The sequence below is a fragment of the Stenotrophomonas sp. P5_A9 genome (assembly GCF_056400525.1).
This window is the reverse complement of record NZ_JBFULC010000010.1, coordinates 1-55,937: the sequence shown is the minus strand read 5'-3', so window position 1 is coordinate 55,937 and position 55,937 is coordinate 1. Positions and strand designations below refer to the sequence as shown.

At 67.6% G+C, this 55,937-nt stretch carries 54 protein-coding genes and 1 tRNA gene (1 of these 55 running past the window's edge); 30 read left to right on the top strand and 25 right to left on the bottom strand.

Annotation, left to right across the window (positions count from 1 at the left end; all coding sequences use genetic code 11):
• Window positions 1-220, top strand: partial view of a Crp/Fnr family transcriptional regulator gene (locus AC1DR7_RS05095; RefSeq protein ID WP_478051258.1) — the 3' portion only. Its footprint begins 536 nt before the window's first position; 220 of the gene's 756 nt are visible here — the last part of the coding sequence; the start codon falls outside the window, past its left edge; its stop codon occupies window positions 218-220.
• A 115-nt stretch (window positions 221-335) separates the two neighbouring features.
• Here the strand turns inward: AC1DR7_RS05095 and thrC are convergent, their stop codons facing one another.
• The 5 genes from thrC to AC1DR7_RS05070 all read right to left on the bottom strand — a co-directional run bounded on the left by thrC (window position 336) and on the right by AC1DR7_RS05070 (window position 7,213).
• Complete coding sequence (gene thrC, locus AC1DR7_RS05090) at window positions 336-1,631, bottom strand: threonine synthase (protein WP_478051257.1); 1,296 nt, start codon at window positions 1,629-1,631, stop codon at window positions 336-338.
• A gap of 34 nt (window positions 1,632-1,665) precedes the next feature.
• Window positions 1,666-2,592 carry a homoserine kinase gene (locus AC1DR7_RS05085; RefSeq protein ID WP_256773903.1) on the bottom strand — a complete coding sequence of 309 codons (927 nt, stop codon included), beginning with the start codon at window positions 2,590-2,592 and terminating at the stop codon, window positions 1,666-1,668.
• Complete coding sequence (gene thrA, locus AC1DR7_RS05080; protein WP_457319073.1) at window positions 2,589-5,105, bottom strand: bifunctional aspartate kinase/homoserine dehydrogenase I; 2,517 nt, start codon at window positions 5,103-5,105, stop codon at window positions 2,589-2,591. Before thrA ends, AC1DR7_RS05085 begins: the two co-directional genes overlap by 4 nt.
• A 366-nt stretch (window positions 5,106-5,471) precedes the next feature.
• Window positions 5,472-6,419, bottom strand: a complete 948-nt coding sequence (locus AC1DR7_RS05075; protein WP_478051613.1) for a DMT family transporter — start codon at window positions 6,417-6,419, stop codon at window positions 5,472-5,474.
• Window positions 6,420-6,490: 71 nt separating this feature from the next.
• Window positions 6,491-7,213, bottom strand: a complete 723-nt coding sequence (locus AC1DR7_RS05070) for a helix-turn-helix transcriptional regulator (protein ID WP_478051614.1) — start codon at window positions 7,211-7,213, stop codon at window positions 6,491-6,493.
• Window positions 7,214-7,363: 150 nt separating this feature from the next.
• Between AC1DR7_RS05070 and AC1DR7_RS05065 the strand changes: the two genes are divergently transcribed.
• Window positions 7,364-8,137: a DUF6491 family protein gene (locus AC1DR7_RS05065; RefSeq protein ID WP_457319070.1), complete on the top strand. Its 774-nt coding sequence runs from the start codon at window positions 7,364-7,366 to the stop codon at window positions 8,135-8,137.
• Window positions 8,138-8,169: 32 nt separating this feature from the next.
• A complete protein-coding gene (locus AC1DR7_RS05060) occupies window positions 8,170-8,649 on the top strand; it encodes a GNAT family N-acetyltransferase (RefSeq protein ID WP_478051615.1) in 480 nt (159 codons plus the stop codon).
• Here AC1DR7_RS05060 and AC1DR7_RS05055 read toward each other — a convergent pair whose 3' ends face one another.
• From AC1DR7_RS05055 to AC1DR7_RS05020, 8 genes are all read right to left on the bottom strand, one after another.
• The gene (locus AC1DR7_RS05055; protein WP_306175362.1) at window positions 8,650-8,931 is read right to left on the bottom strand and encodes a hypothetical protein; all 282 of its coding nucleotides are present in this window, start codon (window positions 8,929-8,931) and stop codon (window positions 8,650-8,652) included.
• Between the two features lie 186 nt (window positions 8,932-9,117).
• Entirely contained in the window at window positions 9,118-9,567 is a 450-nt protein-coding gene (locus AC1DR7_RS05050; RefSeq protein WP_256773910.1) for a PA2169 family four-helix-bundle protein, read from the bottom strand.
• Between the two features lie 158 nt (window positions 9,568-9,725).
• A complete protein-coding gene (locus tag AC1DR7_RS05045) occupies window positions 9,726-9,995 on the bottom strand; it encodes a PQ-loop domain-containing transporter (protein ID WP_256773911.1) in 270 nt (89 codons plus the stop codon).
• The gene (locus tag AC1DR7_RS05040; RefSeq protein ID WP_478051616.1) at window positions 9,995-10,717 is read right to left on the bottom strand and encodes a glycosyltransferase family 2 protein; all 723 of its coding nucleotides are present in this window, start codon (window positions 10,715-10,717) and stop codon (window positions 9,995-9,997) included. The genes AC1DR7_RS05045 and AC1DR7_RS05040 overlap by 1 nt, the downstream gene beginning before the upstream one ends.
• Window positions 10,714-11,301, bottom strand: coding sequence for a methyltransferase (locus AC1DR7_RS05035; RefSeq protein WP_457319646.1), 588 nt, complete (start codon window positions 11,299-11,301; stop codon window positions 10,714-10,716). Before AC1DR7_RS05035 ends, AC1DR7_RS05040 begins: the two co-directional genes overlap by 4 nt.
• The gene (locus tag AC1DR7_RS05030) at window positions 11,298-12,056 is read right to left on the bottom strand and encodes a PIG-L deacetylase family protein (RefSeq protein WP_478076411.1); all 759 of its coding nucleotides are present in this window, start codon (window positions 12,054-12,056) and stop codon (window positions 11,298-11,300) included. The genes AC1DR7_RS05035 and AC1DR7_RS05030 overlap by 4 nt, the downstream gene beginning before the upstream one ends.
• Window positions 12,044-13,021, bottom strand: a complete 978-nt coding sequence (locus AC1DR7_RS05025) for an acyl-CoA dehydrogenase (protein ID WP_457319647.1) — start codon at window positions 13,019-13,021, stop codon at window positions 12,044-12,046. The genes AC1DR7_RS05030 and AC1DR7_RS05025 overlap by 13 nt, the downstream gene beginning before the upstream one ends.
• Before the next feature lies 1 nt (window position 13,022).
• Window positions 13,023-14,186 carry a zinc-dependent alcohol dehydrogenase gene (locus tag AC1DR7_RS05020; RefSeq protein ID WP_256773916.1) on the bottom strand — a complete coding sequence of 388 codons (1,164 nt, stop codon included), beginning with the start codon at window positions 14,184-14,186 and terminating at the stop codon, window positions 13,023-13,025.
• A 150-nt stretch (window positions 14,187-14,336) separates the two neighbouring features.
• Here AC1DR7_RS05020 and AC1DR7_RS05015 point away from each other — a divergent pair, with 150 nt between their 5' ends.
• A complete protein-coding gene (locus AC1DR7_RS05015) occupies window positions 14,337-14,513 on the top strand; it encodes a hypothetical protein (RefSeq protein ID WP_457319648.1) in 177 nt (58 codons plus the stop codon).
• 5 nt (window positions 14,514-14,518) lie between these two features.
• Here AC1DR7_RS05015 and AC1DR7_RS05010 read toward each other — a convergent pair whose 3' ends face one another.
• Window positions 14,519-14,746, bottom strand: coding sequence for a hypothetical protein (locus AC1DR7_RS05010; RefSeq protein ID WP_457319649.1), 228 nt, complete (start codon window positions 14,744-14,746; stop codon window positions 14,519-14,521).
• 113 nt (window positions 14,747-14,859) lie between these two features.
• Window positions 14,860-15,291 (bottom strand): BLUF domain-containing protein, encoded by a 432-nt coding sequence (locus tag AC1DR7_RS05005; protein ID WP_256773919.1) that lies wholly within the window; start codon window positions 15,289-15,291, stop codon window positions 14,860-14,862.
• 160 nt (window positions 15,292-15,451) lie between these two features.
• Here AC1DR7_RS05005 and AC1DR7_RS05000 point away from each other — a divergent pair, with 160 nt between their 5' ends.
• The 6 genes from AC1DR7_RS05000 to AC1DR7_RS04975 all read left to right on the top strand — a co-directional run bounded on the left by AC1DR7_RS05000 (window position 15,452) and on the right by AC1DR7_RS04975 (window position 19,535).
• Window positions 15,452-16,504: an alpha/beta hydrolase fold domain-containing protein gene (locus AC1DR7_RS05000; protein ID WP_478052753.1), complete on the top strand. Its 1,053-nt coding sequence runs from the start codon at window positions 15,452-15,454 to the stop codon at window positions 16,502-16,504.
• Window positions 16,505-17,281: 777 nt separating this feature from the next.
• Window positions 17,282-17,527 carry a hypothetical protein gene (locus AC1DR7_RS04995; RefSeq protein ID WP_457321923.1) on the top strand — a complete coding sequence of 82 codons (246 nt, stop codon included), beginning with the start codon at window positions 17,282-17,284 and terminating at the stop codon, window positions 17,525-17,527.
• Window positions 17,528-17,680: 153 nt separating this feature from the next.
• On the top strand, window positions 17,681-17,983 hold the full coding sequence (locus tag AC1DR7_RS04990; protein ID WP_478052289.1) for a hypothetical protein: 303 nt from the start codon (window positions 17,681-17,683) through the stop codon (window positions 17,981-17,983).
• Window positions 17,984-18,087: 104 nt separating this feature from the next.
• The gene (locus tag AC1DR7_RS04985; protein ID WP_306175361.1) at window positions 18,088-18,432 is read left to right on the top strand and encodes a DMT family transporter; all 345 of its coding nucleotides are present in this window, start codon (window positions 18,088-18,090) and stop codon (window positions 18,430-18,432) included.
• Window positions 18,432-19,004: a TetR family transcriptional regulator gene (locus AC1DR7_RS04980; RefSeq protein WP_478052752.1), complete on the top strand. Its 573-nt coding sequence runs from the start codon at window positions 18,432-18,434 to the stop codon at window positions 19,002-19,004. Before AC1DR7_RS04985 ends, AC1DR7_RS04980 begins: the two co-directional genes overlap by 1 nt.
• Window positions 19,005-19,067: 63 nt before the next feature.
• Window positions 19,068-19,535 carry an SMI1/KNR4 family protein gene (locus tag AC1DR7_RS04975; protein ID WP_457321355.1) on the top strand — a complete coding sequence of 156 codons (468 nt, stop codon included), beginning with the start codon at window positions 19,068-19,070 and terminating at the stop codon, window positions 19,533-19,535.
• 320 nt (window positions 19,536-19,855) lie between these two features.
• Here the strand turns inward: AC1DR7_RS04975 and AC1DR7_RS04970 are convergent, their stop codons facing one another.
• From AC1DR7_RS04970 to kdsA, 3 genes are all read right to left on the bottom strand, one after another.
• Window positions 19,856-20,560: a hypothetical protein gene (locus AC1DR7_RS04970; RefSeq protein ID WP_457321357.1), complete on the bottom strand. Its 705-nt coding sequence runs from the start codon at window positions 20,558-20,560 to the stop codon at window positions 19,856-19,858.
• Window positions 20,561-20,664: 104 nt separating this feature from the next.
• Window positions 20,665-20,741, bottom strand: a tRNA-Arg gene (locus AC1DR7_RS04965).
• A gap of 94 nt (window positions 20,742-20,835) precedes the next feature.
• Window positions 20,836-21,681 (bottom strand): 3-deoxy-8-phosphooctulonate synthase, encoded by an 846-nt coding sequence (gene kdsA, locus AC1DR7_RS04960; protein WP_256773926.1) that lies wholly within the window; start codon window positions 21,679-21,681, stop codon window positions 20,836-20,838.
• A gap of 214 nt (window positions 21,682-21,895) precedes the next feature.
• Between kdsA and amaB the strand changes: the two genes are divergently transcribed.
• The 7 genes from amaB to AC1DR7_RS04925 all read left to right on the top strand — a co-directional run bounded on the left by amaB (window position 21,896) and on the right by AC1DR7_RS04925 (window position 28,487).
• A complete protein-coding gene (gene amaB / locus AC1DR7_RS04955) occupies window positions 21,896-23,428 on the top strand; it encodes an L-piperidine-6-carboxylate dehydrogenase (protein WP_256773927.1) in 1,533 nt (510 codons plus the stop codon).
• Entirely contained in the window at window positions 23,428-24,213 is a 786-nt protein-coding gene (locus AC1DR7_RS04950) for an SDR family NAD(P)-dependent oxidoreductase (RefSeq protein ID WP_457321143.1), read from the top strand. Before amaB ends, AC1DR7_RS04950 begins: the two co-directional genes overlap by 1 nt.
• A gap of 180 nt (window positions 24,214-24,393) precedes the next feature.
• A complete protein-coding gene (locus tag AC1DR7_RS04945; protein WP_457321145.1) occupies window positions 24,394-24,678 on the top strand; it encodes a DUF4190 domain-containing protein in 285 nt (94 codons plus the stop codon).
• 7 nt (window positions 24,679-24,685) lie between these two features.
• Window positions 24,686-25,456, top strand: coding sequence for a class I SAM-dependent methyltransferase (locus AC1DR7_RS04940; RefSeq protein WP_478051743.1), 771 nt, complete (start codon window positions 24,686-24,688; stop codon window positions 25,454-25,456).
• A 9-nt stretch (window positions 25,457-25,465) separates the two neighbouring features.
• Window positions 25,466-26,521, top strand: coding sequence for a quinone-dependent dihydroorotate dehydrogenase (locus AC1DR7_RS04935; RefSeq protein WP_457320837.1), 1,056 nt, complete (start codon window positions 25,466-25,468; stop codon window positions 26,519-26,521).
• A complete protein-coding gene (gene murB / locus AC1DR7_RS04930) occupies window positions 26,518-27,567 on the top strand; it encodes a UDP-N-acetylmuramate dehydrogenase (protein ID WP_457320839.1) in 1,050 nt (349 codons plus the stop codon). The genes AC1DR7_RS04935 and murB overlap by 4 nt, the downstream gene beginning before the upstream one ends.
• Before the next feature lie 32 nt (window positions 27,568-27,599).
• Window positions 27,600-28,487, top strand: coding sequence for a DMT family transporter (locus tag AC1DR7_RS04925; RefSeq protein ID WP_457320842.1), 888 nt, complete (start codon window positions 27,600-27,602; stop codon window positions 28,485-28,487).
• A 1-nt stretch (window position 28,488) separates the two neighbouring features.
• Here the strand turns inward: AC1DR7_RS04925 and AC1DR7_RS04920 are convergent, their stop codons facing one another.
• From AC1DR7_RS04920 to AC1DR7_RS04900, 5 genes are all read right to left on the bottom strand, one after another.
• Window positions 28,489-29,541: a phosphotransferase enzyme family protein gene (locus AC1DR7_RS04920; protein ID WP_478051709.1), complete on the bottom strand. Its 1,053-nt coding sequence runs from the start codon at window positions 29,539-29,541 to the stop codon at window positions 28,489-28,491.
• Between the two features lie 94 nt (window positions 29,542-29,635).
• Entirely contained in the window at window positions 29,636-31,834 is a 2,199-nt protein-coding gene (locus AC1DR7_RS04915) for a hypothetical protein (RefSeq protein WP_478051708.1), read from the bottom strand.
• Window positions 31,831-33,114: a hypothetical protein gene (locus AC1DR7_RS04910; protein ID WP_478052751.1), complete on the bottom strand. Its 1,284-nt coding sequence runs from the start codon at window positions 33,112-33,114 to the stop codon at window positions 31,831-31,833. The genes AC1DR7_RS04915 and AC1DR7_RS04910 overlap by 4 nt, the downstream gene beginning before the upstream one ends.
• A 29-nt stretch (window positions 33,115-33,143) precedes the next feature.
• Entirely contained in the window at window positions 33,144-33,671 is a 528-nt protein-coding gene (locus tag AC1DR7_RS04905; protein WP_457321052.1) for a DUF3592 domain-containing protein, read from the bottom strand.
• Window positions 33,672-33,815: 144 nt separating this feature from the next.
• Entirely contained in the window at window positions 33,816-34,631 is an 816-nt protein-coding gene (locus tag AC1DR7_RS04900; protein WP_457321054.1) for an APH(3')-II family aminoglycoside O-phosphotransferase, read from the bottom strand.
• Window positions 34,632-34,736: 105 nt separating this feature from the next.
• On the opposite strand from AC1DR7_RS04900, the gene AC1DR7_RS04895 reads away from it, so the two are divergent.
• Both AC1DR7_RS04895 and AC1DR7_RS04890 read left to right on the top strand, forming a co-directional pair.
• Window positions 34,737-35,192, top strand: coding sequence for a GNAT family N-acetyltransferase (locus AC1DR7_RS04895; RefSeq protein ID WP_457321056.1), 456 nt, complete (start codon window positions 34,737-34,739; stop codon window positions 35,190-35,192).
• Window positions 35,193-35,478: 286 nt separating this feature from the next.
• Window positions 35,479-38,598 carry a galactose-binding domain-containing protein gene (locus AC1DR7_RS04890; RefSeq protein ID WP_478052750.1) on the top strand — a complete coding sequence of 1,040 codons (3,120 nt, stop codon included), beginning with the start codon at window positions 35,479-35,481 and terminating at the stop codon, window positions 38,596-38,598.
• A gap of 249 nt (window positions 38,599-38,847) precedes the next feature.
• On the opposite strand, the gene AC1DR7_RS04885 is transcribed toward AC1DR7_RS04890, so the two are convergent.
• The gene (locus AC1DR7_RS04885) at window positions 38,848-39,483 is read right to left on the bottom strand and encodes a helix-turn-helix domain-containing protein (protein ID WP_457320775.1); all 636 of its coding nucleotides are present in this window, start codon (window positions 39,481-39,483) and stop codon (window positions 38,848-38,850) included.
• Window positions 39,484-39,807: 324 nt separating this feature from the next.
• On the opposite strand from AC1DR7_RS04885, the gene AC1DR7_RS04880 reads away from it, so the two are divergent.
• The 8 genes from AC1DR7_RS04880 (at window position 39,808) to AC1DR7_RS04845 (ending at window position 52,155) form a co-directional block, all read left to right on the top strand.
• On the top strand, window positions 39,808-41,793 hold the full coding sequence (locus AC1DR7_RS04880) for a serine hydrolase domain-containing protein (protein ID WP_478076410.1): 1,986 nt from the start codon (window positions 39,808-39,810) through the stop codon (window positions 41,791-41,793).
• 33 nt (window positions 41,794-41,826) lie between these two features.
• Window positions 41,827-42,825: a dipeptide epimerase gene (locus AC1DR7_RS04875; protein ID WP_478051139.1), complete on the top strand. Its 999-nt coding sequence runs from the start codon at window positions 41,827-41,829 to the stop codon at window positions 42,823-42,825.
• Window positions 42,822-44,846, top strand: coding sequence for a serine hydrolase domain-containing protein (locus AC1DR7_RS04870; RefSeq protein ID WP_457320028.1), 2,025 nt, complete (start codon window positions 42,822-42,824; stop codon window positions 44,844-44,846). Before AC1DR7_RS04875 ends, AC1DR7_RS04870 begins: the two co-directional genes overlap by 4 nt.
• Window positions 44,847-44,865: 19 nt before the next feature.
• Window positions 44,866-46,197 carry a peptide MFS transporter gene (locus AC1DR7_RS04865; protein ID WP_478051141.1) on the top strand — a complete coding sequence of 444 codons (1,332 nt, stop codon included), beginning with the start codon at window positions 44,866-44,868 and terminating at the stop codon, window positions 46,195-46,197.
• A gap of 451 nt (window positions 46,198-46,648) precedes the next feature.
• The gene (locus tag AC1DR7_RS04860; protein ID WP_478051142.1) at window positions 46,649-48,844 is read left to right on the top strand and encodes a TonB-dependent receptor; all 2,196 of its coding nucleotides are present in this window, start codon (window positions 46,649-46,651) and stop codon (window positions 48,842-48,844) included.
• A 73-nt stretch (window positions 48,845-48,917) separates the two neighbouring features.
• Window positions 48,918-49,961, top strand: a complete 1,044-nt coding sequence (locus AC1DR7_RS04855) for an N-acetyltransferase DgcN family protein (protein ID WP_457318732.1) — start codon at window positions 48,918-48,920, stop codon at window positions 49,959-49,961.
• Window positions 49,958-50,962, top strand: a complete 1,005-nt coding sequence (gene bla, locus AC1DR7_RS04850; protein ID WP_457318731.1) for a class A beta-lactamase — start codon at window positions 49,958-49,960, stop codon at window positions 50,960-50,962. The genes AC1DR7_RS04855 and bla overlap by 4 nt, the downstream gene beginning before the upstream one ends.
• Complete coding sequence (locus AC1DR7_RS04845) at window positions 50,959-52,155, top strand: YkvI family membrane protein (protein ID WP_478051143.1); 1,197 nt, start codon at window positions 50,959-50,961, stop codon at window positions 52,153-52,155. Before bla ends, AC1DR7_RS04845 begins: the two co-directional genes overlap by 4 nt.
• Here the strand turns inward: AC1DR7_RS04845 and AC1DR7_RS04840 are convergent.
• Entirely contained in the window at window positions 52,125-53,036 is a 912-nt protein-coding gene (locus tag AC1DR7_RS04840; RefSeq protein WP_256773946.1) for a LysR family transcriptional regulator, read from the bottom strand. The two genes, AC1DR7_RS04845 and AC1DR7_RS04840, sit on opposite strands and share 31 nt — an antisense overlap.
• A gap of 260 nt (window positions 53,037-53,296) precedes the next feature.
• Between AC1DR7_RS04840 and AC1DR7_RS04835 the strand changes: the two genes are divergently transcribed.
• From AC1DR7_RS04835 to AC1DR7_RS04825, 3 genes are all read left to right on the top strand, one after another.
• Window positions 53,297-54,547 (top strand): 3-methyl-2-oxobutanoate dehydrogenase (2-methylpropanoyl-transferring) subunit alpha, encoded by a 1,251-nt coding sequence (locus AC1DR7_RS04835; RefSeq protein ID WP_457318725.1) that lies wholly within the window; start codon window positions 53,297-53,299, stop codon window positions 54,545-54,547.
• Between the two features lie 4 nt (window positions 54,548-54,551).
• Window positions 54,552-55,595 (top strand): alpha-ketoacid dehydrogenase subunit beta, encoded by a 1,044-nt coding sequence (locus tag AC1DR7_RS04830; RefSeq protein ID WP_070427218.1) that lies wholly within the window; start codon window positions 54,552-54,554, stop codon window positions 55,593-55,595.
• Between the two features lie 3 nt (window positions 55,596-55,598).
• A partial coding sequence (locus AC1DR7_RS04825) for a biotin/lipoyl-containing protein (protein ID WP_478076409.1) occupies window positions 55,599-55,937 on the top strand: 339 nt, incomplete at its 3' end.

Here is a 55,937-nt window from a genome sequence, read left to right as displayed (position 1 = left end):
GCGGCTGGCCGCGCGCGAAGCCATGCTGGGCGCGGACGGTCTGCGGGTGACGCTGCCGATGGGGCGCGGCGACATCGCCGACCACCTCGGCCTGACCATGGAAACGGTGAGCCGTACGTTCACCAAGCTGCGCCAGCAGGGCCTGATCGCCCTGCCGCATCTGAACACCGTGGAGATTCTTGACGAAGCGGGACTGCAGAGGCTTTCCGGCGCGGAGTGAGGCGGTGGCCGCGTTGTGGCGCGGGTGGAGGGGTTCGGGCGAGAGCCTGCCGAGCATGGCTCGGCACTACCGTTGATCCAGGGGCGGCTGCCCGCCTGCCGAGCGTGGCTCGGCACTACCGTAGATTGAGGAGGACCTCGCGCAGCGCTGGGTAATCCGGTGCACAGGGTTCGGCGTGTGCCGGGCGCTGGAGCAGGTCGGCCAGCGCCGGGGGCACGTCCAGCGCCTGGCCGATCAGCGGTTCCACCACCGATTCGAACTTGGCCGGGTGCGCGGTGGCGGCCACCGCCCAATCGCCCTGCACGCCTTCGCTGCGCAGCTGCTCCAGCAGCACCATGGCGGTGGCGGTATGCGGGCAGAACAGTTCGCCGGCCTGCGCCCAGCGCCGCGCGATGAGGTCGCGGATCGCCGCATCGTCGACGGCCTCGACACGGAAATCGGCACGCAGCGCGGCATCGTCGTCGGCGTACAACCAGCGCAGCCGTTCGAAGTTGCTCGGTGCACCCACGTCCATCGCGTTGGCCACGGTCGCCACGCTGGTGGCCGGCTGGTAGGGGCCGCCATGGAAGAACCGTGGCAGCACGTCGTTGGCATTGGTCGCCAGCGCGATCCGCCCCAGCGGCAGCCCCATCGACCGCGCCAGCACCGCCGCCATCGCATTGCCCAGGTTGCCGGTCGGCACCACCAGATTGAGCACCTGCCCGGTGGCCACGTGATGCTGCAGCGCTGCATGCGCGTAGTAGCTCATCTGCGGCAGCCAACGGCCCAGGCTGATGCTGTTGGCCGAACTCAGCGGCACCTGCGCCTGCAAGGTGCGATCGCCCAAGGCCTGCTTGACCATCGCCTGGCAGTCATCGAAGGCGCCGGCCACGCGCAGGGTGTGGATGTTGTCGCCGAAACAGCCCAACTGGTGAGCCTGCCGGGGTGACACGCGCCCGTCGGGATACAGCACCACCACGCGGATGCCCGGCTGACGGTGGAAGGCAGCCGCCACCGCCGCACCGGTATCGCCGGAGGTGGCGACCACGATCGTCAGCGGCTGCGCGCGCTCCTGCTGTAGCTGGGCCAGGCTGGCGGCAAGGAAGCGCGCACCGAAATCCTTGAACGCGGCGGTGGGGCCATGGAACAGCTCCAGCACATGATCGCCCGGCGTACTCAGCGGGCGCAGCGGCGCGGGAAAATCGAATGCCTGCGCGCACAGCCGGTCCAGCTGCGGGGCCAACCGGTCGCCCTCGAAATAGGCGGCGAGCACCGCTGCGGCATCCTGCGCCAGCGTGCCATGCGCGCGCCATGCCTGCGCCTGTGGTCGCTGCGCTGGCACGTAAAGTCCGCCATCCGGGGCAAGCCCGGCGGCGATGGCTTGGCTCAGGGTCGCGACAGGCGCGTTGTGGCGGGTGGAGACAAAGTTCATCGGCGGTCCTGGAGAAAAAGGGGAAACACGCGGCTCACAGCAACTGCGCGCCGGGGGCGTTCAACGGCGACACCCAGCCCTGGCTGTCGAAACCGGCCTCGGCGAAGGCCTGCTGCACCGCCGCCTGTGCGGCCAGCGCCGCGTCGCGATGCTCGAACCAGGCAAATACGCTGGGGCCGGCACCGGAAATGCTGGCACCCATCGCACCGGCAGCCAGCGCGGCATCACGTGCTGCAGGGAAGCCGGCAATCAGCCCGGCACGGCGCGGCTCGACCAGCACATCGCGCAGCCCGGCGCGGACCAGCGATGCATCGGCGTTGAAGCATCCGCTCAGTACCAGCGCCAGGTTGGCGCTCTGCTGCACGAACTCGCCCAGCGCATAACTGCCCTGCAGCGCGGCGCGTGCACGGCGGGTTTCCAGCACCGCATCGGGATGTACCAGCAGGCTGTGCCAGGCGTCCGGCACGGGAATCGGTACCAGCCGCTCGGCCGTGCTCAGCACAAGCCCCCCGAGCAGCATCGGCCCGACGTTGTCGCCATGCCGGCCGCCACTGGCCACCGCCTCGCCGGTCAGCGCGAACGGATACAGCGCCTGCCGCGACAACGGGGCGTCCAGCAGCGCGTTGGCCGCCACCAGCGCGGCCACGCACGATGCCGCCGAGCCGCCCATGCCCGAGCCGAGCGCGATGCCCTTGTCGATCTCCACCTCGAAGCCGAACGGCAGCGCCAGCGCCTCGCGCAGCGCGATCAGTGCCGCACCGGCCGTGTTGTCGGCGGCGTTGAGCGGCAGCGCGAACGGGGTGCCACGGATCGCCACGATGCGCACCTCGGGCGTGGCGATGCGACGCACGCTGACCGTATCGCCGACTCCGGCGATGGCATGCCCAAGGATGTCGAAGCCCACCGCCGCATTGCCTACCGACGCCGGCGAAAACGCACGGGCACTGTCACCTGCACTCACAGGCGTGCCCCTTCGCCGACCGCTACCCGCAGCACATCGGCGAACACGCCGGCGGCGGTCACCTCCGGCCCGGCACCGGGGCCCTGCACCACCAGCGGGTTGTCGCAGTAGCGCCGGGTGGTGAACTGCACCACGTTGTCGGTCAGGCGCAGAGTGGCGAAGGCGTGGGCGGCCGGCAATTCCACCAATCCCACCTGCGCACCGTCAGCCGACAGCCGCGCCACGTAGCGCAGCACCGCCCCGCGCGCACGGGCTTGGGCGAGCCGCTCGGCGAACAGCGCGTCCACCGCGTCCAAGCCGCCCATGAACTCCTCGACGCTCGCCTGACGCAGCACCTCGGGCACCAGGCTTTCCACCTGCACCTGCTCCAGGCTCAACTCGCGCCCGGCCTCCCGGGCCAGGATCACCAGCTTGCGCGCCACGTCCACGCCGGACAGGTCGTCGCGCGGGTCCGGCTCGGTGTAGCCCATGCCCCGCGCCTGCGCGACCAGCTGCGAAAACGGTACCTGGCCGTCGTATTTGTTGAACAGCCACGCCAGCGTGCCCGAGAAAATGCCGTCGATGGCCAGCACTTCGTCGCCGGTATCGACCAGGTCGCGCAGCGTGGTGATCACCGGCAGCCCGGCACCAACGGTGGCCTCGTAACGGAAGCGCGCGCCACTGGCGGCGGCCGCCTCGCGGATCGCGTGGTAGCGCGGCAGCGGACCGGCACCGGCCTGTTTGTTCGGGGTGACCACATGGATGCCCGCTGCCAGCCACCCGGCATAGCGATCGGCAACATCGGCACTGCCGCTGCAATCGATGATCAGGGCGTGCGGCAGGTGCGCCGACAGCAGGTGCTCGGTGAACACGTCCAGGTCGGTGGGTACGCCCGGGCCGGCCAGGGCCGCACGCCAGTCGCCGTGCACACCGCGCTGGTCGAGCAGCATGCGGCTGCGCGAGGCCACCGCGCGCAGCCGCAGGTCCACGTTGGCCCGGCCCAGCAACTGGGTCTGTGCCGCCTGCAGCTGATCGAGCAGGGCCGCCCCGACGTTGCCCGGGCCGATCACGCCGACCGAGAAGGTCTGCGGCGACAACCAGAAACCGGCGTGTGCGGCGCGCAGCGCCTTGGTCGCATGGCGGCTGTCCACGGCCACCGAGATGTTGCGCTCGGACGAGCCCTGCGCGATCGCCAGGATATTGACCTGGGCGCGGCCCAGCGATTCGAACAGGCGCGCGGCCACGCCCGGCTGCCCGGCCATGCCATCGCCCACCGCCGCCAACACGCTGACGTTGTCGGTGAGCTGCACGCGCTGCACCTGGCCCAACGCCAGCTCATGCGCGAAGGCCTGCAACAGCGCAGTGCGCGCACGCGCCGATTCGGCCTGCCGGACCACGCAGCAGATCGAATGCTCGGAAGACCCCTGCGAGATCATCACCACCGACACCTGCGCGTTGCGCAGCGCGGCGAACACGCGCTCGGCGGTACCCGGCACGCCGATCAGGCCGGTGCCTTCCAGGTTCAGCACGGCCAGGTCAGGGCTGAGCGTGAGGCCCTTGATCGGACCGGACACGGTGCGCTCGGCGGTGATCCGGGTGCCCGGATGGTCGGGCCGGAAAGTGTTGCGGATGATGATCGGCAGGCCGCGTTCGATCGCTGGCGACATCGTCTGCGGATGCACCACCTTCGCCCCGAAGTAGGCCAGCTCGCAGGCCTCGTCGTAGCTGAGCGCATCCAGCTGCACCGCTTCGGGCACCACCCGCGGGTCGGCCGACAGCACGCCGTCCACGTCGGTCCAGATATGCAGCTCGTCGGCATCGAACAACGCGGCAAAGATCGCACCGGAGTAATCGCTGCCGTTGCGGCCCAGGGTGGTGATGCGGTCGCGGCGATCGCGCGCCACGAAGCCGGTGGCCACCACGCGCGGGCCCGGATGCGCCTGCCGCCAGGTCGCCAGCCGCTGCGCGCTCTGCACCCAGTCCACGTCCACGCCCAGCTCGCCACGGTCCACCACCAGCACATCGCGCGCATCCAGCACCGCGCAGTCTTCGCCCAGGGTCTGCAGGTACTGGCCGAGCAGCTGCGCCGAATACACCTCGCCCAGCCCCTGCACGCGGTCCAGCACTTCCACCGGCAACTCGCCGATCACCGCCAGCGCGCCCAGCACTTCGGCCAGGTGGTCAAAGCGCGCATCGAACCATTCCACCGTCGGCCCGGCCTGTTCGCCCAGCAACGCGACTGCCGCGCCGCGGTGCCGCGCACGCAGCGCATGCCAGTGGTCGCGCCAGTGCGGCGCATCGTCGGCCGCCAGGCCGGCCAGCGCGATCAGCGCATCGGTGACGCCCTTCATCGCCGAGACCACGGTGACCTGCACCGCTTCGTCGCGCGCCAGCAGCAGCTGGGCGACATGGCGGTAGCGCTCGGCGTCGGCCACCGAGGTGCCGCCGAACTTGTGCACGACCGTGGAGGTGGCTGCCCGCAGGACCGGGGCGGCAGGATCAGCAACAGCAGGCAGGACGGCGACGGAAGACATGTAGACCTCGATTCGAGGCCCCGCGTCGGGTCAGGTTGAAGGCGCTCCCCCGCAACCTGTTCCGGGTGCGGGGCCGTTGTTTTCGGAAATTACGCGAAGACGACGGGCCGCACCGGGCGAGTGGTGACGGTGGTAATGGTGGTGGTACCGGTGCTCCGGTCGGCCACGGCTCGATCGACCGCAAGGGCGGCGATGCACGGCTGGGCGGTGGCGGCGAGGGAGACCATGGGTCAAGAAAACAACGCCGGCGGGGGACTTGTCAAGTGTTGCAGTGCAAAAAATCCACGCGCGCAACATGCCGGTAACGTCGGCAAACAAGTTGCGAATGAGACCATCCAGCTGGCGCAATGCCCTTGGCCCAAACGCTCATCCCGCGTGCTCGGCAATCGCGCGGGGTGGGCGATGTGCGTGCGCACACATCAGCACGCCGGCGATCAGGCAGACGATCGCCACGGTTTCCATCGCGGTCGGCAGGCGGTGCTGCCAGGCAAAGCCGTACAGCAGCGCGAACAGCGTTTCGAACACGATCATCTGCCCGGTCAGGGTCAGCGGCAGGTTGCGGCTGGCGCGGTTCCAGCATGCATTGCCCAGTACCGAGGCCACCACCGCCACCCCGGCGCTGATCAGCCAGAACCAGCCCCAGTCGACCGTGACATGCGGGGTGTCCTGCAGCGCGAACGCGCTGGGCACCAGCAGCAACGCCAGCCCGCCGGTGGCCACCCCGGTCAGCAACGACCAGTCGTGTCCGGAGATATCCGGGCGCCGCGCCAGCCAGCGGCTGTTGCCGATCGAGTACACCGCCCAGGACAGCAGCGCGCCGACCGCGCACAGCAGCCCCAGCGCACGCTGCCCGGTCGAACCGCCGGCGTGCTCGGCCTGCAGCGCCTCGTAACCGACCAGCCCGACGCCGAGCAGGCACAGCAGCAGTGCCGGCGCCAACCGTCGCAACGGCACCGCGCCTTGCTCACGCACGCCGGCCAGCGTCACCACCACCGGGATCAGCCCCACGATCAGCGAGGCGGCCGCGCCGCCGGCCCACTGCACCGCATTGGCCAGCAGCACGAAATACACCAGGTTGCCGGCCAGGCTCAGCCACAGCAGGCCGCGCCATTCGGCCGCGCCGATCCGCGTGCGCAGCTGCCGCCAGCGCGGCGCCAGCAACACCACCGCGATCAGCCCATACACCAGGTAACGCCCGGCCGACAACTGCACCGCGCTGAAGTGGCTCAGCATCGCCGGGGCCAGGAACACCACGCCCCACAGCGCACCGGCGGCGATTCCGTTGGCGATGCCAACTCCCATGGATCGATTCATCTGCGCGTGCGGGTCATTGCTGGAGGAGTGCGCCAGTGTAGGCACGCGCGCGCCGTCGATCTTGACCCAGGCTACTGCCGGTGGCGCCGCCGGTACTCGGCCGGGGTCATCCCCCACTCACGACGCAGTGCACGGGTCAGTGCGCTCTGCTCGGAGTAACCGGCCTGCTGGGCGATGCTGGCGATGGACAGCGTGCTTCCAGCCAGGTGGCGGCGCGCGCAGCGCAACCGGCACGCGCTCAACCATGCCAGCGGGGGCATATCCAATGCCGCGCGGAACAGCGCATGCACGCGACTACTGCTGACCCCGACCGCGGCCGCGATCCGCTCCACCGGCCAGGCCTGCCCTGGCGACTGTTCGATGCGCGCGCACACAGCCTGCAGCCGCGTCGCACTGCCCGCCAGCGAAAACGCGTCCAGCAGCAGCGGCAATTCGCGCGCCACCACGGCGCCATCGATCCGCGGCGGCAAGCCCGCACTGACCCGTTGGACCATCGCGCGCACCTCGGTCGGCAGCGCCAGCACCGGGTGCTCGTCCAGCCGTTGCAGGGTGTCTTCGTCCAGCAGTTTGACCGGACAATCAACGATCAGGAACCGGTCATCGGCCGACGCGGACTGCGCATGCCCGGCCGACGGCGCCACGAACGCACCCTGCCACCTGTCCAGCCGCGCACCGCGCCCGTCCAGTTCGAAGGCCAGTTCGCCATCCACCGGCAGCACCCATTGGGCGAAATCATGTCGGTCCACACTGGACGCGCGACCGTAGCGACGCAGGTTGAAGGCGGCAGCAGGCATGGACGTGGGCAGACAGGACGCGCGTGAACCGTGGGAGCGATCAGTCTGCGCGCGCGCCAGGCGTGACGCAATCCAGCGGGGCGGCCGTCCCCGGCTGATATAGTCGGCCGGTCCTGTCCGCATGGAATGCACACTGTGACGTCGCCTGGAATGCCCCGCCCTGCCCGGATGCGCTGCTTCGTCCTGCTGGGCCTCGCGCTCACCTGCCTCCCCTTGACCGCCGCGGCCGTCGCCCCACGCGAACCGACCCGGATTGCGCCCGGCCCCGGCTGCCTGGATGCGCGCGGCCTGCGCGACATGAACCAGACCGACGCCGACAGCGTGACCGTGCTGGCCGCCGACTACCAGCCGTGGCGCGTGCGCTTCCAATCTGCCTGCCCCGGCGTGGACGATGCCGCCGAAGCGGTGCTGGAAGCGCCTTCGGGCTGGGCCTGTGGCGGTCCCGATGAACGGGTACGCGTCGATGGGCGTCTTTGCCCTATTGCCTCGGTGGCGCGCATCGACGCGCGCGAGTTCGCCGCGCAGGCCAAGCTGAGCGACGCGCGCACGCTGAAAACGTTGCCCACCGTGCAGGTGGCGGCGACCTCGGAAACCCGCAGCCGCTTCGGCGCCTCGCCGGCCTACTGTTTCAGCACGCGCGCCCTGCGCAGCTGGTCCGAAGATCCCAAGGGCATCAAGGTCGAAACCAACCCCAAGCGCTCCGGCGGCAACCGCTATTACCGCGTGGAACTGGGCACGTACTGCCCGGAGGTCAGCAACGCGCCGGAGATTTCATTCCGCTCCGGCTTCGGCAACGGTCTGATCTGCGGCAATCCTGGCGACCGCATGATGGCCAGCCAGGCCATGCCCGGCGATCTCCGCCGCCAGAGCAACCCGCGCAACTACCTGGGCTGCGCGGTCATGGCGGTGTATCCGATCCGTTGAAGACTTCCCCTGATCGTGCGACTGGAACCGCCATGACACTTGAACGCATCCCGCTAAGCCAGAACCCCGCCCTGCTGCCGACCGTGGCCGCCTGGTATTTCACTGAATGGGGCAGCCACCTGCCCGGCCGCACCGAGGCCGACGAATGCCAGCGGCTGGAAGTATTCCTCCACGACGCCGCCCTGCCCCTGCTGCTGATCGCCCTGGATGACGGAGAACCGGTCGCGGCGGCGCAGTTGAAATTCCATGAACGCACCGAGCGCCCGGAGCGCCAGCACTGGCTCGGCGGCGTCTACGTGCGCGACTCGCACCGCGGCCGAGGCATCGCCGCCGTGCTGATTGAAGACCTGATGACGCGCGCCGCCGCCCTGGGCGTACGCGATGTGTACCTGCAGACCGAGGCCGACGACGGTGGTCTGTATCGCCGGCTGGGGTGGGTGCCGCTGGAGTCGGTCGAACATGCCGGGGGCTTCCCGGTGCGGATCATGCTGCGGCGGCTGGCGCCGCGCTGATCAGCGGGTGCTGCGCATCGGCTGCGGTGCCGGCCGGTCGGCCAGAGAGCCGAGGGTAAAGGTGTAGCCGGCTTCTTCCAGCAGCTTGCGCATGCGCAGCTCTGCGCGCTTGGGATACGCCAGCGACAGCGGCGCATGCAACGCATAGGACGTGGATTTACCCGGCATCGTGTCGCGGGTGACAGACGACTGATTCGTTTCGCAGGCATTGGACCACAGGTCCGACAGAACCTTCGGCCCGATGGATTGATTGTTGCCTAGGCGAAGCGTCAGCCAACGCATGTGTTCCATAGCAGATCCAAGCAGCCCTTTCGATCGAGTATGCACCAATTCCCCCTGCCCCGTACGTGTGCGTGCGGTCGCCCGGACGCAGACAGCCCCGGACGTGCCGGGGCTGTCTGCGCGGTCCGCGCGTTCATCTGGAACGGATCATGCCGAGGCGATCCGTTGCCATCGCAGGGCAGTCGATCAGTGCTTCATCGCATGCTTGCGGTCACGCATGACCGCATGGCATTCCTGCACCTGCGGCAGCAGGCGCTGCACTTCCTGGCGCGCGGCCGGCGGGGTGTCGGCGTCGGTAAGGGTGTCCTTGAACGCCTTCAGCAAGCGGTCCTCGGATTCTTCCAGCTCGGCCACGTAGCCGTACTGGGTGTCACCAAGCGTGGCGCGCACCTTGCCGTAGAACTGCTGCATCGAGCCGACCACGGTGCCGTGCTCGGCCGGCTTGCCACCCGCGGCCAGAACGGTGGCGCTGAGCGAACGCACGATCTCGTCCTTGACCCCGGCGATGCGGGTGAACAGCGACGACAGCTCGGTGTCTTCCACCTTGCCGGCCGCTTCGGTGTAGAACTCCTTACCGTCGCGGGCAATCTCGATCAGGTCGTTCAAGGTATGGGTGGTCTTGGTTTCGGTAGTCACTGATGTTGCTCCTGTAGAGGACGGGATGCCCGTTTGGGTGAGTCCACTTTTAGCGATCGGGAATGAAGTCGGCGTGACATCCAAAACGCGCGGTTCAGCGACGTATGCGCGATGAAATGCAGGTGTTGTGCGCGCGTGTTCACCACGCGATTGCGTCGTCACGAAGACGCGCGACGGCGCTTGATCCAGGACAGGCATTGGCCTGCGATCGCGGTCGCGAGCACCAGGCTGTTGGTGACCACGAATACCCAGGAATGCAGCGCGATGCTGTAAAGAATGAAAAGCACCGAGGCGGTGATCTGCCCCACGAACAACCACGTCGAAACCGCCTGCGCATCCTCGGCGCGCCATTGCTTCCAGATCTGCCGCCAGAGCGTGGCGACCAGGACGAGGGTGGCCGCCCATCCGAGCAGATCAACCGCCGCCATCAGCACGCGCCTGCCGATTTTCGCCCGATGTTGGGCAACGCCAGCCCCGGAACGCCGCCGTCATGGCCCACCTGCTGCTCCAGGCGCTTGAGGAAGTCGCTGAAGCCCCGCGTCGCGCGGGCATGACGGCGTGCACTGGTCACGACCTGGGGTGCGGCCAGCCGGGCGACACGTGCACCACTGTTCTGGATCGCCTCGATCAAGGCCACATCCTCCCCGGACACCAGCGGCAGGAATCCGCCGCTGTCGCGGTAGGCAGCCGCACTGAAACCCATGTTGGCGCCGTGCACGTGTGCATGCCCATCATGCAGGTGCTCGCTGGCCAGAAAGCGCTCCTGCACCGTGGGCGCGTAATCGAGCCAATCCTCCACCGTCACCACCCCGCAGAACGCGCCGGCACCGCAGTGCAACTGTTTGACCAGCCAGTCCCCGGGCACGCGGCTGTCGGCGTCAGTGCACCCGATCCAGCGCGCACCCAGCGCCAGCGCAACTTCGCTGGCCGCCGCACGGGCGACGCCAACGCAGCCGGCTTCCACGCACACGGTGTGCACGCCCAATCGCCTGCATATCTCCGCAGTCGCGTCGCTGCAGCGGTCCAGCGCCACCACGATGGCGACCGCCTCGCCGTCCAGCGCGCGATGCGCAGCCGCTACCTGCAGCGCCTGCAGGCACGGGCCGATCATCTGTTCTTCGTTGTGGGCCGGCACGATCGCGGCAATCATCGCAGTCCCTCGTGTTGCGCCACCGAGCGCGTATCGCGCGACCACCCCTGCAGGACCATGTCAGCGTCGGACCAGGAAAAGACCCGGGGCAGCAGTGCATCCAGCTGCGCGTGCACGAAGTCCGTGCTGCAGCGCGCCTGCGCGAATGGCGGCCGCCAATGGCAGGCGATCAGCACGCCCTGCGGACCCAGTGATGCGACCAGGCGCGCCGCCATTGCCTGCATGTCCGCCTCCTCCAGGTAGTAGCCCAGTTCGCTGAACACGATCAGGTCGAACGGGTCCTCCGGCCAGTCCTGCGGGTGCTGCGCGCGCTCCACCGTCACCTGCGGCTGCCCGGCCACGGTCCGGCGCGCCGCGGCCACGGCCTCTTCACTGATGTCGGTGGCCAGCAACTGCGCGCAGCGCGGTGCCAGCGCGGCGGTCAGCACGCCGTTGGAACAGCCCAGTTCCCAGGCGCGCAGGTAATGCGCCTGCGGCAGGCTCGCCAAGGTCAGCGCGCGTTTACGCGCTTCGTACCAGCGGGTGCGGTACTCGAACGGGTCCTCGTTCTGGTAGATCGCATTGAAGTACGCGACATCGCTCATCCAAGCAGTACCTCGTAATCACGCTGGAAACGTTGCAGCACCGCATCGGGCAGGATCGGGGCGCAGTCCAGTCCCGGCGCGGTGCCGGTCTGGGTGCCGAACTGGCCGATGGCCACCCGCTTGCGCTGCTGCACCTGCGGGGACAGGCGGAAACGGAACGCCGGCGACCACGCGCGCGCGGCCTGCTGTGGGTCCAGCCAGTGCCAGCCCCACACGGGAAACTCCCGGCGCGCGCAGCCCCGGTGCGACGCGGCACGCGCGCAGGCACGCCCCACCGCTTCATGGTCGGGATGGCCGTCCAGCATCCACGGGGCCAGCACCAGATCGTCTTCGCGCAGCAAGGCCAACAGGCGCGCGGCAACCTCCGCCTCATGCTGGGTCACCGTACCGTCGCCGATGTGCCACGCATGCCGTTGTGCATGGGTCAGCCCAAGGCACGCCAGCGCGCGATCCAGTTCGCGCTGGCGTTCCTCGCGCAATCGCTGTGGCAGCCAGAGGGAATGGTCGGGGTAGCACGCCTCGCCGTCGGTCACCGACACCACCAGCACCGGCAGCCCAGCGCTGTGCGCGCAGGCCATCACTCCGCCGCAGGCAAGCACTTCATCGTCCGGATGGGGCGACACCACCACCACGCGGGCAATGCCGGCGAACAGCGTCTGCGGCGTCTGTTCCGGCAGCGATTGCAGCCATGCGCAGGACTGCCACTGCGCCTCGCTGATGCCGTTGCCATCGAWCTGGCGGTCTACAAGCTCCATGGCCGCCCCGCGCGATGACAGTCCATGCCCAACTGCTGCCAGTCGCGGTCGGCGTGGCTCTGACGGATGAACACGGTCAGATCGCTCCAACGCCGCGCATGGTCCTGGTCCAGGCACATGGGGCCCGGGCCCAGCCCGCGCGCGACCAGATCCAAGGTGCGCACGCAGGCCCGCTCGACCACGCTGCGCGCACGCAGCACCTCGGTCATGTGCGGGTGCTCGGGCTGCGCGTCCAGCAGTGCCGCCAATTCGCGCAGCAGCGACGCGCACGGGGAAAGCGCCATATCCACTTCGCCCAGCAGCACCGCAGCGGTGCCGGCCTCAGCGGTCTTTGGCGAGCGGCGGAGCGGTTCGGCCAGTGCCGCCGCCGCGCCGAACCAGCATGCGGCTATACCCGCACCGCCGTGCCAGAAACCGGGACGCTCCAGATACGCATTGGCCTGCCCGACCTCCACCGCCGGTACCTGCCGGAAGTGCGCGGTACTGCTGGGCACGCGCCCCATGCCGGTGGCCTGCCAGTCCTGTGCCTGGCAGCCGAGGCGGGCATTGCGCAGATCAGCGCGGAACAACCGCGATTGCGTGCCGTCACGCACCGTCACCAGAGCGAAGTCGACCCACTCCGCACCTGAGCACCACGGCTTGTCGCCGCTCAACGTGCCCTGCTGCGCATCGAACGCCAGCGTCGCGGCCGGCCCTTCGGCGGCCCATACCGCACCGAGTTGTCCGCGCTCGGGCGGACCTGCGCCCAGTTCCTGCAGGATCGCCTGCGCGTCGTAGTGCGCCTCCAATACCTTGGCAAGGCACAGATCCTGCGCGGCGATCTGTGCCAGCGACTGCCAGCGCAGCAGCGTATCGCCACCGCCCGGGGGTGGGAGTGCCGGTTGCCGGGCCAGCCAGTCACGCGCCTGGCGCACCAGCAACGGCGTTGCGACGCGGGAGGCGGCGATGTCCACGACGGTGGCCATGTCAGGGCGTCAGGATCACCTTGCGGCAATCCTCCTGCTTGCGGTCGAAGATCTCATACCCCTTGGCCGCATCTTCCAGCGCCATGCGATGGGTGACGATCACGCCCGGATCGAGGTTGCCCTCGGCGATATGGTCGAGCAGCTCCGGCATCAGCCGCTGCACGTGGGTCTGGCCCATCTTGAAGGTGAGCCCTTTGTCGAACGCGTCGCCGAGCAGGAAACCATGCACGAAACCAGCGTATACGCCGGGAATGCTGACCGTGCCGCCACGGCGCGTGGCGGCGATGCACTGCCGGATCGCCACGCCGCTGCTGCCCTCCACCTTGAGCGTGGTCAAGGCCGACTCCAGCGCACTGCCTTCGGCTTCAAAGCCCACGGCCTCGATGGTGGCATCCACGCCACGACCGTTGGTCTGGGTCACGATGTACTCGGCCGGATCCCCTACCTGGGTGAAGTCGATCGGCGTAACGCCGTAGGTCTGCTGGGCGAAGGCCAGCCGGTAGGGCAGATGATCGACCATGAAGATCGTCTCCGCGCCCAGCAGGCGGCAGCACGCCGCGCTCATCAGACCGACCGGACCCGCGCCGAAGATCGCCACGGTGGAGCCTGGCTTGACCCCGGCATTGAGCGCGGCCTGGTAGCCGGTCGGCAGGATATCGGACAGGAACAGCACCTGTTCGTCGGACAGGCCGTCGGGGATGCGCAGCGGTCCGACGTTGGCCTTGGGCACACGCACGAATTCGGCCTGCCCTCCGGATACACCGCCGTACAGATGGCTGTAGCCGAACAGCGCCGCCGGTGGGCGGATGCCTTTCTGATTGACCGCCGCGCCCTTGCCGCTGTTGGTGGTCTCGCATGCTGCGAATTCGGTAAGCCGGCAGTGGAAGCACTCGCCGCAGGCGATCACGAAGGGAATCACCACCCGGTCGCCCGGGCGCAGGTCGCTCACCCCTGCCCCGACTTCTTCGACGATGCCCATGAACTCATGGCCCAGCACATCGCCGGTGTGCAGGTCGGGAATCTTGCCGCGATACAGATGCAGGTCCGAGCCGCAGATGGCGGTGGCGGTCACGCGCAGGATCAGGTCGTCCGGCGCGGCCAGCACCGGATCGGGGACGGTGTCGACCCGAACGTCTTTGCTGCCGTGGTAGGTCAAGGCGCGCATGCAGTGCTCCAGCAGATAGGTACCGCCTTGTTAACGCGTGCGGCGTACCGGGGCCGTGACTTCGACGTGTGGGGCGTGTCCATGCGTGGCGACAGAACGTTCACCCGTACAGGCGGAGCGTCTGCCCACACCACCTGTTGGAGCGCACCGATGAACACCGACCAGCCGGTATCCGGCAATCCTGAAGATGATCAGCAGAAGGCGTTTACCCCGGACAAGACGCGCAACGATTCAGCGCGCTGGAAGGACAAGGACATGCCCGACCAGGGCAGCGGCAAAGGCGAAGTGAGTCCGGACGACTACGAAAAGCCACCCACACCGCGCTGAAGCATTCAGCCGCCGGGCTGAGGCGCGTGGCCCGGTGCCGGCGGATCTTCCACCGGCGCGTCGGCTGGCGGCGGGTCGCGCTCGGGCGGTACTTCACGGGGTGGATCCTGCGCCGGCGGGTCCGGGGTCACCGGTGCTTCCACCGGCGTGGGCGCCGGAAGTGGCTCCTGCGGCGCCCCGGGCACGGTTTGACCAGTGGGCTCAGTGGGCAGTTCGAGGGCGTTGCTGTGCATGGGTGGATCTCCTTGGGCAGGCACCCAGCATCGCCGCACCGATGTAAACGCGTGGCGAGAGTTGCGCGGCACGTGCTGACACGCAATTGACGCGCATCGGCACACCTCCCGGCTCAGCCCTCGTCAGACCAGAACTGCATCAGCAGCGCCAGACCGTCGTTATCGCTACGGTCGGTTGATATCTGCGGCAGCATCCTCGACTCCCAGCGGCTGCGCTCGATGCGCTGCAGGATCGAGGCCTCAGTATGGCGGCAGGCCATCGACCACTTCGAAAAATACCGTTGTGCCACCTCGCCGCGCATCAACACGCGGATACCCGAATGCCGACGTGAGCGCTGCACGCGGAGAAAAGCCGCCGACACCGCCGCCTCGCTGCCTTCCATGTACTGCAGAAAGCGCTCGCCATCGAAAAGCAGCACGCCGGTAACCTTGGCGACCTGGTTGAGGGCCATGGCGTCGACCATGATGCTGTCGAGGTAGCCGTTGTCGAGCTTACCGGCAGCATGGCTGACGTACACGAGGGCATGGAGGGGTGGGCTGCTCATAGGCCGCATTCTAGGCGGGCCCGAATCAAGGGCGCGAGAATGGCGCGACGGCGCGCCGTACCCGACGGTATGCTGTGCGCCTCTCGACGACAAGGACGGTTTGATGCGCACGTGGATCAGGAAGTCATGCCTTGGGTTGGCCGTTGCCATCGGCCTGGCAATGAGCATGCCCGCAGCGGCGGTGGACCGCGCGGTGGATGAAGGCGTACGCCAGGTTCCCAGCTTTGCCCTGCCCCTTTCTCCTTATCTCAGCCCGGAGGCGCGGACCAGCGTGCGCAGCGCCGTCATCCATGGCGACCCCACCGCAAAACTGGACAACGCGGCCGTACTCGCGCAGCTCGACCACATCCGCAAGGGCGCCGATCAGTGGGCGTACGGCGAGATCGCCGCGCTGCGCAAGCGCTACCCGGTGGAGCTGCACAACGAAACCTGGAACGGCGTCCCGGTGGTTCGCGTGCAGCCCCGCAGTGCGCCAACCGATCCGGCCGCGCAACGCCTGCTGATCGAACTGCACGGCGGTGCGTTTGTGTTCGGGCGCGCCGACAGTCTTGGCCTGCTCGAAGCGATCCCGGTGGCCGCGATGACGGGCGCGACGGTCATCGCGGTGGAGTATCGACAAGGTCCGGAGCATAAATTCCCTGCGGCCAGCGAAGATGTCGCCGCTGTCTACCGCGCCGCACTCGAGCGCATGCCGGCCAACCACATAGGCATTTTCGGCTGCTCCGCCGGCGGCGTCCTCACCGGCGAATCGCTGGCGTGGTTCGACAAGGAGAAGCTCCCGATGCCGGGCGCGGCCGGCCTGTTCTGCGCTGGCGGCGATGCACGCTATGGCGGTGATTCCCGCTATGTGATGGCCGCGATCAACGATGCGTTGCTACCGCATTCCGATGGGTCGCTGCCGATCATGGAAGACCTGTACTACGGCGATGTGGATTTCCGCGATCCACTGGTGTCGCCGGTGTTCTCGGAGGAACTGTTGGCCCGGTTCCCACCTACGCTGTTCATCACCGCCACCCGCGCCGCCGAACTGAGCAACGTCTCCTACATGCACGGACGGTTGGTCGACCTGGGGCGCGAATCCGATCTGCACGTGTGGGACGGGCTGGGGCATGCCTTCCACCTGGATGCCAAACTCCCGGAAAGCCAGCAGGCCTATCGAGTGATGGCCCGGTTTTTCACCCGGCACCTGGACGCGTCGCTGCCGGTTCCGTGACAGGGCGCATGCCGATACCGCCGACGGCAGGGGCCGACCCAGCCATTACGGCGCGTATCGCGCGCCTGCACGCGGCTGGAGCCGGGGATGGCCCACAACCCGGCGGCGTTGCGATCGACATTCCAATCCGCCCCTTCCAGGGTGGCGGCTACGGCGTGCGGCCGACGCGACGCGCGATGGATGGCGTCAGCGACCGCCTCCATCTCGCCATGGAACCAACGGTAGCCGTTGACACAGATTTCCCGTGGCTGGTCACCCGGGGCGGGAAACCCGGGAAGAAGCTCGCGCAACGCCGCACTTGCATCGTCCAGCGTCTGGGTGCGAAAACCGGGTTCCTCGGCCCAACGCTCTATTCGGGACAGCCATGACGTCTGCATACGAGTACTCCTGGTGAAAACCAACCATGGCCCTACGCAGGTTACCGGGACGAGAATTCGCACGACGTCAGATGAACGGTTGTGTCTTTGCACATGGACCTCACCGTACGTGCACGCACATACCTTCCGGATACGTAAGGCGCRGCGGGCGACGGTAAACAGCGGCAACCCGATGCCCTGCGGGTGTGACCACAGCGACGGATGTCCAGAGCGGCCTCACACGAACCCGCGCTCAAGTAACGAACGCGGGCCTAGGGTGGTGCATCCATCCAGACGAGGCACGCCCCATGGTATTCCACGCCGCTGCAGCGCCGCCGGCCCGCATCCCTGTCCGCCTCAGGTTCCTGCCGCGTCGGCCGCTACTTACTGGTGCCACCGGCACCCACGGATCTCGCGCCCCATGACATGCACCGGCATCTTCGAGCTGATTGAAGTCCACGGGCCAGGAATGGCACCTGGCGCTGGCGGAGCGGCCATTACCGCCTTGGCCGCCGCCTGTGTTGCATGTAAACGTCACTTCACCGCCATCGCCCGGCAAGGCCTGCAGATCATCCCGGGGGGCGTCGCCATTACCTGCCCCGGCTGCAAAGCACGCCAGGCGATCAGCAACGCACGCTTCGACGGACTTCTGCTTCCCATGGCCTAGGGAGCGCCTGCTGCGCCTCACATGCAGTGTGCTAACAAGCACAGGTCTAGGATCCAACGCACGTGGAAAGACCTTTCGTGTGCGCTGCCGCCCGGCGCGTTTTCGGTCGCGGCAAGGCATGACTTCCGCGCCATTTCGTTGGGGGGAAGGATCGTGCCGGATACAGGTCTGTTCTACCTGCTGGCTGTCGTCGGCGTGCCGGCCGGCTCCACGCAGACAACGGTCAACGCCATCCTCAGCGTGCGTGCGGAGTGCCTGACCTGTCATCACACGATGGAGGTAACCGCGCCCTGGCTGGTGAACATCCCCGGCGGCGGCGCCGTGCTGGACTGCCCGGCGTGTCGCACCCGGCAGGCGATATCAGGCGCGCGCTTTACCGCATTCATCGAGCGGTTTCCCGGCGGCGTGATGTCACCGCGTATCCACCCACCCGACCACGCGCCTCAAGCGCGCTGACCCGCACGCGCCAGCCGGCACGCCCGAAGCCGCTGCAGACAGTCCCCGTTCAGCGCCACTTCCTTTAACATACCGCCCGGTCGGTATCTTGAAGGTTGTTTGGAATGACCCCTCTCATCACGGCATATCTGTTCCTGACCGGCGCCATCGTCTCCGAGGTCACCGGCACCCTGCTGCTGCAGAAGACAGCGCAGTTCACCCGGCTGGCCCCTACGGTTGCGATGGCGCTCTGTTACGGGCTGTCGTTCTACCTGCTGAGCCATGCGCTGAAGACCTTGCCGCTCGGCATCGCCTACGCCATCTGGGGCGGGCTTGGCATCGTCCTCACCCTGATCATCAGCGTCACGGTGTTCAAGCAGACCCTGGACTGGCAAGCGATCGTGGGCGTGGCGATGATCGTGGGCGGGGTGGTCGTGATCAACGCGTTCTCCAAAGCGGCGGCGCACTGATGGACGCACTCAAACGGCGCAAGCAGCCCGCGCGGGTTCGCGCGGCCCTGCTCGACGCGGTGGCGCAGGAAGCGGCGCAGCGTGGCCTGGGCGGGGTGACCGTGGTCGGTGTGGCCGAGCGTGCCGGGGTCAGCAAAGGCGCCCTCTTCCATCACTTCGCCAATCGCCAGCAGCTGCTGGAAGCGGCTTACGCCGACGGTCTCCTGCGCTTCGGCGACGAACTCGATGCGATCCTCGCGCGCGACACGCTGGCCCATGGCAGGTTCACACGCGCCTACGTCACCGCAACGTTCGATGCGATGCAGACGGAAGATCGCATTTGGGTGAAGTTCTCGCTCACCGCGCTGGTGGAACCGGCGTTCGCCGACCTCTGGCGAAACTGGCTTGCGGCGCGCCTGGAGGCATTTCCCGCCGAACGCGCCGATCCCCACCTCCGCGCCGCGCGCCTGGCGGCGGACGGGTTCTGGCTGCAGATGCTGGGCTGTTGGCAGGAGGACAGCGACGCGGGAAAACGACAGGTCCTGCTGCAGTGCATCCTGGGTATGACGAAAGGCGAAAGCCCGATGCGGTGATGCTGGTGACCCCGGCCCGATGCTGTTTCATACAATCGGCATTCCCGAAGAAAGGAGACGACGATGCCGGGAAGTACCACTGTTGCCACTGCAGCGCTCATTGATCAGGCGGAGCGAGAGCTGGGCGTTGTGTTTCCAGTTGAACTCAGGGCCGTCTGGCTCACGCACAACTGCACCGAGCTACCGGGTGGGTGGCGATTTTTCCCGGTCTTTGATCCCGGCAACCCGCGGAAGACGGCTGGATCGGTCACGCATGAGAACCTGCGCGGTGCGTGGGGAATCCACCTTCGATCACTTGATCTTGTGGCGCTCGCGTCGAATGGAACCGGCAACCATCTGGTAATGCGGGTTGTGGATGGCGTCGCGATACGAGACATCCTCCATTGGAACCACGAAACCGAAAAGCTGACGCGTTGGAGGCCTGGCACCGATGCCGTGATGCGCGCTGCCCGAACGTCGGCGGAAAGGCTCGCCGCCATTCGCGCCAATCTCATGAAGGACACCCCGCGCACCCGGCTTCCTGCCAGCTAGATTCGCAGAAGCAGACCGGGTATGGACGGGAGTCTTCACCGCCTTCGTCATACGTTCTGCGCGAACGTGTTGATGCCCTGGCTCCCATTGCGCCGGGCCCAGATCCTGGCCGGGCACCTGCTCGCGCCGGTTTCCGAAACCGCCGTCCTCGCGCGCGGTCTGCGCGCTGTGGCTCATATGGTGATGGGCGGCGTGCCACTTCGCCGAGAGCAAATTCTTGCAGGGCAAGCGGACTACGCTACGACGTAAAAATACTACGCACACCTTACGCCCGATGGGGACGATGGTGCGGTCGCCAAACTGCGGTTCTAGACCTTTGGTCAGCTGTGACGAGCTGCGAACTTGTCAACAACTTCGGCCACGAGATTGGCTAGCCGACGTAGAACGGCAGTAACCTCTTCTCCTGGAAATGCGCTGTCGTCCTGGAAGACGAAGGCCGCAGTCGGAGTACTCGTCGGGTCCAGCTCAAACTCCAGCTTTCCCTCATCGAATCCAACTGGCTTACCGTTCTCGTCCTGCCTTACTCGAACCCCTCCCGAAGCGAGAAATGCGCCGTTGGGAATAAGTGAAAGGTGCTTGTCTTGGATGTCCAGATCATGAAGTGCTCTCAGCAGTTGGTTGCCGCCCGTGTAAGGACGCAGCGCCCTGACAATTTCCACGTCCTCCGGAGCCGCACGATCCCATTTGCGGCCCTTAATCGTCGCCTCTAGGTTCTCTGCTGCGTCAGCGAAGGGGAAGTAGACACCCTTTGAACTCCCCCCATTTAGCTTCACGACTTCCACCGCGAGTAGATCAAGACATGCGCGGAGGTTGTGAATTGCGTCGCCTAACGCTACGTTTAGCCCAGCCGGTTCTCCACGCATGACCACGGATAAGTTGTACTTTCCGTCCGCATCGCAGGTTAGATCGCGAGAACACCAATCAGTAGCGAAGTACGCGGCTATTGCGCGCTCCACTTCTAGGATATGTGCTCCTGCTCGCTGCAGCTTTTGCCGCGGCTGCTCAAACAGCTTGCTCGACCCCATGCGGCCCCCAGCATCTTCACTGTGCCAACTGTGCCAGAACGCGGATGAAAGGAAGCGGTTTGCGGCGGAAAGTTCGACCAGCCATGGTTGTAAGCCATTGTTTTTGGTGACCCCGGCCCGATTCGAACGGGCGACCTTCCCCTTAGGAGGGGGACGCTCTATCCAGCTGAGCTACGGGGCCAAATGCCGCACCCGCGACGCAGGTGCAGCCGTGAAGGATACCCACATTCAGCGACGGGACCAAGGCCGCCGCCGCATCGCGTGGGTGGGCCGGATCAGCGGATATCCAGTTCCGGGAAGCCCTTGACCAGTTCGTCCAGCGCCTTCATCTGCACCAGGAACGGTTCCAGTGCGGCCAGCGGCAGTGCGCTGGGGCCGTCGCAGCGGGCGTGGTCCGGGTCGCGGTGGGCTTCCAGGAACAGGCCGGCCAGGCCGAGCGCCATGCCCGAGCGCGCCAATTCGGCCACCTGGCGACGGCGGCCACCGGAGGCGTCGCTGCCGGCGTCACGACGCTGCAGGCTGTGGGTGACATCGAAGATCACCGGCAGACCGCCGGTGGATTCGGTCATCTCGCGGAAGCCCAGCATGTCCACGACCAGGTTGTCGTAACCGAACTGCGCACCGCGCTCGCACAGGATGATGTTCTCGTTGCCCGCTTCGCGGATCTTGGCCGCGATGTGCTTCATCTGCGTGGGGCTGAGGAACTGCGGCTTCTTGACGTTGACCGTGCGGCCGGTGCGCGCGATCGCCTCGACCAGGTCGGTCTGGCGGGCCAGGAACGCCGGAAGCTGCAGCACGTCGACCACCTCGGCCACCGGGGCGGCCTGCGCCACTTCGTGCACGTCGGTGATCACCGGCACGCCGAAACGACGCTTCACCTCTTCGAAGATGCGCAGCCCTTCGTCCAGGCCGACGCCACGATAGGAGGCGATCGAGGAACGGTTGGCCTTGTCGAACGAGGCCTTGAACACATACGGGATGCCGAGCTTGGCGGTCACCGTGCTGAAGTGTTCGGCCGCGTGCAGGGTCGAATCGAGGTCTTCGAGCACGTTGAGGCCGCCAAACAGCACGAATGGCAGACGATTGCCGACAACCACACCTTCCGCAACGGTAACGTTCATTCAGATTCCTGGGGGCGAACAATGGGCGACATTCTATCCGGTTGCAGGGGAAGAGCAGCCGGGCATGGCCCGGCTCTACCTGTTTAGGGCTACCGCGTACGCGCCGGGTGCAGCCGGGCATCGCCTGCGGCGACCGGGTAGAATCGGCGTTCTGCATGCCGCCCCCCACCCTGCCAGCGGCTGCGCCCTTTTTTGATACGCAACAGGAGTTTGCATGTCCTCTGAGCTGCTCAAGGCCCTTGGCCTGGACGCGACCAACGCTGGCACCTATCTGGGCAACGGCGAGTGGTCCACCGCCACCAGTGCCGGTGTGATCACCCCGATCAACCCGACCACCGGTGAAGCGATCGCCACCGTGCACGCCACCACCGACGCCGATTACGAAACCATCATCGCGCGCGCGCAGGAAGCCTTCAAAGTGTGGCGCACCACCCCGGCCCCGCGCCGTGGCGAAGCCGTGCGCCTGTGCGGCGAAGCGCTGCGCGCCAATAAGGATGCGCTGGGTTCGCTGGTCGCCCTGGAAATGGGCAAGAGCAAGCCCGAGGGTGACGGCGAAGTGCAGGAGATGATCGACATCGCCGACTTCGCCGTGGGCCAGAGCCGCATGCTGTATGGCTACACCATGCATTCGGAGCGGCCGGGCCACCGCATGTACGAGCAGTACCAGCCGCTGGGCCTGGTCGGCATCATCAGTGCGTTCAACTTCCCGGTCGCGGTGTGGGCATGGAATTCGTTCCTGGCCACGATCTGCGGCGACATCTGCCTGTGGAAGCCGTCCAACAAGACCCCGCTGACCGCCATCGCCTCGATGCGCATCTGCAATGAAGCGCTGCGCGACGGCGGCTTCCCGGACCTGTTCTTCCTCATCAACGATGCCGGCACCGAGCTGTCGCAGAAGATGGTGGCCGACAAGCGCGTGCCGCTGATCAGTTTCACCGGGTCGACCCAGGTGGGCCGCCAGGTCGCCGAGAAGGTCGCCCATCGCCTGGGTCGTTGCCTGCTGGAACTGGGCGGCAACAACGCCATCATCCTGGACGAAACCGCCGACCTGAAGCTGGCCATCCCGGGCATCGTGTTCGGTGCGGTCGGCACCGCCGGCCAGCGCTGCACCACCACGCGCCGGTTGATCGTGCACGAATCCATCCATGACGACGTGCTGGCCACGCTGATCAAGGCGTACAAGCAGGTGGAAGGCAAGATCGGCGATCCGACCGACCCGGCCAACCTGATGGGCCCGCTCAACAGCGACGGCGCCGTGCAGCAGTTCCTGGCCTCGATCGAGAAGGCCAAGGCCAGCGGCGGCACCGTGGAAACCGGCGGCACCCGCATCGACCGCGCCGGCAACTTCGTGCTGCCGGCCATCGTCACCGGGCTGAAGAACAGCGACGAAGTGGTGCAGCACGAAACCTTCGCGCCGATCCTGTACGTGATGAAGTACAGCACGCTGGATGAAGCCATCGACATGCAGAACGGCGTGCCGCAGGGCCTGTCCTCGTCGATCTTCACCACCAACCTGAAGACCGCAGAGCGCTTCCTGTCGGCGGCCGGCTCGGACTGCGGTATCGCCAACGTCAACATCGGTACGTCCGGTGCGGAAATCGGCGGCGCGTTCGGTGGCGAGAAGGATACCGGCGGTGGCCGCGAGTCCGGTTCGGATGCGTGGAAGGTGTACATGCGCCGCCAGACCAACACCATCAACTACTCCGACTCGCTGCCGCTGGCCCAGGGCATCAAGTTCGACCTGTGATGGCGGGCGCGTCCGAGACCGCTGCCGGCCCGCGCCTGGATTTTTCCGGGCGCCGGGTACTGATTGCCGGTGGCAGCAAGGGCATCGGGCGCGCGATGGCGCTGGCGTTCGCTGCGGCGGGCGCCCGCGTTTCGGTATGCGCACGCGGTGAGCAGGGGCTTGCCGCGCTGCGCGATGACGCCCAGGCGCTTGGCCTGGACGTGCATACCGCGGCTGCGGATCTGGCGGTACTGGACGACATCGGCCGCTGGCTGGCCGATGCGGCCGCTGCCCTGGGCGGCATCGATATTCTGGTCAACAACGCCACCGGCTATGGCATGGCCGACGACGAGGCCGGCTGGGAAGCCAGCCTCAGCGTCGACCTGATGTCGGCGGTGCGCGCCTCGCGACTGGCCCTGCCCTGGCTGCAGCAGTCCAGCGACGCGTGCATTCTCAATCTGGCCTCGATCGCGGCCCAGCAGCCGCGTCCGGGTGCCGCGCCGTATGCCGCGGCCAAGGCGGCGCTGATGCACTACACCACCTCGCAGGCGCTGGCACTGGCGCCGCAGCGGATCCGCGTCAATGCCATTGCACCGGGCTCGATCGAGTTCGAGGATGGGCTGTGGGCGCGCCGCCGTGAGCAGGATCCCACGCTGTACCACGGCACCCTGGCGAAGATTCCGTTCGGCCGCTTCGGGCAGCCGCAGGAGATCGCCAACGCCGCGCTGTTCCTGTGTTCGCCGCTGGCGGGCTGGATCACCGGCCACACCTTGAACGTGGATGGCGGCCAGGTCCTGATGGGCTGAACCCCCGCTTCGCCACGCATGTCATCGCCATCACGGAGGATGCCGGTGGGTGAGCGGGGTGCGCTGGACGCCGCGCGCCTTCGCTCGCACCGACCCGCGCAGGCGGTGCCGGCACCCTGCGGTCGATGGGATAAACCGGCCACAGGCACTATCATGGGCGCATTGCCTTGGAGGAACCGGATGAACCAGCCACTTCGACAAACCAGCGCGTTGGCGGTCGTCAGCCTGGTCATGGGCATCGTCGGCTGGACGCTATTGCCGTTCATCGGCAGCCTCGTTGCGATCATCACCGGGCACATGGCGCGCGCGGACATCCGCCGTCAGCCACAGGCGCTGGAAGGCGACGGGCTGGCGCTTACCGGCCTGATCCTGGGCTGGGTGGCGGTGATCGGCAGCCTGCTGGTGGTGGCTGGGTTCCTGTTGTTCTTCGGTGGACTGGCCCTGTTTGCCGCATCCCAATCGTGAGGTCTTCATGAGCGCATCGGACTCGACCGAACGCTTCAGCAGCCGGGTCGCCGACTACGTCCGCTACCGTCCCGATTACCCGCCGGCCCTGCTGGACTGGCTGCATCACGACATCGGCGTGGCCACCGAAACCCTGGTCGCCGACATCGGCGCCGGCACCGGCATCTCCACCCGCCTGTTCCTGGCCAGCGGCCACCCGGTGATCGCGGTGGAACCCAACGCGGCCATGCGCGCGGCCGCCGAGCAGTGGCTGGCCCCCGATTACCTGCGCCTCAAACTGGTCGACGGCACCGCCGAAGCGACCACGCTGGCCGATGACAGCGTCGGCCTGGTGGCGGCCGCGCAGGCCTTCCACTGGTTCGACACCGACGCGGTGCGCGCCGAATGGGCGCGCATCCTGCACCCGGGCGGGATGGCGCTGGTGTTCTGGAATTCGCGCCTGCTCGATGCCTCGCCGTTCCTGATCGGCTACGAGCAGCTGCTGCTGGAGTTCGGCACCGATTACACCCAGGTCGCCGAGCGCTACCAGGACGACGACGCGATGCGCGCCTGGTTCGGCCCCGGCCTGCGCGGCATGGCCAGCTTCCCCAATGTGCAGCGCATGGATCTCGATGGCCTGCGTGGACGGCTGCTGTCCTCTTCCTACGCCCCGCAGGCCGGGCATCCGCGCCATGCGCCAATGCTGGAGGCCCTGCAGCAACTGTTCGACGCGCATGCCGTGGACGGCCAGGTCGCTTTTGAATACCACACCCGCGCCTTCGTCGGCACGCTGGACTGATAGAACGCCATGTACTCGCTTGCCCGTCCCTTTCTCTTCACCTTCGACGCCGAGCGCGCCCACGGCCTGGGCCTGAGCGCCCTGGAGCTGGCCTACCGCACCGGCACCACGCCGCTGCTGGCCGGCCGCATCGCGCCGTTGCCGACCCAGGCCTTCGGCCTGACGTTTCCCAACCCGGTTGGGCTGGCGGCCGGGCTGGACAAGAACGGTGAGCACATCGACGCGCTGCTGGCACTGGGCTTCGGCTTTGTCGAGATCGGCACGATCACCCCGCGCCCGCAGGCCGGCAATCCCAAGCCGCGGCTGTTCCGGCTGCCGGCGCACCAGGCCATCATCAACCGCATGGGGTTCAACAACCTCGGCGTGGATGCACTGGTGCGCAACGTCGAGCGCGCCAAGCGCCGCAGCGGCCTGCTCGGGATCAACATCGGCAAGAACAAGGACACCCCCAACGAGCAGGCGTTCGACGACTACCAGCACTGCCTGCAGAAGGTGTATCCGCTGGCCGACTACATTACCGTCAACATCTCCTCGCCCAACACCGCCGGCCTGCGTGAGCTGCAGGAAGAGAACGCGCTGCGCCAGCTGGTGTCGCAGCTGCGCGAGAGCCAGGAATCCCTGGCCGCCCAACATGGCAAACGCGTGCCGATGCTGGTCAAGGTGGCACCGGACCTGAGCGACCGCGACATCGATGCCGCCGCGCGCGTGCTCAGCGAGCTGCAGGTCGACGGGGTGATCGCCACCAACACCACCATCGACCGCAGTGCGGTTGCCGGCGACAGGCTGGCGCAGGAAGCTGGCGGCCTGTCCGGTGCGCCGCTGCTCGGCCAATCCACCCTGGTGCTGCGCCGCCTGCGCGCGCGCCTGCCCGAATCGATGCCGCTGATCGGCGTCGGCGGCATCCAGTCCGGCGCTGACGCGGTGGCCAAGATGTCCGCCGGTGCCGCGCTGGTGCAGTGCTACAGCGGCCTGATTTTCCGTGGCCCGGCCCTGGTACAGGACTGCGTGGAGGCCATCCGCCGCCGCCGCGAAGCCCCCAGCCGCGGTGCGGTCGCCCCCCTATGAGTAACGCAATGCCCGCCTGGATCCTCACCGAAAACGCCTCGCTGAAGGCGCTCAACACCTTCCACGTCGACGCCACTGCCGCGCAGCTGCTCGAGCTGCACGACGCGTCGCTGCTGCCGGAGGTGCTGGCGCTGCCGCAGGTCGCCGACGGCCCGCTGCTGGTGCTGGGCAGTGGCAGCAACGTGCTGCTGGCCGGCGATGTGGAGGGCACCGTGCTGGTGTTCGCCAACGCCGACATCCAGATCTTGGAGCACCGCGCCGACCATACCGTGGTGCGCGCCGGGGCCGGGGTGAACTGGCACGGGCTGGTGATGTGGTCGCTGCAGAACGGGCTTTCCGGGCTGGAGAACCTGGCGCTGATTCCCGGCACCGCCGGCGCATCGCCGATCCAGAACATCGGCGCCTACGGTGTGCAGGTGGAAGAATTCATCCAGACCGTGGAAGCCTGGGACCGCGAGGCCGGCGAATGGGTACGGCTGGATACCGAGGCCTGCCAGTTCGGCTACCGCGACAGCGTCTTCAAGCATGCCCCGGACCGCTACCTGATCAGCGCGATCGAACTGCGCCTGCCGCTGCTGCATGAGTTGCGCCTGGGCTACGCCGGGATCAGCGAAGAGATGCAGGCGATGGACGTGGAACTGCCGGCCGCCACCGATGTGGCCAATGCGGTGATCAACATCCGCCGGCGCAAGCTGCCCGATCCGGATGTGCTCGGCAATGCCGGCAGCTTCTTCAAGAACCCGGTGCTGCCGCTGGAACAGGTCGAGGTACTGCTGCAGCACTTCCCCGAGCTGCCGGTGTATCCGGCCGCCGAGGACAGCCGTCGCAAGCTGTCGGCGGCATGGATGATCGAGGCCTGCGGCTGGAAGGGCTACCGCGAGGGCGATGCCGGCGTGTCGCCGGACCATGCGCTGGTGCTGGTCAACCATGGCGCAGCCAGCGGTGAGGACCTGCTGGCCCTGGCGCGGCGGATCTCGGCCTCGGTGCTGGAGAAATTCGGCGTGCCCATTGAACCGGAGCCCCGCCTGATCGGCGCGCAGTGGTGACCCCACCGCTCGCCCTGCCCTCTGCCACTCCCTTGCGTGCGGCACTGTTGATGCTGGGCAGCACGCTGGCGTTTGGTTTGATGGCGGTGGCGATCCGCTACGCCACTGCCCACGTACCCACCCAGGAAGTGGCGTTCTTCCGCAACGCGTTCGGCCTGCTGGTGCTGCTGCCGCTGCTGCTGCGCCCGGGCCGCGGGTCGCTGCGAACCCAGCAGTTGCCGCGTTACCTGCTGCGCAGCGCGATCGGCCTGGCCTCGATGCTGTGCGCGTTCTGGGCGATCGGCCATCTGCCGATGTCGCAGGCGATCTCGCTGTCCTATTCCACCCCGCTGTTCGTCACCATCGCTGCGGTGCTGTGGCTGGGCGAGACCGTGCGCGCGCGCCGCTGGGCCGCGGTCATCATCGGCTTCATCGGCGTGCTGATCATCGTGCGGCCGGGCTCGACCAGCTTTACCCCGGGCACCCTGGTGGCGGTGCTGGCCGCCGTGCTCAGTTCGCTGGTGGCCATCCAGATCAAGCAGCTCACCCGCGTGGACAGCGCCGATGCGGTGGTGCTCTACACCTATCTGTTCTGGGTGCCGCTGTCGCTACTGCCGGCGGTGTTCGTGTGGGTGTGGCCGACCGGCATGGCGTGGCTGTGGCTGGCCGCCACCGGGCTGTTCGGCACCGTCGGCCAGCTGCTGTGGACCCGGGCGCTGCGACTGGGCGAGGTGTCGGCACTGACGCCGATCAGCTTCATGCAGTTGCCGCTGGTGGCCGTGCTGGGCTGGCTGCTGTTTGGCGAGACGCTGGACCGCTGGACCGTGATCGGCGCCGGCATCATCCTCGGCGCCAACGCCTACATCGCCCACCGCGAAGCGGTACTGTCGCGGCGCGCGGCCTCGCAGGCCGCCAGCGCCGGTGCCAAGCCCGGCCAGTAGGTCACGCGGCGGCCGCCGCCCAGCTACGCGCGGCACTGTCGACCACGTTGCCCGGGGCGAACTGCTCGTCCATGTAGCGCAGCGCCTGGCGACGCTGGGTGGGTGGGCGCGAGGCGGCACCCGGCTCCAACAGCAGGTCATGGAACTCCTGCACGTCCTGCAGGATCCGCCAGTGCCGGTAATAGGCGATGCGCGCCGCATCCACGGCCACTTCGCCGTAGCCCTCGCGGAAACACGGGGGATCCTCGCGCCCCCAGCGCCCGCCAACCGCAGCCCCGACCAGCATCAGGTCGCGCTCGCGCGGGGCCAGCATCATCTCGTCCCAATCGATCAGGCACAGGCCGCCATCGGTGCGCAGCAGCAGGTTGCCGGCGTGCAGGTCGCCGTGACACAGCACCCGTAGGATCGGATGCCGGACCAGCCGTTCGCGCAGTTCCACGCAGCGCTGCCAGACCTCGGCGATACGCGGCCGGTGCTGGCGCCACGCACGCAGGTACTGTGCAGACAGATCGTCAGCCAGCGGCCAGCGCGCATCACCACGGCGCAACCAGGCCCCCACGCGCTCCACGGCGGTGTCATCGTCGAAGCCCGGCTGCGCCAGTCCGGCGGCCAGGGTGTCCGGCAAACGCACCTCGTGCACCTGGCGCAGCACCTCGCCCAACCGCCGCCATTGCTGCTGCGACAGCGCTGCCTCGAATCCGGACTGGCCCTCGACATAGGCGAACAAGGTCCACTGCAGGCCTTCGGCGCGTATGGCCGGCGCACCGTCCAGCGTAGGTTGCGGTGCCGCCACCTCACTCAGGCCCAGCGACACGCGCAGATGCTGCAGCACCTGCCACACCGCTTCGTCCACCGCGTAGCGGCGGCACTTCAACCACCAGCGCGTGCCGTCATCGGCGCCAATCTGGTAAACCGTGGCCCCGGCATCGGCACCGGCCGGACGCTGCACCACCGACGTGGCGCGCACGCCCCACGCCTGCGCCAGCACGGCGCCGATCTGCGAAGAAGACAATTCCTGTGGATGCAGCATCAATCCGCCGTGATGCACGAACATGTGCCCACTATCGCAGAATCGAGGCGAACTGGCAGCGTATTGCGTCACGCTGCGACGCGATCTGCACGCTTCCAGACATGGATTCGGACGATTTCTATGTCAGCGCCGCCGTCATCGCCTGCAGCTCGCGCTGTTGCAGCGTGCACGCCTCTTCGCGTTGGAACTGGGTCGCGAACAATGGCACCGCGAACGCGTAACGCAGGCCGTCGTCTTCGCGGCGGATGACGTAGGCCAGCTGCAACCGTGCCAGCGCCCGCCGCAGCGACTCCGGATCAACGACCACCCCAGCCGCATCGAAGTCGGCCAGCAAAGCCTCCAGCGGTACGCCACGCCCGCCGCTGCCGTCCAGCTGCTCGGCCGCGAGCCGGTAGACCACGATGCGGTCAATTCGATTGGCCACCGGATCAGGAGTCAGGCGCGCCCATCCGGCCAACGCATCGAACACCGGCTCGGCCACCAGCGCCGCGTGCAGCTGCGCCGCATCGATCACCCGCTCGCCACGTCCCAGTTGCGCCAGCAACTGCTGGCACACGATCGCCACCAGGTTGGCGCGTCGACCACAGGCGGCCACCAGTCGTCGCGGCAGTTCCGGCGCGGCGTAGTGCACGCCCAGTCTGGCCATGGGTTCGGTCGCCAGCGCCTGGCAGGCCTCGTCTTCCAGGCCGCCAACGTGGATCACCTCGCCAAAGTTGCGCAGCGGCGAGGCAAAATCCAGCGTCACCGCTTCGTACAGATCCCAGAAACCGGCCAGCATGAAGTGGCAGCGCCCTTCCTCGCTGATGGCCCGCAGCGCGCCCAGCTGCGGATAGCCGGCGCCGGCCTCGGCGCGCAGGAACAGGTCGGTTTCATCGATCAGCAGCAACACCCGTCGGCCCTGCGCCTGCGCGGACAAGGCGGCCACCAGCGCATCGATGCCCGCGTCTTCAGGCAGGCCGAGCTCCACCGCCAGGCGTACGCTCAAGCGGTGATCGCGCAGCGACAGGTAACGGCAATGCACGCGCGGATGGCCGGCGAAGCGCCGCTCGATCGCCTTCATCAGGCTCGTCTTGCCCAACTGCCGCCCGCCGACCAACAGGTAGTTGCCCGGCTCGCGATTGAGCACCCGCGCCAGCAGCGCGGCGCGACCGAAGAACGCCGACGGACGGGTGATGCCGCCATGGGTCTGGTAAGGGGAGATCCGGGTGACCTTCAACTGGCGCGTCAGCAGCGCCAGCAGCAGCGCCAACGCGCCCGGCTGCAGCAGCCAGCGGGTCTGCGCGGCCAGATCCAGGCAGACGCACAGGTTGGCCGGGTCATCGGCATGGTCGATCAGCGCCGGCTCGGCCAGCAGCGAGGGGCTGACCACCATCACCACATCCTGGCCATTGGGCATGGCGCGCAATTGCTGCACGATCGCCAGACCGCTCATGCCGGGCTCGGGCAGATACACCCACAGCCGCTCCAGCGCCACCGGCATGGCGTCGGGCAAGGCCCATTCGCGCACGCAGCCGGGCAACGTCCATCCCTGCGCCGGCGTATCGGTGGCGCCGATCCGCGCGGCCAGCAACGCCGCCTGCGCCTCGGCCGATACCTGCGACTGGCGCAGTGCCTCGCGCCAGCGCACGCTGGCCACGCCGGCATCGGCCAGCACGCGCCCGCGCAGGCGCAGCCAGCCCAGTTGCCGATCCAGCGCAGGCAGTGCCGACAGCGGCTGGTCGAACAGACGCCGGGGGTCGCGCACGACATCGGCCACCGCYGGGCGCATGCGATACCAGACCAGGCCCAGCACGATCAACGCCAGCACGGCGATGCCAAGCACCAGGCACAGCCATTCGATGATGGTCCATGGCGTGCGGGCCTGGCAGTCCGGGGTCTGCCAGCGCGATGGCGGCGCCGGGTTGCCGGGCTGGCAGCGCCAGCGCCCACTGGACGGCTCCAGGGTGAACTCCAGCGCCGTGCCGGCCAGCCCGGCACTGGACGGGAACCGATCGGTGAAGCGCACGCGCAACACATAGGGCGCAGGCACCTCGGCCACCACCACCGCCTCGGCCGGATCATGCACGCCGGGCACGGCGATCTCGGCAGGCCACTGCCCTTCGCGCTCCCAATACCCTTGGGCTTCCTCGCGCAGATACATCATGTCGTAGCGTGCGCCCTGCATCAGCATCATGCTTTCGCCATCGTGCGCGATCTTCCACGCCACCCACGGGTTCAACATCGGGGCGACGAACAGACTGCCGACGAACCAGGCCACGGCCGCGATCAGCACCAGCCGCCAGGTTCGCCACCCCGGCAAGCGGCCGACCCGGCTCATGCGGGCAGGCCGGCAAGGCTGTCGATCACCTGCCGCACCGTGCGCCGGATCGCCTCGCAGCGCCATTCCAGCCACGCGCCATCGGCATGCGGGCGTGCGGTGAGCAGGTTGTGCCAGTACAACTGCCGCAGCACCGGATCGACCAGGTAGGGTCGTGCGGGGGCAAGGCGCGGGCGCTCCAGCCACGCCTCGATGGCCGTGCGCGCCATCGGGTCGCGCAGCAGCGGCAACAACGCTTCCCACAGCCGCGGGTGGGTGGACAGCGTGGCGATCACCGCCTCGTCGTCGAGCGTTGCATCGGCTGACGGCGTGGCCAGCAGGGTCAGCGCCGCCTGCGCCAGCAACGGATGGCCGCCGGACAGATGCAGCGCGCGGGCGAGCAGGTAGTCGGGCACGTTGGCCGCGTTGCGCTGCAGGTCCTCGACGCTCAACTCCGGCCACTGTTCGCTGGCGGCGATGTTGAGCAGCGACAGATCGCCGCCCTGGTACTTCAGGTCGGCCAACGCCGCGCCGCCGCAGATCAGCAGATGCAGCGTGCCGCTGTACATCTCACTGAGGCTGCGCAGGATGCCGGCCAGCACATCGCGCGGTCCGGCCGCGCCCTGCTCGAAGCGGCTGACCAGGCAGAACAATGCACCGGGCTGCTGCAGCCGGCGCGCCAGCGCTGCCTCGAAGGCGGTGTCGGACGCTGCATCGTCCAGTCCGCACTGTGCGGCCAGCAGCGCGAAGTAGTCCTGGTCGCCCTCGCCTGCGCGGAACGGCGGCTGCAGATGCAATACGCGGTCGCCACCGTAACGGTGTGCCGCTTCTGCCAGGATGGCTTCGCGCTCGGGCGGCTGGCCCCAGTGGGCCTGGGTCAACAACAGGCTGACCGGGTACGGTCGCAGTGCCTGCAGGCGGTCGAACAGACGCACCACCGTGGCCGGGATCGGCGTGGTCGTGGCCGTGGTCGGCACGGACGCGACCGGCTCCACCGGAAATTCCGGCTCGAAACCGGCCGAGCACAGCAGTGCGTTGCTTTCCGTTTCGGTCAGTCGCAGGTAGTTGGCACATGCCAGCACGCGGTCGCGATGACGACGGCTGGGCAGCGACGCGCCCGAGCGCCAGTTGTTGACCGCCTCGCGGCTGATGCCGATCTCGGCGGCTACGCCGCCTGCGCTGGCCCGGATGCGACGCATGTGACGCGACAGCAGTTCGGCGAACTCCGGGACAGGCATGGGGAAGGACCAGAACGGGCGGGAATCGGCCACCCTACCGTGGCCGTTTCGGCTGTCAACCATGTGCGTGTCCTGCCTGGAAGCCGCTGTTGTCAGGCCGCCGACACGCTGGCCGGCTGGCGCACCACGAACAGCTTGCGGGTCAGCAACAGGAACACCACGAAGACCAGCACGCCGAGCAGGACCACGCCCACCGACAGCCGTCCCAGCACCGCGCCCAGGCTCTTCTGGCCCTGCAGCCGATCCATGCGTTCGAAGCGCGACGGATCGGCGCGCGCATAGGCCACCTCGACCTGCGCGCCCTCCTGCAGATACGGTGCGGCATTGTCTTCGGACGTACTGAATTCGCCGTTCCGGGCCACGCCGTCGACGACGAACTGGTAGCGGAACTGATAGGTGTGGCTCACACGGCCCTTGCGCCGGCTCTCCTCGATATGGTCCAGCTGCACCGGCACCTGCACGCTGACCGCGTCCTTGAGGATCGCTTCGGCCTGGCGGTGGCCGCTGAGCGCCGAGGCGGAAAACACAATGGCCAGGACGACGTAGCCAAGGATGCACAGCCAGCGCGCGGCCTGGGTAAGGCGTACGTGCGAGGTGTCGGAAACAGGAATGCTGATCATGGTGGTCCCCCGGTAGTGATCGCTTTGGCCAGCAGCGGATGTGCGCTGGCACCGGCGAAGTGTGGGGACGGGCGGCGCAGGCGTGAACCGCCAGCACGTCAAGTTGCGATGTTCCGCGCGTGACGATGCGTCAAGCAGGGACGGTCAGAAGAATTCGTCCAGCAGCCGGTAGAACGCCAGCCGCTGTGGGTCGGGCGCGACGCCATAGTGCGCGAAGAACGGCTGCACCCAGGCCTCGCCCAGGGTGTCGGCGATGCTGCGCGCGGCCAAGGCCAGATCCTGGTGACGGTCGGCCACGCCGGCACGACCGCAATCGATGAATCCGCTGAAACGGCCGTCCTTGGCGATCAGGTTGGGCAGGCACGCATCGCCGTGGGTGACCACCAGATCCGCCTGCGGCTGCGCCGGCACCGTGGCCAGCAGTTCGACAAACACCTGGTCTGCCGATCGGCCCTGCCGCTCATCATCGAAATCCTCGGCGTCCACCTGCCCTGCCGCCAGTCTCGCCTTCGCTGCGGCCAGGCGCCGGGACACGCGGTGGTCGAATGGGCAACCCGACACCGGAAGGGCGTGCAGGTGCTTCAACGCCTCGGCCATGAGCACCGCCACCTGCGCTGGCGCCAGCGCGGGCGACGCGGCCAGATCGGCACCGGGCAGCGCGGTCATCAACAGCCAACGGCGGCCGTTTTCCTCCGCGGCATCGAGCACTTCCGGGACCGAAACGCCTTGGGCGTGCAGCCAGCGCAGCCGCGCGATCTCCTCATGGAGTTCGCTGACCTCATCGACCTGCTCGGTCTTCAGGAACCGGTCCGGGCCGTCGCGGTCCTGCACGCGGAACACGTCCGCGCGCGACATGCCAATGGCAAATGCTTCGATACGGATATCGGCCAAGAGGCTGCGCCACGCGGCGGGCAGCATCAGTCCGTCGGCATCCAGCAGTGTAAGTGGCGAGGTCGGCATGCACGCATCCTGCCGTCGCGGAACGAAAATGCAAGCGCCTGCACCGGGTGGCTTCCTGCACGCGACTGGCCTACGCTCGACCCACCGCCACAACCGGGCCTCCCCTTGGGAAACACCGTCCACTTCCGGCTCGCCCGCGCTGACGACCTGCCCGCGCTGATCGGCATCGACAGCGCGGCCGCTCACGACACTCGCCGCGTCGAGCTGCTGCAGCAGTGGGTGGCGGCACGCAGTTGCCACCTGTTGCTGCTTGACGCGCGTGTTGCCGCCTATGGCGTACTCCACCATCATTTCTTCGACAGCGGGTTCATCGAAATGCTGATGGTCGGCGAAGACTTTCGCCGCCTGGGGCTGGGTGAAGCCCTGCTGCAGCATCTGGTGTCACGCTGCGAGCGACCGCGCCTGTTCACCTCCACCAACCAATCCAACGAGCCGATGCACGCCCTGCTGGCGCGCAATGGCTTCATCGTCAGCGGGCAGATCGACAACCTGGATCCAGGCGACCCGGAGACGGTGTTCTTCCGAGACGTCGCAGGCCCGGGTCAGCCTGCGCGCCACTGACTGCGGTGGCGATCGTGGCGGCACCCGCATGAAGCGTGCGGCCACAATGGAAGGCGAATTCCATACGCTTCCAGCAGGCGCCTGATGGTTCCCATGCCGCATGAGAGGGTCGATGCGCTCCCATCCTGCGCAGTCGCACTCCCGAGAGCGAGCGTTTATGGCCAGGCCTGAGAGCTGCCGCCAGGCCAAGCTACGAAAGCGTGATATTGCGACGCGTCATGTAAACGATTACATCCCCTGCTAGCGTTGGCTTCACCTCATACCGAGGGTTGCCGAGGAGAGTTGGATGGGGTTGCCTGCCAATCGCTGCACGGTCCCGCGCACGTCAGCACACGGACGCGCGCGCGCGCTGCTCCTTCCCGCCTTGCTGCTGGCGGTGACCGCTTCGGCGCAGAACCTGCCCCCACGCAGTCAGTGGCAGGCCAGCAGCTCCTCCCAGCAGGTGCCGGCCATGGCGGTCAGCCACCTCATCGACGGCGACCCGAAGACTGTCACCGGCGGCGCCTTCAGCCCCGGCCACTGGTTCCAGGTGGACCTGGGCAAACCGGCCTTGGTCAGCGGTGCACGGATTACCTGGGATGTCTCCAACCCCGAGGGCTACACGCTGCAGACCTCGCTGGACGGCAAGCAGTGGCAGCCCGCCTACACCATGACCGACTCGCTCGGCGGCATCGAAACCCTGTTCTTCGCCCCGCGTCAGGCCCGGTACCTGCGCCTGGCCAGCCCGGACCGCACCTCCGACTGGGGTGTTTCCATCTTCGAGCTGGAGCCCCTGGACAGCACCACCAGCGCGCGCGTGGCCGCGCTCACCCCGCAGCAGGCCGCCGCGCTGTGGCAGGGCGGCGGGGCGGTCTCGGTGCCGCTGCTGAAGAGCAACACCCACGCGTTCGACATCGCCCTGCCCCGCCCGCAAGCCACCACCGGCCTGGTGGTGGAGTGGGCCGGCGCGCACGGTGCGGCGCGGCTGCAGGTGCAGGACACGCACGGTGCCTGGCGCGAATTGGCCACCGATGCGCAGGCCGGTAGCCGCCAGCAGAGCTGGCTGGCCGGCGACGCACCGGTGACCGCCAAGGCGTTGCGCCTGAGCGTGGCCGGCGACGCACCGCAGGTGACGCGCATCCGCCTGCTCGGCCCGAAGGCGGTGATGACGCCGATGAAGCAGTACCAGATCGCTGCCAGCGGCGCGCAACGCGCCCTGTTCCCGGCCTCGCTGCACATGCAGCAGACCTATTGGACCGCGGTGGGCATACACGGCGGCCGGCAGAAATCGATCTTCGACGAGTACGGCAACATCGAGGCGTTCAAGGGCGCGCCCCTGGTGCAGCCGATCTGGCGCAACGCCGACGGCACCGCCGCCAGTGCAGGGCAACGCCCCGTGCAGCATGCGCTGCGCGATGGCTGGAAGCCGATGCCGTCGGCCACCTGGTCGCCACAACCCGGGCTGGAGCTGCGCAGCGAATCGTTTGCGATCGAACGCGATGGCCAGCCGGTCACCTACCTGCGCCACCGCCTGCGCAATACCGGCACCGCGCCGGTGGACGGCACCCTGGCCCTGGTGGTGCGACCGATGCAGATGAACCCGCCGTGGCAGAACGGCGGTCTGTCACCGATCCGCGAGATCGCCATCGACGGCCGCAGCGTGCGCGTCAATGGTCGCCGCCTGCTGCAGTCGTTGAGCGCGGTGGACGCGGCCGGTGCGGCGCCGTTTGGACCCGATGGCAGCACCGAGATCACTGCAGCGATCGCCAGCGGCACAGTGCCCACGGCGCAGCAGGCCACCGACACCCGCGGCCTGGCCGCAGCCGCGCTGGGCTACCGCGTGCAGCTGGCACCTGGAGAGACCCGTTCTGTTGTGGTGGCCTTCCCGCTCGGTACCGCGGCGCCCGGTCCCGATGGCGCGTTGCCCGAAGCGCCAGCGCTCGATCTGGCCGATGCCCCGCGCGACGCCGATGCCGCCTTCGACGCACTGGCCACGCGCGCATCCAACGACTGGCAGGCGCGCCTGGGCCAGGTCGGCCTGCGCCTGCCCGATTCCTCACTGGTGGACATGCTGCGCGCACAGGCCGCCTACATGCTGATCAACCAGACCGGCCCGGCCATGCAGCCCGGACCACGCAACTACAACCGCTCCTTCATCCGCGACGGCATGGCCACCTCGGCGGTGCTGCTGCGCATGGGCGAAGCCCAGGTCGCGCGCGACTACCTGGCCTGGTACAGCGAACACGGCGTGCATGCCAACGGGCTGGTCTCGCCGATCCTCAACGACGATGGCAGCGTCAACACCGGCTTCGGGTCGGATATCGAGTACGACAGCCAGGGCCAGTACGTGACGCTGGTGGCCGATGTCGCCCGGCTCGACGGCGGTCCCGAATCGGTGCGCGCCTACCTGCCCAAGGTAAAGGCGGCACTGCGTTTCCTGCAGGAACTGCGCGAGCGCACGCTGGTGCCCGGCTACATGGCCAGCCAACCTTCGCCGGAACGCTTCGCCGGCATCCTCGCCCCGTCGATCAGCCATGAGGGCTACCCCTCGCCCACGCACAGTTACTGGGACGACTACTGGGGACTGAAGGGCTGGCACGACGGCGCGTGGCTGGCCGAATCACTGGGCGATCACGATACCGCCGCGTGGGCGCGTGCGCAGTACACGGCGCTGCACGATGCACTCGCCGCCTCGATCCGCGCGACGATGGCGTGGAAGGGCATCGACTTCATCCCGTCCTCGGCCGACCTGGGCGACGGCGATCCCACGGGCGTGTCGATCGCGCTGGACCCGACCGGCGCCCAGGATGTCTTGCCGCCGGACGCGCTGCGCACCACCTTCGCGCGGTATCTGGACGATGTGCGCAAGCGCGGCCAGCCCGGTGCGTTGTACGCCTACACGCCATACGAAATCCGCAACGTGCTCAGCTATGTGCACCTCGGCCAGCCCGAGGCCGCCGACGAACTGCTGCAGGGCCTGCTGCACGACCGCCGTCCGCTGGAATGGCAGGTATTGGCCGAAGTGGTGCACTCGCGGCTGCGCTTCCCGCGCTACCTCGGCGACATGCCGCACACCTGGATTGGTGCCGAGTACGGTCGCACGCTGTTCGGGATGCTGATGCGCGAAGACGATGATGCGCTGTCGCTGCTGCCCGGTACGCCGCCGTCATGGGTGGCCGGTGATGGTCTGGCCATCGACCGCCTGCCCACCGCCTACGGCACGTTGCAGCTGCAGGCGCGACAACAGGACGCGGCCTTGCGGCTCACGCTCGGCTCGGGCCTGCGCAAGGATGCCGCGGTGCGCGTGTGGTGGCCGTCGCGGACGCGGCCGACCAGCGTGCGCGTGGATGGGCGTGCGGTGAGTGACTTCGATGCCGATGGCGTGCGGTTGAAGCAGCCATTCCGCACCCTTGAGGCGCGCTGGTAACCCGGCAAGGCAGCCGGGCATGGCCCGGCTCTACAAAACCGCAGTGCGGCCCGATCCGCATCGCCACCGCGTCAACGCACCCGGTAGAGCCGAGCCATGCTCGGCTGCTCCACCCCTCACAGGTTGGGCAACCCCGGCCGATCGGTCTGCGATTGCGCCACCGCCTCTTCGCTCACGTTCCAGCGCGGGAGTCGATCCGGACTGCCCACATGCGAGGCAGGGCACCGCCGGTGTCTACCGCGATCGCGGTCAGACGCTGCCCTCATGCTCATGCAGGGTGATCAGCGACTCCATCAGGTCCTCGTCCGCACTCGCGCAGACGGCCAGCAGCACGGCTTCCTCGCAGCCGCCATCGACGATGTATGCGTGGCCCATCTGGCTGTCGATATAGATACCCTCCCCGGTTTCCAGCACCACCGGATCGTAGAACTCGGTGTGCACCTGGATGCGCCCCTCGATCACGTGCACATACTCCTCGCCAGGATGGCGGACCAGCTCGCCGAACTCGGCCGTGGTCTTGGCGCGCACCTTGGTGATGATCGGGATCATCCGCTTGCGCCGCAGCTCGGTGCACAGATAGAAGTAGTCGTAGTTGTCGGTCTTGATCCGCAGCGCCTTGTCCAGCGTACCGAGGCTGCGCCGGGCGGTCACCGGCTTGGGCGCGGTGTCGGTCTCCGGCTCGCAGAACAGCTCGGACATGCGCAGGTTCAGCCGCTGCGACAGGTGCTGGAGCTTGTCGTAGGTCAAGGTCAGGCGGTCGTGCTCGATCTTGGACAACGTGGACAGGGGAATGTCGGTGTGTTCGCTCATTTCCTTGAGCGTCCAACCCTGACGGGTGCGCAGGCCGCGCAGCAGGGTTCCGAGCGTGGGGCTCTTCGGACTCATCAACAGGACCTTTGGGCTATTGCCAGTGAAGTTGGCAATACGATACTACGCGCCGATGAATGTCATCCTGATCAGGATGGTTTATGGCGCTTGAGCGCCCGATTGCCCTGTCCACACTCCGGCAGTGTGTTCGTATCGCCTCGCCGAATGACACCATTTCTGCCCTCTAAACGTCACATTCAGATCCCGCACGCAGCGTCGGGCACGATCACGCGCATTTGACATTTCTCTGATCAGGAATATTGTTGTCTGATCGAGACGTTTTTGACCCAGCCGTGGTTTGCGTGGGACAGCCGCGTCGTCCAGTTCCAACGGGAGCGTCAGATGCGTGTGTTGTCAGGGCTAGTCGCGGTGTGTTGTGGGCTGCTGGTGCTCTTCCAGGCCGGTGCGCAGCAGGCGCCTTCCGCGCCGCAGGTGGCGACCCGCCCCAGCGGTGAGGGCTCCACGCCCCGGCTGACCGCCGACGATGTGACCCTCTGGCTGGATGGCTTCATGCCGTATGCGATCGGGCGCGGCGATATCGCCGGTGCGGTGGTCACCGTGGTCAAGGACGGCCAGATTCTTGCCCGCCGCGGTTACGGCGTCTCCGATGTGCAGAAGCAGACGCCGGTGGACCCGGACGGCACGCTGTTCCGGATGGCGTCGGTTTCCAAGCTGATGACGTGGACCGCAGTGATGCAGCTGGTGGAAGCCGGCAAGCTGGATCTGGATACGGACATCAACCAGTACCTGGATTTCAAGGTGCCCGAACGCGGCCTGCCGATCACGTTGCGGCAGCTGATGACGCATACCGRCGGCTTCGAGGCCAACATCAAGTACATGTGGACGAGCGAAGCGGTGGCGGCGGCCGGCGGCACCGAACTGGGCCCGTACCTCAAACGCCGGATACCGGCGCAAATCTTTGCCCCGGGCACTGTGCCGGCGTATTCGAACTACGGCACCAGCCTTGCCGGCTACATCGTCGAGCGCGTATCGGGGCAGCCATTCGTCGACTACGTCGAGCAGCACATCTTCGTGCCGCTGCAGATGCAGCACGCCAGCTTTCGTCAGCCGCTGCCGCCTGCGTTGCGTGGCCGGGTCTCCCAGGGCTATGCACTGGGATCGGGCCAGCCGCGCGACTTCGAAGTCACCCCGTCCGCGCCGGCCGGGGCGATGTCGGCCACGGGCAGCGACATGGCGCGTTTCATGATCGCGCACCTGAGCGCGGCGGGCGGTCACGACACGGCCATTCTGAAGGCAGCGACCACTCAACAGATGCTGACGCCGCAGACCCGCTTCGCGCCACCACTGAACACCATGGCACTCGGGTTCTACGAGATCGACGTCAATGGTCAGCGGGTGGTGTCCCACGCCGGTGACACCTACTCGTTCCACTCGCAGCTGTTCCTGTTCCGCGACCACGACGTCGGCCTGTTCGTCGCGCTCAACAGCGCCGGCGCCAACGGCGTCACCGGCCCGATCCGCCGTGAGCTGCTGGAGAACTTCGCCGACCGCTACTTCCCGGCAGACGCCCCCGCCGCGGCACCGCAGGTAGACGCCGCGCTGGCCAGGGAACAGGCGCGCCAGCTGGCCGCACCGAGCTATCTCGATTCACGTCGCGCCGAAACCGGCATCGGCCGCACCGGCATCCTCACTCAGACGCGGCTGGAGGCGCTGGACGATGGCAGTCTGCGCCTGCCGCGCCTGAAACAGCCCAACGGACAGCCGTCCACCTTCAGGCCGATCGCACCGTGGTTATGGCAGGCGAACAACAGCGAGCTGCGCCTGGCCGCCATCCTCAAGGACGGAACGCCGGTCGGCTTCGCGGTCGACGCGTCCTCACCGTTCAACGTGTTCCTGCGCGCGGAAGGTTACCGCTCGGCGGTGTGGCTCAAGCCACTGCTGACCGCTGCCATGGCGGTACTGGCGCTTTCCGCGCTGGCCTGGCCCGTCGCCGCGTTCGTCCGCCGTCGTCATGGCCGCGTGCTGGCCTGGCCGCGCAGGACGCTGCTGGCCTATCGCCTGAGCCGCCTCGCGTGCTGGTTCATGCTGCTGGTACCTGCAGCAGCCATGGCGTTGATGGCGTGGGCGGCCGCGGATTTCGCCCGCCTGGACGACCGTCTCGATCCGGCGGTGATCGGGCTGGGCACCGCCTCCGTGATCGCCATCGTCGGCGGGCTCGCGGCGATGACCTGGAACCTGCTGCAGACGCTGCGCGGCGGACGCGGCTGGCTGGCACGCCTTTGGGCCGTGCTGCTGCTGATGGCCGCCTGCGTGCTTGCCTACGCGCTGGCTCTGATGGGCCTGGCCGACTTCGCTCTCAACTACTGACCCGTCGCCCCGCTTCGGGGCTGGAGACATCCTGTGAAACTCACCCTGCAGATCGACACGCTTGCATTGCTGGCTCCGTTCCGGATCAGCGGTTACGTTTTCGAACACGCCCAGGTGCTGCGCGTGGAACTGGAAGACGGCGGCCATCGCGGCCGTGGCGAAGCCAGTGGCGTGTACTACCTCGATGATGCGCCAGAGCAGATGCTGGCCACGCTGGAACAGCTGCGTGCGCGGATCGAAACCGGCATCAGCCGCGCCGACCTGCAGCAACTGCTGCCCCGCGGCGGCGCGCGCAACGCGCTGGACTGCGCATTGTGGGATCTGGAGGCGAGCCGGACCGGCAAACCGGCCTGGGCGCTGGCTGGGTTGTCGCAGACCCGGCCGCTGCTGACCACCTGGACCCTCGGCGCTGATGATCCGGCGACGATGCAGTCGATCGCCACCGGGCGTTATGCGGCCGCCAAGGCGCTCAAGCTCAAGCTCAGTGGCGAACTGGATATCGATAGCGAACGCGTGCGCGCCGTCCGCAAGGCGCGCCCGGAGGTATGGATGGGCGTGGACGCCAACCAGGGCTACACCGTGGACGTGCTGGACGCGTTGATGCCGGTGCTGCTGGACAAYGGCATCAAGTTGCTGGAACAGCCGCTGCAGCGCGGTCGCGAAGCCGAACTCAAGGGCTTCGCACGACCGCTGCCGTTCGCTGCCGACGAAAGCGTTCAGGACGCGGCGGACATCGAAGCGCTGGCCGGTCTGTTCGACGTGATCAACATCAAGCTCGACAAGGCCGGCGGACTCACCGAAGGCCTGGCCATGGTCGACAAGGCCCGTGCACTGGGCATGCAGGTGATGGTCGGCAACATGATCGGCAGCAGCTGGGCGATGGGCCCGGCCTTCATCGTGGGCCAGCATTGCGACGTGGTCGATCTCGATGGCCCGCTGTTCCTGCGCGAGGATCGCGTCCCGGGCCTGCGCTATGACGAGGGACGGGTGCATTGCGAGGACGCGGTGTGGGGCAAGGGGGTGCAGGCATGAGCATGACATCGCGGCATCCGCGCACCCTCAGCTGGCGCGCGCTGGTGGCCGGCCTGCTGCTGACCTCCAGCGCCGTGTTCTCGCCGCTGCACGCACAGGCCCCGCCGCCCGCCGCCGCGCCGCAGCCTGCAGCCACCCGGGCGCCTGACAGCGTCACTCCCCCGCCGGCCGCCACCGGCACGCTGGATGCAGCCCGCGTCGACACCTTCCTGGACGGCCTGGTCCCCTACTTGATGGCGCAGGGCGATCTCGCCGGTGCCGTGGTCACGGTGGTCGAGAATGGCAAGGTCGTCACAGAGCGCGGCTTTGGTTTCTCCGATGTCGAGAAGCGCACGCCGGTCGATCCCAAAACCACCCTGTTCCGCCCCGGGTCCATCTCCAAACTGTTTGTCTGGACCGCGGTGATGCAGCTGGTCGAACAGGGCAAGCTGGATCTGGACGCCGACATCAACATCTACCTGGACATCAAGGTCCCGGCCAACGGTGCGCCGATCACGCTGCGCCAGATCATGACCCACACCAGCGGTCTGGAAGAGCGCATGCGCTACCTGATCGTGCTGGGCCCGGACCATCCGGCCAACCGCGACAACTTCCTCAAGGAATGGGTGCCCAACCAGATCTCCGCACCGGGCACCACGCCGGCGTATTCCAACTACGCCACCGGCATCGCCTCGTACATCGTCGAGCGGGTCAGCGGCCAGCGCTTCGAGGACTACGCCAGACAGCACATCCTGCAGCCGCTGGGCATGCAGTACGCCAGCTTCGAACAGAAGCTGCCGGCCGAGCTGCTGCCGCACGCCGCCAAGGGCTATCTGCTGGGCTCGGGCAAAAGCTACCCGGCCGAGAAGAACACCGCGCCGGGCGTGGGCGGTCTGTATGCCTCCGGCTCGGCGATGGCACGTTTCATGATGGCCACGCTCAATCATGGTGAGCTCGACGGCCAGCGCATCATGCGCGCCGAGACCAACGCACAGATGCTGACCCCGCAGCCGGCGATCCTGCCGCACCTGCCGCGCATGGCCCTGGGCTGGATGGCCTCGGACACCGGGGGCTACGACACGCGCTCACACGGCGGCACGATGCTGTTCTTCTACTCGTGGCTGTGGATGATCCCGGAACGCAACATCGGCGTCTTCGTTTCCACCAACAGCGTGGGGCGTGATGCGGCCGGTTCTGCCCTGCGCGCCCAGGTGTGGGAGCGCTTCGTCGAGAATTTCCTGCCGACCCTGCCGATCGAACGCGCCGGCCCGGGCGTGGATGCTGCCACGGCCCGCTCGCACGCCGCTGCGCTGGCCGGGACGAGCTGGCAGAGCACGCGCCGTTCGGACAGTTCCTATCTGCGCATGCTGACGCTGTTCGCACCGATCCGCGTGCACCCGCAGGATGACGGCACCATCACCGTGGATGGCCAGAAGGGCCTCAACGGCCAGCTGCTGCGCTGGCGCGAGGTGTCGCCGTGGTTGTGGCAGCAGGAAAACGGCCGCGGCCTGTTGGAAGTGAAGGTCAAGGACGGCCGACCGGTGTACTTCTCCGGCGGTCCGTTCGCCTCGGTGTTCGGCTTTGAACCGATCCCCGGCTGGCGTTCGCCGGCGTGGCTGCGCCCTGCGCTGTTCGTCGCGCTGGGGCTGCTTACGCTGTCGGCCGTGCTGCGCGTCGGTGGCGTGTTCGTGCGCCGCTACTACCGTGTCAGCGCGCCGGCAGAAAACCGCGGCCTGCGCTGGCTGCAGACGCTGTCGATCACCACGCAGCTGGGCACCGTGGCCGCCTGGGCGCTGTACGTGAAATCGATCGCTGGCCCGGGCGCGATCTCGTCGTACACCAACGGGCCGTTGATCCTGGTGCAGGCGCTGTCCTGGCTGAGCGTGTTCGCGGCAGCGGCATTGGTCTGGGTGGCGATCCGCACCCCGGCCAGCTGGCCGCGCGTGCGCCGCTACGGCGCCTGGGTGGTCGCACTGGCAGGGCTGGTGGTGGCGTTCGTTGCCATTACCCAGCGCCTGATCAGTACCGGCCTGCAGCTCTGACCCACGGATGCCCCGCCCGATGAGCATCGCTGCACCGCCCAGGGCCTGGTTCGGGCAGCCGCCAGGCCTGACCATCCTGTTCCTCACCGAGATGTGGGAGAAATTCTCCTACTACGGCATGCGGGCGCTGCTGGTCTATTACATGACCAAGCAGCTGCTTTTCTCGCAGGAGCAGGCCTCGATGGTCTATGGCCTGTACACCGCGCTGGCCTACCTGAGCCCGGTGTTCGGCGGCCTGCTCGCCGACCGCTGGCTGGGCAAGCGGCATGCGGTGATCCTGGGCGGGGTGATCATGGCGTTCGGCCACTTCCTGATGGCCTTCGATGCCCTGCTGTATCCGGCACTGCTGGCGATCGTACTTGGCAACGGGCTGTTCCTGCCGACCCTGCCGGGCCAGGTCGGCGACCTGTACCGGCGCGATGATCCGCGTCGTGGCTCGGCGTTCAACGTGTACTACGTGGGCATCAACCTCGGCGCGTTTCTCGCGCCGCTGGTCTGCGGCACGCTGGGAGAGGTGTATGGCTGGCACGTCGGTTTCTCGGCCGCCGGCATCGGCATGCTGCTGGGCCTGGTGGTCTACATCAGCGGCCGACGGCACCTGCCACCGGATCCGCCGCGCAGCGAGCGCGCCACGCTGCCCTTCTCCGCGCTGTGGCAGCCGACCTACCGACCACTGCTGCAGCTGATGACGATGATTGCCGGATTGATCGTGGTATTCCGACTGGCCTACGAGCAGATCGGCAACACCATCGCGATCTGGCTCGATACCGGCGTGGACCGCGTGATCACCGCCGATTTCACCGTCCCGATGACCTGGTTCTTCTCGCTCAATCCGCTGCTGGTGTTCCTGATCACACCGCTGCTGGTGCGGCGCTGGACGCGGCAGGCGCGCGAGGGCCGCGAGCCGGCCGCACTGACCAAGATGGCGATCGGCGCTGCCGTGGTCGGCCTGTCATTTGCGCTGGTGGCGATGCTCGGCGGCGAACCGTCGGCCAAGGTCGGCTGGCTGTGGGCCGCGCTGTTCTTTGCGATCTTCACCCTGGGCGAGCTTTTCATTCTGCCGGTGGGGCTGGGTCTGTTCGCGCGCCTGGCGCCGGCAGGCTTCGGCGCGACGATCATCGCGTTCTGGTTCCTGGCCTCGTTCGGCGGCAATCTGCTGGCCGGCGCCGTCGGCACGCTGTGGTCAACGCTGTCCAGTGCGGTGTTTTTCTCGCTGATGGGCGGCACCTGCATGCTCGTTGCCATCCTGCTACTGCGGCTGGAACGCCGCGCGCGACCGCTGTTGGCTGGCAACGCCTCACCTGCCCCGCAGGACGCTGCCCCGGCTGCCCGTGCGGTGCGCGCGGGTTGAGGTGTCGGTGCCGCACCGTGCTTATCGGTGTGGTGACGATCGCGCTTGATCGCGGCCCGTGGTCCGGCGCAGTGCGCCCACCAGGCGCCAATCGGTCTGGGAAGCGGCCCTGGGCGCGCTCGAATTGCTGCAGCGCAATACTCCTTATTGAGACACTATTTTCTAATTGAGCTTGACATATCTCTGATCAGGATAAATATTCCTTGCACAGGATTTGTAGGGACATCGAAATGCCCGATCAGTTTCCGCACGTCTCCGACCGCCGCGCGTGTCGTTCGCTGCCCATGTCCTCTCCCCTGACCGATGTGCCGACACGCTGCTGCCGCGGCACCGCGCGCGTCCACCGCACTCCCCGATGCAACGCCACGCGGCTGTCGCAGTCCCGGATCGCCGTCGTTTTCTCTGCCTGACCCCGTTCCTGATGCCTGAGAGCCCGCACATGCGCAAGCCGATGAAACGTTCGATCCTCGCCTCCACCGTCACGCTGTGCTGCATGGGCCTTGCCACCTCGGCGATGGCCCAGGACGCCAACGCCGATGGCAGCCGCAGCACGCCCGATGTCGTCGAGCTTGATCGCGTAGTGGCCACCGCGCAGAAGCGCAGCGAGAACGTCATGGAGGTGGCTGCCGGCGTCAGCGTGATCAGCGAAGAACGCCTCGAAGCATTCGGCGCCACCCGCTTGAACGACTTCGCCGCCTACGTCCCCGGCTTCCAGGTGGACAGTGGCGGCGCGCCGGGCCAGACCACGATGGCGTTGCGCGGCGTGGCGCCGCTCGGCGGTGGCTCGATCATCGGCACCTACATCGATGACACACCGATCGGCACGAGCAGCAACAAGCAGCGCGCAACCACCTACGCGCTGGATCTGCTGCCCTACGACATCCAAAGCGTGGAAGTGCTGCGCGGCCCGCAGGGCACCCTCTACGGCGCCAGCTCGATGGGCGGCCTGTTCAAGTACATCACCAAGGCCGCCGATCCGGATGGCCTCGAGTTCCGCGCCGGCATGGACGTCAATGCCACCCGGGAGGCCGGCGACGTCGGCACGGGCGTGCGCACCTCGTTCAACGTGCCGCTGGTCGAAGGCAAGCTGGGCCTGCGCGCCAGCATGTCGCGCCAGGGCACGCCCGGCTATGTCGACCAGCCGGATCTGGCCGGCGATGACGCCAAAGACAGCAACGGCTACTACCAGCTGGCCTCGCGCCTGGCCTTGACTTGGCGCATCAGCGACACCGCCAACCTGCGCGTGCAGGCGCTGTCGCAGATCGTGGATGCCGACAACTCCAGCGCGGTAGGCCTGACCTATCCCACGCTGGAGCCAATCCGCGGCCCGCTCGAAGGCATCCTCCAGCGCGCGACGCCGTACCGGATGGAGACCGACTACTACTCGGCGATCCTCGACTGGGATCTGGGCAACGTCGATTTCGTCTCCGCTTCCAGTTTCTCCGAAACCCGCATGGACGAAGTGCAGGATTCCACCCTGGTCTATGGCGCGGCGTGGCCGCTGCTGACCCGGTATCCGGCCGGACAGGCGCAGTTCGATGTCTTCCTCGGCACCCGCAAATGGACCCAGGAATTCCGCCTGAATTCCAAGGAAAACGCGCGCTTTGAATGGTTGCTCGGCACCTTCTTCACCGGTGAGAAGAACGCCAACCGCCAGCAGGTCAGCGCCTACGATGCCAACGGGATACCGCTGCCGTTCAATCCCGGCACCGCCAGCCTGCCCGGCACCTACGACGAGCAGGCGATCTTCGCCGATGTCACCTACAAATTCAGCCCGCGTTTCGATGTGTCCGCCGGCGTGCGGCATGCGCGTAACCAGCAGGATTTCGAACAGCACAGCGTCGGGCTGCTGTACGGTCCGCGACCGATCGACCTGGCCGACGACGCCGATGACAGCGTGACCACCTGGAAACTCGCCTCGCGCTGGCACTTCAACGAAAACGCGATGCTCTACGCCCGCTACGCCACCGGCTACCGCCCGGGTGGACCGAACGTGTCGACCTCCGGCGTGGTGCCCATGACCAAGGCCGACACGCTGGACAACCTCGAACTCGGCTTCAAGTCGCACTTCTGGGACCGTCGGGCGATGATCGATCTGGCCCTGTTCCGGATCGACTGGGACGACATCCAGGTGCGCGTTTCCGAGAACGGCCTGAGTTGGATGGGCAATGCTGGCAGCGCGCGCAGCCAGGGCGCGGAGCTGAGCTTCATGGTGCGTCCGGCCGAGCGCCTGACGGTCGGGCTCAACGCGGCCTACATCGATTCGAAGATCGGCGATGTGCCGGCCTCCAGCGGCCTGGTCGCCGGCAGCCGCATGCCGATGACGCCGCGGCTGAGCTGGTCGACCACCGTCGACTACGATTTCGATGTGACCGCGCAGTGGCAGGGCCGGGTCGGTGCCGGCTATCGCGTCACCGGCGCGCGCGTGGCCGGCGCGTACGAGATCGACAGCTACAACGCCCTGGACCTGCATGCCGAACTGACCAACATGACCTGGACCGTGCGTCTGTACGCGCGCAATGCCGCCGACGAGCGTGCCTATGTGTCGACCGGCGCGGTGCGCGATGCACTCAACCGCTACGTCGCGGTGACCGGCGTGCCGTTGCAGCCGCGCACCATCGGCATGTCGATCGACTATCGCTACTGAGTGCCACCTGCGCGCCCGGCGACGCCTTATCCCGTCCCGTGACCGCCTCCCTCCCCCACTACCCCGGATCCCCATGAGCTCGACGCCCACCGCAGCCGTTCAGGCACTTGCCGCCCTCCCCCAACCGTACCTGCTGTTCCTGGGCGATATCACTGAGGCGGGCTTCGCCAAGACCGCGATCGGCCTGCACGACTGGGCGCCGGAAGTGTGTGTTGCCGAATGGAGCCTGCCGGGCTGCCCGATCACCACCGGCCTGCCGAGCATGACGCCGGCGCAGGCGCGCGCCGCCGGTGCGCGTGCGATGGTGATCGGCGTCGCCAACGGCGGTGGGGTAATTCCGCCGCAGTGGCTGCCCGCGCTGGTCGACGCGCTTGAACAGGGCCTGGACCTGGTGAGCGGCATGCACCAGAAGCTCGGTGACATTCCGGAGCTGGCCGCCGTCGCCGACGGCCACGGACGTGCGCTGATCAACGTGCGCATCCCGCCACGCGGCATTCCGGTCGGCAACGGGCGCAAGCGCACCGGCAAGCGCGTGCTCACCGTCGGCACGGACTGCGCGCTGGGCAAGAAGTACACCGCACTGGCCCTGGCGCGCGGCCTGCGCGGGCTCGGCGTAGCGGCCGACTTCCGCGCCAGCGGCCAGACCGGCATCCTGATCGCCGGCAGCGGCATTCCGATGGACGCGGTGGTCGCCGATTTCTCGGCAGGCGCCGCCGAGCTGCTCAGCCCGGATGCGGCCGACGATCACTGGGATGTGATCGAAGGCCAGGGCTCGCTGTTCCACCCCGCCTACGCCGGTGTCAGCCTCGGCCTGCTGCACGGCAGCCAACCGGATGTGTTCGTGGTCTGCCACCAGCCGGGGCGCAAGCACGTGCTCGGTTATCCGGACTATCCACTGCCCTCCATCGAAGAGGTGATCGCATTGACCGTGCAACTGGGGCGCCGCACCAACCCTGACATCCGCTGTGTCGGCGTCAGTCTCAACACCCACGGCATGACCGAGGCTGCGGCATCGGCTGCCTGTGCGGAGGTCAGCGCGCGTCTCGGTCTGCCCGCGGCTGACCCGATGCGGCAAGATGGAACGTTCAACCGTTTGCTGGAGGCCTGCATCGCATGAAGATGACATCCCGTACCTTGAGCTTGTGCGTCGCGGCCGTGCTGGGCCTGAGCCCGCTCGCCGCCTTCAGCGCCAGCCGGACCCGTCCGGTGGAAACCGAAGTCGCACGCCTGGCCACATTGATCGACGGCAAGGTCGGTGTCTCGGCATGGCGCCTGGATGGCAAGGGCGAGCAGGTGCATCTGAATCCCGATGAAGGCTTCCCGATGGCCAGCACGTTCAAGGTCGCCGTCGCCGCCGTGATCCTGAGCAAGGTGGATGCCGGCGAACTGGCGCTGACCACGATGGTGCCGGTGCCGAAATCCTTCTACGTCGATTCGGAAGTGATCGCCGACCGCTTCATCCACGACGGCGTGAGCCTGTCGGTGCACAACCTGCTCGAAGTGATGTTGACCCAGAGCGACAACACCGCCACCGACGTATTGGTGGCCCAGGCCGGCGGACCGGCCGCGGTCACCGCCTGGCTGCGCGCGCACGGCATCAACGGCCAGCGTCTGGATCGCAACACCCGGCAGCTGCTCAGCGATATCTTTGGCCTCGGCGATGCCCCGCTGACCAAGGAACGCGTCGCGGAACTGACCCTCGACCCGGAGGTCGTCAAGCGCACCAAGTCCGGCAGCGAGGCCTTCGACAAGGATCCGCGCGACACCTCCACGCCGCGTGCGATGTCGACCCTGCTGACCCAGCTGTTCACCGGCAAGGCACTCAGCCCGGCCAGCACCGAGGTGCTGGTGCAGATCATGGAGCGTTGCCGGACCTGCAGCGCACGCCTGCGCGGCAGCCTGCCGCCGGGCACCAAGGTGGCCGACAAGAGCGGTACCGTCGCCGGCACCGTCAACGACGTCGGCGTGGTCACCCTGCCCGACGGCAGCCGGTTCGCCATCTCGGTGTTCGTCAAGGCCAGCAACGCACCGCGCAGCGAACGTGAGCGGGTGATCGCCGAGATCGCCCGCACCGTGCGCGATTTCTACCTGCTGCAGCCCACGGCCGCCGGCAAGTGACCGCCGCCGCCAGCCGGTTCCAGCGTTATCTGTTGCCCGGCCTGGCGTTCAAATCCGCCGTGATCGGCGGCGGGTACGCCACCGGCCGTGAGCTGGCGGAGTTCTTCCTGCCCTCGGGCCCGTGGGGCGGCCTGGCCGCGATGGTGTTGTCGATGCTGATCTGGAGCGTGATCTGCATCCTGACGTTCCTGCTGGCACGGGCGATCGGTGCCAACGACTACCGCACCTTCTTCCGGCATCTGCTGGGGCGTGGTTGGTGGACCTTCGAAATCGCCTATCTGGCGCTCATCGTGGTGGTACTGGCCGTGTTCGGCGCGGCCGCCGGCGAACTGGCCACGACCATGTTCGGTTGGCCACGGATCGTCGGCACGCTGCTGCTGGTGGCGATCATCACCGGCGTGGTGCAGGCCGGCACCAACGCCGTCGAACGCATGTTCAAGCTGATGTCGGCCTTCATGTACGTGGTGTATGCCATCGCCGCGTGCCTGATCCTGTCCCGCTTCGGCCACGGCACCCTGGCGCAGTTGTCCAACACCCCGGACCTCGGCCCGGGCTGGGTGCTCAACGGGGTGACCTACGCCGGCTATAACGTGTTCGCGGCGGTCTCGATCCTGCTGGTCGTGCGCCACCTGCTGTGCCGTCGCGACGCGGTGATTGCCGGCGCCCTGGCCGGCCCGTTGGCGATCCTGCCGGCGATCGTGTTCTACGTCTGCATGATCGCGTTCCTGCCGGACATCGCCGACGCGCCGCTGCCTTCCGACCTCATGCTCGGCCAGCTCGGCCTGCCGTGGTTCCAGTGGCTGTTCCGCCTGATGATCATGGTCGCCCTGGTGGAAACCGGGGTCACGCTGATGGCCTCGGTGGACGGCCGCATCGGCGTCAACTGGAAAGAACGCACCGGCGCCGCGCCCGGACGCGGCGTGCGCGTGGCGATCATCGCCGCGATCCTGCTGGCAGCCGTTTTCCTTGCCGACGGGATCGGCCTGGTGGCACTGATCGCCAAGGGCTACCGGCTGCTGGCCTACGCCATCCTGGCCACCTATGTGGTGCCGTTGCTGGCGTACTCGGCGTGGCAGCTCTGGTCACGTCGCGGGCGGGCCTTCACGCCGCCGGGGGCGGAACCGCCCTGCCCGCGCCCTGCCATGACGGATGCCCTCGGCACTTACCCGCCACAGGCAAAGACCAGGAACTGATGCAGCGCGCGTGCCGGCGCGGACAGGTCCTCGTCCGGGCGCCAGACCAGGCCGACGTCCATCGGCGGCACTGCATCGGTCAAGGTGCGCACGTCGATCCGGCGCCCCTCCAGCGACCACGGCCGATAGACCATGTCCGACAGGATGCTCACCCCGAACCCGTAGGCGACCATGCCGCGCAGCGCTTCCAGCGACGAGGTGCGGAAAGCCACGTTGGGCGCGCGCCCGACCGAACGCCAGTAGCGCATCGCCGACTCCTGCCCCTCGTCGACCGTCAGCATGATGTAGGGATACGGCGCGACGTCAGCCGGACTGATCACCGGCAACTGCAGCAGCGGGTGCGACTCGGCCAGCCACAGTTGGCGGCGCGACCGGATCAGCACCTGCCGACGCAGTACGTACGGCTCGGCCATGTTGGAGATGATGCACAAGCCGAAATCGAGCTCGCCGCTGCTGACGCCCTGCTCGATCGTCGCCCGGTCCATGTCCACCAGCTCGACCTCCACCTGCGGATAGGAGCGTTTGAAGCGCGCCAGCAGGCTCGGCAGGAAATAGCCGAGCACGGTGTAGGAAGCGCCGATCCTGACCCGGCCCGGCAGCGTGTTGGCCAGGAACATCGGCTCGCTCAGGGCGTCCTGCAGGGTGTCCAGGATGTGCCGGACGTGCTGGTGGAAACGGTGGCCCTCGGCGGTCAGGCCGACCCCGTGCGGCAGGCGATCGAACAGTTTCAGCCCCAGCGCGGCCTCCAGCTGGGCAACGGCGGTGGTGATCACCGACTGGGAGACGTGCAGCTTGCGCGCGGCCTGCGAGAACTGTCCCAGCTCCGCCGCCTCGGCGAAATAGCGCATCTGGCGCAGGGTCAGGTTGGCTGGGATTTGCATGCACCGCTCCCGTAGCATGGAGATATCTGAATAAACAATACCTCATACGCTATTAAACAAATTTACGATATGCCGCCGTGCCTCTAGACTTCACACCGGGTGCAATGCGCCATGGCCCCAGCCGCCTTGAAAGCGCTGGTCCTTACCCGCTTCGCGACGGGATCCCCCGGGATGCCGGCGCGTCAACATCGCCATTACCGTTGCCCCCCGCCTGCGGTAAGCCTGTAGCTCCATGACCCAAGCCCAGCGAGGCCCCTGACATGTCATCACCCCAGATTCCCGCCACCAGCGCGCCGTTGCGTCTGCACGTGCCCGAGCCCAGCGCCCGCCCCGGCCAGGCCACCGACTTTTCCTATCTGAAGCTGAGCCCCGCCGGCGCGGTCGACAAGCCGCCCGTGGACGTGAGCGCCAGCCAGACCGCACCGCTGACCGGCCAGCTGATCCGCGTGCTGGACGACAACGGCGACGCCGTGGGTCCGTGGGCCGCCGACATCGACGACGCGGTGCTGCTGCGTGCGATGCACGCCATGCTCAAGACCCGCGCCTACGACGCGCGCATGCTGATCGCCCAGCGCCAGAAGAAGACCTCGTTCTACATCCAGTGCCTGGGTGAAGAAGCGATCGCGGTCGGCCAGACCCTGGCGCTGCGCGATGACGACATGCAGTTCCCGACCTATCGCCAGCAGGGCATCCTGGTCACCAAGGACGTCTCGCTGGTCGACATGATCTGCCAGGTGCTGTCCAACGCGGCCGACCCGCTGAAAGGCCGCCAGCTGCCGATCATGTACTCGTACAAGGACTACGGCTTCTTCTCGATCTCGGGCAACCTGACCACCCAGTACATCCAGGCGGTGGGCTGGGCGATGGCCTCGGCGATCAAGGGCGACACCCGCATCGCCACCGCATGGGTGGGCGATGGGGCGACCGCCGAAGGCGATTTCCACGCCGCGCTGACCTTCGCCCACGTGTACCGCGCCCCGGTCGTGCTCAACGTGGTCAACAACCAGTGGGCGATCTCCACCTTCCAGGCCATCGCCGGCGGTGAGAACACCACCTTTGCCGCGCGCGGCGTGGGCTACGGCATTCCGTCGCTGCGTGTGGACGGCAACGATCTGCTGGCCGTGTACGCGGCCTCGCGCTGGGCCGCCGAACGCGCCCGCAGCAATCTCGGCCCGACCCTGATCGAGTGGGTGACCTACCGCGCCGGCCCGCATTCGACCTCGGATGATCCGTCCAAGTACCGCCCGGCCGACGATGCCCAGCACTTCCCGCTCGGCGATCCGATCGACCGCCTGAAGCAGCACCTGATCAAGCGCGGCCTGTGGAGCGATCAGCAGCACGACGAAGTGCGCACCGAACTCGATGCCGAGGTCCTGCGTGCCCTCAAGGAAGCCGAGACCCACGGGTTGCTCGGCAGCGACAACCGTCCCGGCGCGGCCCTCATGTTCGAAGACGTCTACAAGGACATGCCCGAACACCTCCGTCGCCAGCGTCAGCAGTTGGGAGTCTGAACACATGAGCGGGATTGAACAGAACAACACCGGCGGCACGCCGATGACCATGATCCAGGCGCTGCGCTCGGCGATGGACGTGATGCTGGAACGCGACGACAACGTGGTGGTCTTCGGCCAGGACGTGGGCTACTTCGGCGGCGTGTTCCGCTGCACCGATGGCCTGCAGACCAAGTACGGCAAGCAGCGCGTGTTCGATGCGCCGATCTCCGAGAACGGCATCGCCGGCGCGGCGATCGGCATGGCCGCCTACGGCCTGCGCCCGGTCGCCGAGATCCAGTTCGCCGATTACATCTACCCGGCCTACGACCAGATCGTCTCCGAAGCGGCGCGCATGCGCTATCGCTCCGGCGGCAGCTTCACCTCCTCGCTGGTGTTCCGTACCCCGTGCGGCGGTGGCATCTACGGTGGCCAGACCCACAGCCAGAGCCCGGAGGCGATCTTCGCCCACGCCACCGGCCTGCGCACGGTCATGCCGTCCAACCCGTACGACGCCAAGGGCCTGCTGATCGCCTCGATCGAGAACGACGATCCGGTGATCTTCCTGGAGCCCAAGCGCCTGTACAACGGCCCGTTCGACGGTCACCACGACCGCCCGGTCACCGCGTGGTCCAAGTACCCGGACAACCTGGTGCCGGAGGGCTACTACAACGTGCCGCTGGACAAGGCCGCCATCGCCCGCGAAGGCAAGGCACTGACGATCATCACCTACGGCACCACCGTGTGGGTAGCCAAGGCCGCCGCCGAAGATGCCGGGATCGATGCCGAAGTGATCGACCTACGCAGCCTGTGGCCGCTGGACCTGGACGCCATCGTCAATTCGGTCAAAAAGACCGGCCGCTGCATCGTGCTGCACGAAGCCACGCGCACCTGCGGCTTCGGCGCCGAGCTGGTCGCCCTGGTGCAGGAGCATTGCTTCTACCACCTGCAGGCGCCGGTGGAACGCGTTACCGGTTGGGACACCCCGTATCCGCACGCGCAGGAATGGGACTACTTCCCGGGTCCGTCCCGGGTCATCGATGCAATGCAGCGCGTGCTGGAGGACTGAACCATGGGACATCACGTCATCAAGATGCCGGACATCGGTGAAGGTATCGCCGAAGTCGAACTGATCACCTGGAAGGTCGAGGTCGGTGGCCCGGTCGCCGAAGACCAGGTCGTGGCCGAGGTCATGACCGACAAGGCCATGGTCGAGATCCCCTCGCCCGTGTCAGGCACCGTCGTCTCGCTGGGTGGCAAGCCCGGCCAGATGATGGCCGTCGGCAGCGAGCTGATCCGCCTGGAAGTGGACGGTGCCGGAAATGCCAGCGCCACCAGTGCACCGGCCGCCGCGGCGCCTGCCGAACCGGTTGCCGCGCCCAAGGCGGCCGCACCGGCCGCTGCACCTGCG

What these genes read in the sequence shown, in the direction of transcription:
- thrC (WP_478051257.1), bottom strand. Translation starts at nt 1,631, where the DNA reads ATGAACTTTGTCTCCACCCGCCACAACGCGCCTGTCGCGACCCTGAGC.
- thrA (WP_457319073.1), bottom strand. Translation starts at nt 5,105, where the DNA reads ATGTCTTCCGTCGCCGTCCTGCCTGCTGTTGCTGATCCTGCCGCCCCG.
- AC1DR7_RS05075 (WP_478051613.1), bottom strand. Translation starts at nt 6,419, where the DNA reads ATGAATCGATCCATGGGAGTTGGCATCGCCAACGGAATCGCCGCCGGT.
- AC1DR7_RS05070 (WP_478051614.1), bottom strand. Translation starts at nt 7,213, where the DNA reads ATGCCTGCTGCCGCCTTCAACCTGCGTCGCTACGGTCGCGCGTCCAGT.
- AC1DR7_RS05065 (WP_457319070.1), top strand. Translation starts at nt 7,364, where the DNA reads ATGCCCCGCCCTGCCCGGATGCGCTGCTTCGTCCTGCTGGGCCTCGCG.
- AC1DR7_RS05060 (WP_478051615.1), top strand. Translation starts at nt 8,170, where the DNA reads ATGACACTTGAACGCATCCCGCTAAGCCAGAACCCCGCCCTGCTGCCG.
- AC1DR7_RS05055 (WP_306175362.1), bottom strand. Translation starts at nt 8,931, where the DNA reads ATGCGTTGGCTGACGCTTCGCCTAGGCAACAATCAATCCATCGGGCCG.
- AC1DR7_RS05045 (WP_256773911.1), bottom strand. Translation starts at nt 9,995, where the DNA reads ATGGCGGCGGTTGATCTGCTCGGATGGGCGGCCACCCTCGTCCTGGTC.
- AC1DR7_RS05040 (WP_478051616.1), bottom strand. Translation starts at nt 10,717, where the DNA reads ATGATTGCCGCGATCGTGCCGGCCCACAACGAAGAACAGATGATCGGC.
- AC1DR7_RS05035 (WP_457319646.1), bottom strand. Translation starts at nt 11,301, where the DNA reads ATGAGCGATGTCGCGTACTTCAATGCGATCTACCAGAACGAGGACCCG.
- AC1DR7_RS05025 (WP_457319647.1), bottom strand. Translation starts at nt 13,021, where the DNA reads ATGGCCACCGTCGTGGACATCGCCGCCTCCCGCGTCGCAACGCCGTTG.
- AC1DR7_RS05020 (WP_256773916.1), bottom strand. Translation starts at nt 14,186, where the DNA reads ATGCGCGCCTTGACCTACCACGGCAGCAAAGACGTTCGGGTCGACACC.
- AC1DR7_RS05015 (WP_457319648.1), top strand. Translation starts at nt 14,337, where the DNA reads ATGAACACCGACCAGCCGGTATCCGGCAATCCTGAAGATGATCAGCAG.
- AC1DR7_RS05010 (WP_457319649.1), bottom strand. Translation starts at nt 14,746, where the DNA reads ATGCACAGCAACGCCCTCGAACTGCCCACTGAGCCCACTGGTCAAACC.
- AC1DR7_RS05005 (WP_256773919.1), bottom strand. Translation starts at nt 15,291, where the DNA reads ATGAGCAGCCCACCCCTCCATGCCCTCGTGTACGTCAGCCATGCTGCC.
- AC1DR7_RS05000 (WP_478052753.1), top strand. Translation starts at nt 15,452, where the DNA reads ATGAGCATGCCCGCAGCGGCGGTGGACCGCGCGGTGGATGAAGGCGTA.
- AC1DR7_RS04995 (WP_457321923.1), top strand. Translation starts at nt 17,282, where the DNA reads ATGACATGCACCGGCATCTTCGAGCTGATTGAAGTCCACGGGCCAGGA.
- AC1DR7_RS04985 (WP_306175361.1), top strand. Translation starts at nt 18,088, where the DNA reads ATGACCCCTCTCATCACGGCATATCTGTTCCTGACCGGCGCCATCGTC.
- AC1DR7_RS04980 (WP_478052752.1), top strand. Translation starts at nt 18,432, where the DNA reads ATGGACGCACTCAAACGGCGCAAGCAGCCCGCGCGGGTTCGCGCGGCC.
- AC1DR7_RS04975 (WP_457321355.1), top strand. Translation starts at nt 19,068, where the DNA reads ATGCCGGGAAGTACCACTGTTGCCACTGCAGCGCTCATTGATCAGGCG.
- AC1DR7_RS04970 (WP_457321357.1), bottom strand. Translation starts at nt 20,560, where the DNA reads ATGGGGTCGAGCAAGCTGTTTGAGCAGCCGCGGCAAAAGCTGCAGCGA.
- kdsA (WP_256773926.1), bottom strand. Translation starts at nt 21,681, where the DNA reads ATGAACGTTACCGTTGCGGAAGGTGTGGTTGTCGGCAATCGTCTGCCA.
- amaB (WP_256773927.1), top strand. Translation starts at nt 21,896, where the DNA reads ATGTCCTCTGAGCTGCTCAAGGCCCTTGGCCTGGACGCGACCAACGCT.
- AC1DR7_RS04950 (WP_457321143.1), top strand. Translation starts at nt 23,428, where the DNA reads ATGGCGGGCGCGTCCGAGACCGCTGCCGGCCCGCGCCTGGATTTTTCC.
- AC1DR7_RS04945 (WP_457321145.1), top strand. Translation starts at nt 24,394, where the DNA reads ATGAACCAGCCACTTCGACAAACCAGCGCGTTGGCGGTCGTCAGCCTG.
- AC1DR7_RS04940 (WP_478051743.1), top strand. Translation starts at nt 24,686, where the DNA reads ATGAGCGCATCGGACTCGACCGAACGCTTCAGCAGCCGGGTCGCCGAC.
- AC1DR7_RS04935 (WP_457320837.1), top strand. Translation starts at nt 25,466, where the DNA reads ATGTACTCGCTTGCCCGTCCCTTTCTCTTCACCTTCGACGCCGAGCGC.
- murB (WP_457320839.1), top strand. Translation starts at nt 26,518, where the DNA reads ATGAGTAACGCAATGCCCGCCTGGATCCTCACCGAAAACGCCTCGCTG.
- AC1DR7_RS04920 (WP_478051709.1), bottom strand. Translation starts at nt 29,541, where the DNA reads ATGTTCGTGCATCACGGCGGATTGATGCTGCATCCACAGGAATTGTCT.
- AC1DR7_RS04910 (WP_478052751.1), bottom strand. Translation starts at nt 33,114, where the DNA reads ATGGTTGACAGCCGAAACGGCCACGGTAGGGTGGCCGATTCCCGCCCG.
- AC1DR7_RS04905 (WP_457321052.1), bottom strand. Translation starts at nt 33,671, where the DNA reads ATGATCAGCATTCCTGTTTCCGACACCTCGCACGTACGCCTTACCCAG.
- AC1DR7_RS04900 (WP_457321054.1), bottom strand. Translation starts at nt 34,631, where the DNA reads ATGCCGACCTCGCCACTTACACTGCTGGATGCCGACGGACTGATGCTG.
- AC1DR7_RS04890 (WP_478052750.1), top strand. Translation starts at nt 35,479, where the DNA reads ATGGGGTTGCCTGCCAATCGCTGCACGGTCCCGCGCACGTCAGCACAC.
- AC1DR7_RS04885 (WP_457320775.1), bottom strand. Translation starts at nt 39,483, where the DNA reads ATGAGTCCGAAGAGCCCCACGCTCGGAACCCTGCTGCGCGGCCTGCGC.
- AC1DR7_RS04870 (WP_457320028.1), top strand. Translation starts at nt 42,822, where the DNA reads ATGAGCATGACATCGCGGCATCCGCGCACCCTCAGCTGGCGCGCGCTG.
- AC1DR7_RS04865 (WP_478051141.1), top strand. Translation starts at nt 44,866, where the DNA reads ATGAGCATCGCTGCACCGCCCAGGGCCTGGTTCGGGCAGCCGCCAGGC.
- AC1DR7_RS04860 (WP_478051142.1), top strand. Translation starts at nt 46,649, where the DNA reads ATGAAACGTTCGATCCTCGCCTCCACCGTCACGCTGTGCTGCATGGGC.
- AC1DR7_RS04855 (WP_457318732.1), top strand. Translation starts at nt 48,918, where the DNA reads ATGAGCTCGACGCCCACCGCAGCCGTTCAGGCACTTGCCGCCCTCCCC.
- bla (WP_457318731.1), top strand. Translation starts at nt 49,958, where the DNA reads ATGAAGATGACATCCCGTACCTTGAGCTTGTGCGTCGCGGCCGTGCTG.
- AC1DR7_RS04840 (WP_256773946.1), bottom strand. Translation starts at nt 53,036, where the DNA reads ATGCAAATCCCAGCCAACCTGACCCTGCGCCAGATGCGCTATTTCGCC.
- AC1DR7_RS04835 (WP_457318725.1), top strand. Translation starts at nt 53,297, where the DNA reads ATGTCATCACCCCAGATTCCCGCCACCAGCGCGCCGTTGCGTCTGCAC.
- AC1DR7_RS04830 (WP_070427218.1), top strand. Translation starts at nt 54,552, where the DNA reads ATGAGCGGGATTGAACAGAACAACACCGGCGGCACGCCGATGACCATG.